The sequence below is a fragment of the Pseudomonas sp. R5(2019) genome, assembly GCF_009905435.1.
Lineage (GTDB): Bacteria > Pseudomonadota > Gammaproteobacteria > Pseudomonadales > Pseudomonadaceae > Aquipseudomonas.
The window spans coordinates 1-45,707 of record NZ_JAAAMT010000039.1 but is presented as its reverse complement, the minus strand read 5'-3'; the positions used below and the strand labels follow the sequence as shown (position 1 = coordinate 45,707).

At 62.0% G+C, this 45,707-nt stretch carries 38 protein-coding genes, 5 pseudogenes and 1 riboswitch; of the genes and pseudogenes, 32 read left to right on the top strand and 11 right to left on the bottom strand.

All coding sequences use genetic code 11. The features are described 5' to 3' along the window. Positions 1–173: 173 nt before the first annotated feature. Positions 174–1,595: an amino acid permease gene (locus tag GUY40_RS21330; RefSeq protein WP_166570894.1), complete on the bottom strand. Its 1,422-nt coding sequence runs from the start codon at positions 1,593–1,595 to the stop codon at positions 174–176. A 341-nt stretch (positions 1,596–1,936) separates the two neighbouring features. Here GUY40_RS21330 and GUY40_RS21325 point away from each other — a divergent pair, with 341 nt between their 5' ends. The 5 genes from GUY40_RS21325 (at position 1,937) to GUY40_RS21305 (ending at position 11,426) form a co-directional block, all read left to right on the top strand. Continuing rightward, positions 1,937–3,358, top strand: coding sequence for a PLP-dependent aminotransferase family protein (locus GUY40_RS21325; RefSeq protein ID WP_166570893.1), 1,422 nt, complete (start codon positions 1,937–1,939; stop codon positions 3,356–3,358). A 93-nt stretch (positions 3,359–3,451) separates the two neighbouring features. Further along, the gene (locus GUY40_RS21320; RefSeq protein WP_166570892.1) at positions 3,452–4,981 is read left to right on the top strand and encodes an FAD-dependent oxidoreductase; all 1,530 of its coding nucleotides are present in this window, start codon (positions 3,452–3,454) and stop codon (positions 4,979–4,981) included. A 596-nt stretch (positions 4,982–5,577) separates the two neighbouring features. Further along, positions 5,578–6,816, top strand: a complete 1,239-nt coding sequence (gene mexE / locus GUY40_RS21315) for a multidrug efflux RND transporter periplasmic adaptor subunit MexE (protein WP_166570891.1) — start codon at positions 5,578–5,580, stop codon at positions 6,814–6,816. Between the two features lie 12 nt (positions 6,817–6,828). Then, positions 6,829–10,008 (top strand): efflux RND transporter permease subunit, encoded by a 3,180-nt coding sequence (locus tag GUY40_RS21310; protein WP_166570890.1) that lies wholly within the window; start codon positions 6,829–6,831, stop codon positions 10,006–10,008. Beyond that, on the top strand, positions 10,005–11,426 hold the full coding sequence (locus tag GUY40_RS21305) for an efflux transporter outer membrane subunit (RefSeq protein ID WP_166570889.1): 1,422 nt from the start codon (positions 10,005–10,007) through the stop codon (positions 11,424–11,426). Before GUY40_RS21310 ends, GUY40_RS21305 begins: the two co-directional genes overlap by 4 nt. Before the next feature lie 128 nt (positions 11,427–11,554). Here the strand turns inward: GUY40_RS21305 and GUY40_RS21300 are convergent, their stop codons facing one another. Continuing rightward, a complete protein-coding gene (locus GUY40_RS21300) occupies positions 11,555–12,337 on the bottom strand; it encodes an SDR family NAD(P)-dependent oxidoreductase (protein WP_256675813.1) in 783 nt (260 codons plus the stop codon). A 457-nt stretch (positions 12,338–12,794) separates the two neighbouring features. Between GUY40_RS21300 and GUY40_RS21295 the strand changes: the two genes are divergently transcribed. The 9 genes and pseudogenes from GUY40_RS21295 to GUY40_RS21255 all read left to right on the top strand — a co-directional run bounded on the left by GUY40_RS21295 (position 12,795) and on the right by GUY40_RS21255 (position 19,563). Then, on the top strand, positions 12,795–13,082 hold the full coding sequence (locus tag GUY40_RS21295) for a hypothetical protein (protein ID WP_166570887.1): 288 nt from the start codon (positions 12,795–12,797) through the stop codon (positions 13,080–13,082). Between the two features lie 127 nt (positions 13,083–13,209). After that, a complete protein-coding gene (locus GUY40_RS21290) occupies positions 13,210–14,265 on the top strand; it encodes a tetratricopeptide repeat protein (RefSeq protein WP_166570886.1) in 1,056 nt (351 codons plus the stop codon). 100 nt (positions 14,266–14,365) lie between these two features. Further along, positions 14,366–14,563, top strand: a pseudogene (locus tag GUY40_RS21285) (ATPase domain-containing protein); the annotation flags it as partial. A 5-nt stretch (positions 14,564–14,568) separates the two neighbouring features. Then, positions 14,569–16,602: a response regulator gene (locus GUY40_RS21280; RefSeq protein WP_166570885.1), complete on the top strand. Its 2,034-nt coding sequence runs from the start codon at positions 14,569–14,571 to the stop codon at positions 16,600–16,602. A gap of 197 nt (positions 16,603–16,799) precedes the next feature. Continuing rightward, a riboswitch (cobalamin riboswitch) is annotated at positions 16,800–17,022 on the top strand. Positions 17,023–17,117: 95 nt separating this feature from the next. Then, on the top strand, positions 17,118–17,309 hold the full coding sequence (locus GUY40_RS21275; RefSeq protein ID WP_166570884.1) for a CbtB-domain containing protein: 192 nt from the start codon (positions 17,118–17,120) through the stop codon (positions 17,307–17,309). Positions 17,310–17,320: 11 nt separating this feature from the next. Continuing rightward, positions 17,321–18,013, top strand: a complete 693-nt coding sequence (locus GUY40_RS21270) for a CbtA family protein (protein WP_166570883.1) — start codon at positions 17,321–17,323, stop codon at positions 18,011–18,013. Beyond that, positions 18,013–18,420: a cobalamin biosynthesis protein gene (locus tag GUY40_RS21265; RefSeq protein ID WP_166570882.1), complete on the top strand. Its 408-nt coding sequence runs from the start codon at positions 18,013–18,015 to the stop codon at positions 18,418–18,420. The genes GUY40_RS21270 and GUY40_RS21265 overlap by 1 nt, the downstream gene beginning before the upstream one ends. A 79-nt stretch (positions 18,421–18,499) precedes the next feature. Beyond that, a complete protein-coding gene (gene cobM / locus GUY40_RS21260) occupies positions 18,500–19,246 on the top strand; it encodes a precorrin-4 C(11)-methyltransferase (RefSeq protein WP_166570881.1) in 747 nt (248 codons plus the stop codon). A gap of 65 nt (positions 19,247–19,311) precedes the next feature. Then, positions 19,312–19,563 (top strand): DUF1272 domain-containing protein, encoded by a 252-nt coding sequence (locus tag GUY40_RS21255; protein WP_166570880.1) that lies wholly within the window; start codon positions 19,312–19,314, stop codon positions 19,561–19,563. A gap of 69 nt (positions 19,564–19,632) precedes the next feature. On the opposite strand, the gene nfuA is transcribed toward GUY40_RS21255, so the two are convergent. The 3 genes and pseudogenes from nfuA to GUY40_RS21240 all read right to left on the bottom strand — a co-directional run bounded on the left by nfuA (position 19,633) and on the right by GUY40_RS21240 (position 22,792). After that, positions 19,633–20,217, bottom strand: a complete 585-nt coding sequence (gene nfuA / locus GUY40_RS21250) for a Fe-S biogenesis protein NfuA (protein ID WP_166570879.1) — start codon at positions 20,215–20,217, stop codon at positions 19,633–19,635. A 58-nt stretch (positions 20,218–20,275) separates the two neighbouring features. Further along, positions 20,276–20,497: pseudogene (locus GUY40_RS21245) on the bottom strand (acyltransferase); the annotation flags it as partial. Continuing rightward, on the bottom strand, positions 20,498–22,792 hold the full coding sequence (locus GUY40_RS21240; protein ID WP_166570877.1) for a fatty acid cis/trans isomerase: 2,295 nt from the start codon (positions 22,790–22,792) through the stop codon (positions 20,498–20,500). It abuts the pseudogene before it with no gap. A gap of 154 nt (positions 22,793–22,946) precedes the next feature. Between GUY40_RS21240 and metH the strand changes: the two genes are divergently transcribed. The 4 genes from metH (at position 22,947) to GUY40_RS21220 (ending at position 29,708) form a co-directional block, all read left to right on the top strand. Continuing rightward, positions 22,947–26,654, top strand: coding sequence for a methionine synthase (gene metH, locus GUY40_RS21235; protein WP_166570876.1), 3,708 nt, complete (start codon positions 22,947–22,949; stop codon positions 26,652–26,654). A 254-nt stretch (positions 26,655–26,908) separates the two neighbouring features. Next, positions 26,909–27,127: a DUF2970 domain-containing protein gene (locus tag GUY40_RS21230; protein ID WP_166570875.1), complete on the top strand. Its 219-nt coding sequence runs from the start codon at positions 26,909–26,911 to the stop codon at positions 27,125–27,127. 444 nt (positions 27,128–27,571) lie between these two features. Next, complete coding sequence (locus GUY40_RS21225; protein ID WP_166570874.1) at positions 27,572–29,230, top strand: nitrite/sulfite reductase; 1,659 nt, start codon at positions 27,572–27,574, stop codon at positions 29,228–29,230. Beyond that, on the top strand, positions 29,214–29,708 hold the full coding sequence (locus tag GUY40_RS21220) for a DUF934 domain-containing protein (protein ID WP_166570873.1): 495 nt from the start codon (positions 29,214–29,216) through the stop codon (positions 29,706–29,708). The genes GUY40_RS21225 and GUY40_RS21220 overlap by 17 nt, the downstream gene beginning before the upstream one ends. A 54-nt stretch (positions 29,709–29,762) precedes the next feature. Here the strand turns inward: GUY40_RS21220 and GUY40_RS21215 are convergent, their stop codons facing one another. Beyond that, positions 29,763–30,113: a hypothetical protein gene (locus tag GUY40_RS21215; RefSeq protein WP_166570872.1), complete on the bottom strand. Its 351-nt coding sequence runs from the start codon at positions 30,111–30,113 to the stop codon at positions 29,763–29,765. A 157-nt stretch (positions 30,114–30,270) separates the two neighbouring features. Between GUY40_RS21215 and GUY40_RS21210 the strand changes: the two genes are divergently transcribed. From GUY40_RS21210 to GUY40_RS21165, 10 genes are all read left to right on the top strand, one after another. Continuing rightward, positions 30,271–30,573, top strand: coding sequence for a DUF1883 domain-containing protein (locus GUY40_RS21210; protein ID WP_166570871.1), 303 nt, complete (start codon positions 30,271–30,273; stop codon positions 30,571–30,573). 33 nt (positions 30,574–30,606) lie between these two features. After that, on the top strand, positions 30,607–30,774 hold the full coding sequence (locus tag GUY40_RS21205; protein ID WP_166570870.1) for a hypothetical protein: 168 nt from the start codon (positions 30,607–30,609) through the stop codon (positions 30,772–30,774). Positions 30,775–30,783: 9 nt separating this feature from the next. Next, positions 30,784–31,440, top strand: a complete 657-nt coding sequence (gene alkB, locus GUY40_RS21200) for a DNA oxidative demethylase AlkB (protein WP_166570869.1) — start codon at positions 30,784–30,786, stop codon at positions 31,438–31,440. Between the two features lie 119 nt (positions 31,441–31,559). Then, positions 31,560–32,327: a molybdate ABC transporter substrate-binding protein gene (gene modA / locus GUY40_RS21195; RefSeq protein ID WP_166570868.1), complete on the top strand. Its 768-nt coding sequence runs from the start codon at positions 31,560–31,562 to the stop codon at positions 32,325–32,327. Then, positions 32,327–33,007 carry a molybdate ABC transporter permease subunit gene (gene modB, locus GUY40_RS21190; RefSeq protein WP_166570867.1) on the top strand — a complete coding sequence of 227 codons (681 nt, stop codon included), beginning with the start codon at positions 32,327–32,329 and terminating at the stop codon, positions 33,005–33,007. The genes modA and modB overlap by 1 nt, the downstream gene beginning before the upstream one ends. A 3-nt stretch (positions 33,008–33,010) precedes the next feature. Beyond that, the gene (modC, locus tag GUY40_RS21185) at positions 33,011–34,099 is read left to right on the top strand and encodes a molybdenum ABC transporter ATP-binding protein (RefSeq protein ID WP_166570866.1); all 1,089 of its coding nucleotides are present in this window, start codon (positions 33,011–33,013) and stop codon (positions 34,097–34,099) included. Between the two features lie 79 nt (positions 34,100–34,178). Continuing rightward, positions 34,179–34,907 (top strand): thioredoxin family protein, encoded by a 729-nt coding sequence (locus tag GUY40_RS21180; RefSeq protein WP_166570865.1) that lies wholly within the window; start codon positions 34,179–34,181, stop codon positions 34,905–34,907. 97 nt (positions 34,908–35,004) lie between these two features. After that, complete coding sequence (locus tag GUY40_RS21175; protein WP_166570905.1) at positions 35,005–35,484, top strand: GNAT family N-acetyltransferase; 480 nt, start codon at positions 35,005–35,007, stop codon at positions 35,482–35,484. 307 nt (positions 35,485–35,791) lie between these two features. After that, entirely contained in the window at positions 35,792–36,418 is a 627-nt protein-coding gene (locus GUY40_RS21170) for a response regulator transcription factor (RefSeq protein ID WP_306092853.1), read from the top strand. A gap of 6 nt (positions 36,419–36,424) precedes the next feature. Beyond that, positions 36,425–39,670, top strand: coding sequence for a transporter substrate-binding domain-containing protein (locus tag GUY40_RS21165; protein ID WP_166570863.1), 3,246 nt, complete (start codon positions 36,425–36,427; stop codon positions 39,668–39,670). A gap of 170 nt (positions 39,671–39,840) precedes the next feature. Here the strand turns inward: GUY40_RS21165 and GUY40_RS21160 are convergent. After that, positions 39,841–40,174, bottom strand: a pseudogene (locus tag GUY40_RS21160) (transposase); the annotation flags it as partial. A 204-nt stretch (positions 40,175–40,378) separates the two neighbouring features. Here GUY40_RS21160 and GUY40_RS28890 point away from each other — a divergent pair. The 4 genes and pseudogenes from GUY40_RS28890 to GUY40_RS21145 all read left to right on the top strand — a co-directional run. Then, positions 40,379–40,513: pseudogene (locus GUY40_RS28890) on the top strand (histidine/lysine/arginine/ornithine ABC transporter ATP-binding protein); the annotation flags it as partial. Beyond that, positions 40,505–40,726, top strand: a pseudogene (locus tag GUY40_RS28885) (Lrp/AsnC family transcriptional regulator); the annotation flags it as partial. The pseudogenes GUY40_RS28890 and GUY40_RS28885, both read left to right, overlap by 9 nt. A gap of 48 nt (positions 40,727–40,774) precedes the next feature. Beyond that, on the top strand, positions 40,775–42,001 hold the full coding sequence (locus GUY40_RS21150; RefSeq protein WP_166570904.1) for an RtcB family protein: 1,227 nt from the start codon (positions 40,775–40,777) through the stop codon (positions 41,999–42,001). Between the two features lie 390 nt (positions 42,002–42,391). Beyond that, positions 42,392–42,556: a hypothetical protein gene (locus GUY40_RS21145; RefSeq protein ID WP_166570862.1), complete on the top strand. Its 165-nt coding sequence runs from the start codon at positions 42,392–42,394 to the stop codon at positions 42,554–42,556. On the opposite strand, the gene GUY40_RS21140 is transcribed toward GUY40_RS21145, so the two are convergent. The 4 genes from GUY40_RS21140 to csiR all read right to left on the bottom strand — a co-directional run bounded on the left by GUY40_RS21140 (position 42,553) and on the right by csiR (position 45,410). Then, complete coding sequence (locus tag GUY40_RS21140) at positions 42,553–43,095, bottom strand: phosphoribosyltransferase (RefSeq protein ID WP_371924939.1); 543 nt, start codon at positions 43,093–43,095, stop codon at positions 42,553–42,555. The genes GUY40_RS21145 and GUY40_RS21140 overlap by 4 nt on opposite strands. Then, entirely contained in the window at positions 43,085–43,228 is a 144-nt protein-coding gene (locus tag GUY40_RS28585) for a hypothetical protein (RefSeq protein ID WP_306092852.1), read from the bottom strand. Before GUY40_RS28585 ends, GUY40_RS21140 begins: the two co-directional genes overlap by 11 nt. Before the next feature lie 2 nt (positions 43,229–43,230). Continuing rightward, a complete protein-coding gene (locus GUY40_RS21135; protein WP_166570861.1) occupies positions 43,231–44,592 on the bottom strand; it encodes an erythromycin esterase family protein in 1,362 nt (453 codons plus the stop codon). Between the two features lie 98 nt (positions 44,593–44,690). Next, the gene (gene csiR, locus GUY40_RS21130; RefSeq protein ID WP_256675808.1) at positions 44,691–45,410 is read right to left on the bottom strand and encodes a DNA-binding transcriptional regulator CsiR; all 720 of its coding nucleotides are present in this window, start codon (positions 45,408–45,410) and stop codon (positions 44,691–44,693) included. Between the last annotated feature and the right edge of the window lie 297 nt (positions 45,411–45,707).

Below are 45,707 nucleotides of genomic sequence, written 5' to 3'. Positions count from 1 at the left end.
GGCGGCCCCCCAGCAGCCCCGCGCCCCCCCCCCCCCCCCGCCCCCCCCCCCCCCCCCCCCCCCCCCCCGCTCCTACAGCCGAATCCAGCAGGTAGATTTGGGTTTGTCCGCGCTGCAAAAAAAGCCAGGGTCATTCAGACCCTGGCTTTTTTCATTTCACGCCTGTGCGGCAATCAGCCTTTGAGCGCCTTGGCGGCTCGCCAGTGCATCACCATCCCCATCAGCGCAACGACCACCGCCGCCGCACCGGTCGAGATGACCAGCACCTGGTACTCCGGCACGAACGCCATGGTCACAAGGCACGCGATGATGAACACGATCACCAGGTACGTCAGCCACGGGAACAGCCACATTTTCAGGCGGATCGGCTTGCCTTCGGCCTCCAGCTTGCGGCGCATCTTCAGCTGCGAGAAGGCAATCACCAGGTACACCAGCATCGCAATCATGCCCGTGGTGTTCATCAGCACATCCAGCACGTCTTTCGGGCGCAGGGTTTCGCTGAAGTTGATCAACGCAACGAACACCGCCACCGAGCAGGAGCCGATGATCGCGAACACCGGAACGCCGGTGCCGGCACGGGTGAGCTTGAAGATCTTCGGTGCATCACCGCGGCTGGCCAGCGAGAACAACATGCGCGATGCGGTGTAGTGTGCCGAGATCAGACAGCTGCTGACCGAAGTCAACACCACGAAGTTCATCACGAACTCGGCACCCGGAATGCCCAGCAATTCCAAGGTACGGCGGTACGAACCATAGCCGGACTGACCCAGCAGCGGGTCGTTCCAGGGCACCAGCGCGACGATCAGGAACACCGAACCCACGTAGAACAGGCACACACGCCATACCACCGAGTTGGTCGCCTTGACGATCTGTTCGGAAGGGTTCTTCGACTCGGAGGCGGCGATGGTGACGATTTCCGCGCCAAGGAAGGCAAACATCACGCCGAGCATGGCGACCACCACCGACTCGAAGCCGTTGGGCATGAAACCTTCCACGGCCGTCAGGTTGCTCAGGCCATGGGCCTCACCGGTCGGCCACAGGTTCATCACGGCCAGCCCGCACACCACTATGAAACAGATGATCGCCACCACCTTGATCAGCGCGAACCAGAACTCGAACTCGCCGTAGTGTTTGACGTTGAAGAAGTTGACGCCGATCAGCACCAGCGTGGTCGCCAGGGTGAACACGTTGACGTCGACCGAGGGGAACCAGCCATGCAGGATCTTGCCGGCCACATAGGCTTCCCAGGCCATCAGGATGACCCAGAACCACCAGTACAACCAGCCAATGGTAAAGCCTGCCCAGCGACCGATCGCGCGTTCGGCATAGGTGGAAAACGAGCCAGTGTCCGGCGACGAGGTGGCCATTTCTCCCAGCATGCGCATGATCAGAACGACCAGGATGCCACCTGCCAGGTACGCCAGGATGGCGGCCGGGCCGGCGCTGTGAATCACACTGCCGGAGCCGACGAACAATGCCCCGCCGATCACCCCGGCGATGGACATCATGGTCAGGTGACGGGACTTGAGCGAAGCGCTGAGCTTGCTTTCGCCCTCTACCGTCGATGTGGTAGTGGATGTGGATGTTGCGTCCATCGGTGTCTTACCCCTTGTTTTTGTTGCCCGAGAAACACGCAAAGCCGGCACTGGCCGGTTTTACCTGCTTATCGGTGTCTGATTGTGTACGGGATGGATTGCGCCCTTGCGAGCCGTGTGGCCTTGAAATCGGCAATCGTGTTCAGCGAGCCAAGGGATTGTTCAAGAAGCTTCAACGTGCTTTAGCTAGCGATAACAGACACCTAATGTAAAAATGTCTGCCCCAGAGAGCCATGCACAGCGCCGTGAAATATTCACTGCACTGTACAGGCCGCCGATGCAGTACACCCCTCTGCCCCTGCAGGCGCCCGGCGTTACGCACACCTGAAGGCACAGCCCCAATGCTTGAATTACGACCCGACTCCGCCGACCCGCTCGTCAACCAGATCATCAACGGGTTGCGAGAGTTGATCGAAAACCAGACGCTCAAACCCGGCGCCAAGGTGCCGTCGATCCGCGCCTTTGCCGCCACCTATTCGGTCAGCACCTTCACGGTGGTCGAAGCCTATGACCGCCTGGTCGCCCAGGGCCTGCTGGTCAGCCGCGGCAACGCGGGGTTTTTCGTCAACCGCGCGGTCCCGGAACGCATCGACGCTCAAAACGAAACCGAGCCCGACAAGCCGGCGTTCAATTCCGAGTGGTACCTGCAGCAGATTTTCGAAAGCCGCCAACTGACCTTCAAGCCCGGTTGTGGCTGGCTGCCCAATGACTGGATGTTCGAAGACGGCCTGCGCCGTGGCATGCGCCAGGTCGCCGGCAGCGTGATGGAACTGAGCGGCTACGGTGACCCGATGGGCTTGCTGGAGCTGCGTAGCCTGACCGCGCAGAACCTGCAACAGGACCTGCGCATCGTCGCCAACCCCAGCCAGCTGATGCTTACCCACGGCGCCAGCCAGGCGCTCGATCTGGCGGTCCGCACCCTGGTGCGTCCCGGTGACGTGGTGCTGGTGGATGATCCCGGCTACCCGAACCTGATGAGCATCCTGCGCTTTCAGGGCGCCACCCTGATCGGCGTGCCGCGGACCCCGGCCGGCTACGACCTGGACCACCTCGAACGCCTGCTGCTGCAGCATCGGCCCACGGTGTTCTTCACCCAGCCGCACCTGCACAGCCCGACCTGCTCGCGTACTCCCCTGGCGCAGCTGCACCGGCTGCTGCAACTGGCGGTGCAGCACAACTTCCGGCTGGTGGAAAACAACCTCTACGCCGACATGATGGCCGCCCCCCTGCCGTGCCTGAGCAGCCTCGACCAACTGCAGCAGGTGGTGTATGTCGGCAGCTACTCCAAGAGCATTTCGCCCAACGTGCGGGTCGGCTATATGCTCGCCAACCCGCAACTGATCCAACAGCTGTTGCAGCTGAAAATGCGTTCGGGCCTGACCACCTCTCAAGTGATGGAACGCGTGGTGTACGCCGCCATCACCGACGGCCGGTGGCGCAAGCACCTCAAACGCCTGCGCCAGCGTCTGGCCGAAGCCCACCACGAGGTCAGCCGGCAGCTGACCCGGCTGGGTTTGGAGATCTTCGTCGAGTCGGATGAGGGCATGTACCTGTGGGCCCGCCATCCGCAGATTGCCGACAGCACCGCGCTGGTTGACGACGCGTTGGACAACGGCATCATGCTCGGCCCCGGCCAGCTGTTCATGGTCGACTCGCAAGCCACCGGCTGGATGCGCTTCAATGTGGCGTTCAGTACCGATCCTGCGTTGTGGCGACAACTGGGGCCGTTGTTTGCCAGGCATTCGCGCAACGATAGTGTCTGAGCCATCGCAACGGCTCTGGCCATTGAGGATTTCACTGGAACCGGGCCGACCGCGGACCTATCCAACCTCCATGGATAACCGCAGGAGGTGGCTATGACCTTGCATGCCGTGGCCCGTCTGGATGAGTTGAGCGATGACCGTGCAACCCGTGTTGACCTGAACGGCGTCGCCATCGTGCTGGTGCGCCAGGGTGCGCAGGTACAGGCTTTTCAAGCCGACTGTCCCCACCAAGGGGCGCCGCTGGAAGAAGGCGCGGTGTGTGAAGGCCGGCTGATCTGCCCCTGGCACAAGGCGATGTTCAACCTTGAGGACGGTCAGCTCTGCGAACCGCCCGCCTTGAAGAACCTGCGACGCTACCCGGTACGCATCATCGACAGCTGCGTCTGGTTAGATGATGAAGCCCTCGCGCAGGCGCCACCTGCAAAAGTGGACGATCAGCGCAACCTGGTCGTGATCGGTGCCGGTGCCGCTGGCAGTGCCGCGATCGCCACCTTGCACCAGCGTGGCTTCGCCGGTCGGCTGGTGTGGATCGATCAGGAACCACACCCGGCCTACGACCGAACGTCCTTGAGCAAATTCGTCATCGCCGGGCAAATGCCCGACGCCGAGATTCCTGCGCTGCTGGACGATAGCGTTTATCAAATGCCCGGGTTGGAACGGGTGCACGCCCGCGTGCACTGGGTTGATCACCAGGCGCGGCAGATTCACCTCGCCGACGGTCAGAGTCTGGCCTATGACGCCGCCTTGCTGGCCACCGGCGCGGTGCCACAGCGGCCTGATATCGAGGGTGCCGAGCTGCCGGGCGCGTTTGTCCTGCGCTCACGTTCCGACGCCGCCACGTTGCTGGACGCTGCTGTACCGGGCGCCCGCGCAGTGATCATCGGCGACAGCTTCATCGGCCTGGAAGCGGCCTCGGCCCTGCGCAAGCGGGGGCTTGAGGTGCAGGTGGTGGCGCGCCATGCCGTCCCGCTGAGCCGTCAGCTCGGCGAGCAGATCGGCGCTGCCTTGCAAGCGCTGCATCAGCAGCGCGGGGTGGTGTTCCATCGCCCCACAGAACCGCTGCGGCTGATCGGCGAGTCCCGAGTTGAAGAGGTGGAGCTCGCAAACGGTGTGCGCCTGGCGGCCGACCTGGTGCTGTTCGGCACGGGCGTGAAACCGGCCACCGATCTGCTCAAGGGGCTGGAACTGGCCGATGACCATTGCGTCAAGGTCGATGACCAATTCCGGGCCGCACCCGGGCTGTGGGCAGCGGGCGACATCGTGACCTTTCCCCTCGCCGGCCGCCCGCAGCACATTGAACACTGGCGCGTCGCCCAGCAACAGGCTCGCCTGGCCGCGTTGAACATGCTCGGCGAAACACTGGCGTTCGAAGCCGTGCCGTTCTTCTGGACCTATCACTACGGCAAGACGCTGGAAGTGCTGGGGCATGCTCGCCAGTGGAACCACATTGTTTATGAAGGCGACCTGCAAGCGTGGGCGTTTATCGCGCTGCTGTGCGTCGACGAGCAGGTCGAATCGGTGGTGGCCTGTAAATATTCGCGCACGATGGCGTTGCTGGCGCAGCGGATGAAGCGGCCCTTGTCACGCGAGGAGGCCCTGGTGTTGATCCACTCGGCCACCTGAAAAAAATGGTTCATCGCGCAATTGCGGGATAGCCACACCGAAACCACACAGATCTAAAGCCGAACAAACAAGGCTGGCAACTCCAATCTCACAGGCCATGGCACGTTGCAACAAATGTGGGAGCGGATTTATCCGCGATGCGCCGCGCGGGCGGCGCTCGATTTCGGCAGCGCCGGAAAACCCAAGGCAAGCACCTGTAAGCCTTGATACGGTCCTCAGACAACCCTCTTCATTCTGATGGGGAGGCGAGGGACTGCCAGCAGATCGCATGAGCCGTGTGAGGTGCCTGCCTTGGTTTTTCCATTGTTCTTGAGATCGAGCGCCGCCCGCGCGGCGCTTCGCGGATAAATCCGCTCCCACATTTGTTGCAACGTGCCATGGCCTGTGAGATTGGGGTTGTCAGCCTTGTTTGTAGGGCGGGAGATCGCGGTGGCGCGGGCATAAAATAGATAGCAAGCTTACAAAACCCCCGCCCCAGAGCCCTCGCGCGGCCTTTGTATCATTCAGAATGATATTTACCTTTGGCTCGTTCGATTCGTTGTTGATAGTCCCAGCTCGCAGAATCCGCCCACTATCAATTATTGGCGGACTCCCCCATGGAACAGTCACTCAAACATTTGCGTTATCCCCTCGCTGCCCTGGCAGTGCTGGTGATGAGCGCCTGTGGTCGGGCCCCCGAAGCCGTACAGGCCCCTGCCGCGCCTAAAGTCAGCGTCGCCAAGGTGCTGGAACAGTCGATCAATGAGTGGGACGAGTTCACCGGGCGCCTGGAAGCGCCTGAAACCGTCGAAGTTCGCCCGCGTGTCTCCGGCCAGATCGACCAGGTCGCCTTCAGCGAAGGCGCGCTGGTGAAAAAAGGTGACCTGTTGTTCCAGATCGACCCACGGCCGTTCCAGGCGCAAGTACGCCAGCTCGAGGCCCAGCTGCAACAAGCCCGCGCCACGGCCCTGCGCAGCGACAACGAAGCCCTGCGTGGCGAGCGCCTGCGGGCCAGCAATGCGATCTCCGCCGAACTTGCCGAGTCGCGTACCTCGGCCGCCCAGGAAGCCCGCGCCGGTGTTGCCGCGATTCAGGCGCAACTGGATCTGGCACGCCTGAACCTGAGCTTTACCCGTGTCACCGCGCCGATCAGTGGCCGTGTAAGCCGCGCCCAGATCACCGCCGGCAACATCGTCAGCGCCGATGTCACGCCGCTGACCAGCGTGGTCTCCACTGACAAGGTGTATGCCTACTTCGACGCCGACGAACGCGTGTACCTCAAGTACACCGAACTTGCCCGCGCCGGCCAGCGCGGCCAGACCACACCGGTTTACCTGGGCCTGTCCAACGAGGAAGGCAACCCGCACCTGGGCCAGATGAATTTCGTCGACAACCAGGTCAACCCCAAGACCGGCACCATCCGTGGCCGGGCCGTGTTCGACAACCGCCATGGCGACTTCACCCCCGGCCTCTACGCCCGCCTGAAACTGGTCGGCAGCGGCACCTACCAGGCGGTGCTGATCAACGACGAAGCCGTCGGTACGGACCTGGGCAAGAAGTTCGTGCTGGTGATGGATGCCGACAACAAGGCCACCTACCGCGCCGTCGAGCTGGGTCCGAAGCTCGAAGGCCTGCGCATCGTGCGCAACGGCCTGCACAAGGATGACCGGATCGTGGTCAAGGGCCTGCAACGGGTGCGCCCGGGCTCGGCGGTCGATCCGCAGGACACGCCAATGGCCAGCGAGGCCACCCTCGCCGCCCTTGCCCGCCAGCGCCAGGCCCTTGATGCCAGCAACGACAAGCCTGCGCCTGATGCGCTGGTGAAGGTTGCCGGTGCTGCGACTCCACGCGGTTAAGAGAACACGCCCATGAATTTTTCTCAGTTCTTTATCACCCGGCCGATCTTCGCCGCGGTGCTGTCATTGCTGATCCTGATCGCTGGCGGCATTTCGCTGTTCCAGCTGCCGATCAGCGAATACCCCGAGGTGGTGCCGCCGACCGTGGTGGTGCGCGCCAACTTCCCCGGTGCCAACCCCAAGGTGATCGGCGAAACCGTGGCCGCGCCGCTGGAGCAGGCGATCACCGGCGTCGAGAACATGCTGTACATGTCCTCGCAGTCCACCGCCGATGGCAAGATCACCCTGACCATCACCTTCGCCCTGGGCACCGACCTGGACAACGCCCAGGTGCAGGTGCAGAACCGGGTGACCCGGACCCAGCCCAAACTGCCCGAGGAAGTGACCCGCATCGGTATCACTGTCGACAAGGCCTCGCCCGACCTGACCATGGTGGTGCACTTGACCTCGCCGGACAACCGCTACGACATGCTCTACCTGTCCAACTACGCCATCCTCAATATCAAGGATGAGCTGGCCCGCCTGGGCGGCGTCGGCGACGTGCAGCTGTTCGGCATGGGCGATTACTCGTTGCGGGTCTGGCTCGACCCGAACAAGACCGCCTCACGCAACCTGACCGCCACCGACGTGGTCACCGCCATCCGCGAGCAGAACCGTCAGGTGGCGGCCGGCCAACTGGGCGCGCCACCGGCACCGAGTACGACCAGCTTCCAGTTGTCGGTCAATACTCAAGGCCGCCTGGTCAGCGAGGAAGAGTTCGAAAACATCATCATCCGTGCCGGGGCCGATGGCGAGATCACGCGCCTGAAAGACATCGCCCGGGTCGAGCTCGGTTCCAGCCAGTACGCCCTGCGTTCGCTGCTGAACAACCAGCCGGCGGTGGCGATCCCGATCTTCCAGAGGCCGGGCTCCAATGCCATCGACATCTCCAACGAGGTGCGGGGCAAAATGGCCGAGCTGAAGAAGGACTTCCCGGAAGGGATGGACTACAGCATCGTCTACGACCCGACCATCTTCGTGCGTGGCTCCATCGAGGCGGTGGTGCACACCCTGTTCGAAGCCTTGGTGCTGGTCGTGCTGGTGGTGATCCTGTTCCTGCAAACCTGGCGGGCCTCGATCATCCCGCTGGTGGCGGTGCCGGTGTCGTTGATCGGTACCTTTGCGGTGATGCACCTGTTCGGCTTTTCGCTCAACGCCCTGTCGCTGTTCGGCCTGGTGTTGGCCATCGGCATCGTGGTGGACGACGCCATCGTGGTGGTGGAAAACGTTGAACGCAACATCGGCCTGGGCCTGACCCCGGTCGAAGCCACCCAGCGGGCGATGCGCGAAGTGACCGGGCCGATCATCGCCACGGCGCTGGTGCTGTGCGCGGTGTTTGTGCCGGCGGCCTTTATTTCCGGGCTTACCGGGCAGTTCTACAAGCAGTTTGCGCTGACCATCGCGATCTCCACGGTGATCTCGGCGTTCAACTCGCTGACCCTGTCCCCGGCCTTGGCCGCCGTGCTGCTCAAAGACCACCATGCGCCGAAGGATCGCTTCTCGCGGTTCCTCGACAAGCTGCTCGGTGGCTGGTTATTCCGCCCGTTCAACCGCTTCTTCAACCGTGCCAGCCATGGCTACGTCGGCACCGTGGCGCGGGTGATTCGCAGCAGCTGGATTGCGCTGGTGCTGTACGCAGGCTTCATGGTCCTGACCTGGGTAGGCTTCGCCCACACCCCGACCGGGTTCGTGCCGCCGCAAGACAAGCAATACCTGGTGGCCTTCGCTCAACTGCCGGACGCGGCGAGCCTGGACCGTACCGAAGCGGTCATCAAGAAGATGTCGCAGATTGCCCTGGAGCAACCGGGCGTCGCCAACTCGGTGGCCTTCCCTGGCCTGTCGATCAACGGCTTCACCAACAGCCCCAACAGCGGCATCGTGTTCACCCCGCTCAAGCCATTCGATGAGCGCAAGGACCCGAGCCAGTCGGCGGCGGCCATCGCCGCTGCCCTGAACGCCAAGTTCGCCGGCATCGAAGACGCCTATATCGCGATCTTCCCACCGCCACCGGTACAAGGGCTGGGCACCATCGGCGGCTTCCGTCTGCAAATCGAAGACCGCAGCAACCTGGGCTACGAAGCGCTGTACAAGGAAACCCAGAACATCATCGCCAAGAGCCACAACGTGCCGGAGCTGGCCGGGCTGTTCACCAGCTACCAGGTCAACGTGCCGCAGGTCGATGCCGCCATCGACCGGGAAAAGGCCAAGACCCATGGCGTGGCCATCAGCGATATCTTCGACACCCTGCAGGTGTACCTGGGCTCGCTGTATGCCAACGACTTCAACCGCTTTGGCCGTACCTATCAGGTCAACGTTCAGGCCGAGCAGCAGTTCCGTCTGGAGCCGGAGCAGATCGGCCAGCTGAAAGTGCGCAACAACCTCGGCGAGATGATCCCGCTGGCGACCTTTATCAAGGTCAGTGACACCGCCGGCCCCGACCGGGTGATGCACTACAACGGCTTTGTCACCGCCGAAATCAACGGCGCGGCGGCACCGGGATACAGCTCGGGCCAGGCCGAAAAAGCCATCGAGAAACTGCTCAAGGAAGAACTGCCCAATGGCATGACCTTCGAATGGACCGAGTTGACCTACCAGCAGCTCCTGGCCGGCAATACCGCGCTGTTTGTGTTCCCGCTCTGCGTACTGCTGGCGTTCCTGGTGCTGGCGGCTCAATACGAAAGCTGGAGCTTGCCGCTGGCGGTGATCCTGATCGTGCCAATGACCCTGCTGTCGGCCATTACCGGGGTGATCCTGTCCGGGGGCGACAACAACATCTTCACCCAGATCGGCCTGATCGTACTGGTGGGGCTGGCGTGCAAGAACGCGATCCTGATCGTGGAGTTTGCCAAGGACAAACAAGAGGAAGGCCTCGATCCGCTGGCGGCGGTACTGGAAGCCTGCCGCTTGCGTCTGCGGCCGATTCTGATGACCTCGTTTGCCTTCATCATGGGCGTGGTGCCGCTGGTGTTCTCGTCCGGCGCCGGTGCCGAGATGCGTCATGCCATGGGCGTGGCGGTGTTTTCGGGGATGCTCGGGGTGACCTTCTTCGGCCTGCTGCTGACACCGGTGTTCTTTGTGCTGATCCGTCGCCGGGTCGAACGTAACGAGGCCCGCAAGGCGGCCAAGGCTTTGGCTCTGGAGAACCACGCATGATCATTAAACTGTTGATGCCAAGCCTTCTGGTGCTGGCCCTGGCGGCCTGCGCCGTGGGGCCGGACTACAAGGCCCCGCAAACCGCAGCGGCGCACCTGGCCGCTGCCGATGAAAAAGGCGCTGCCAGCGCCTTCGACCGCAGCCGCTTCGATGCCATCTGGTGGCAGCAATTCGATGACCCGACCTTGAACAGTCTGGTCAGCAAGGCGCTGCAGGACAACCGCCAGCTGCGCGTGGCCTTTGCCCGCCTGAAAGCGGCCCGGGCGATTCGTGACGATATCGACAACGACGCGCTGCCGACCGTGACCAGCCGTGCCAGTGCCGATGTCGGCAAGGGCCAGATTCCCGGCCAGACTGAAAACCGGGTCAACAGCGAACGCTACGACCTGGGCCTGGACATGGCCTGGGAGGTCGATCTGTTCGGCCGCATCCAGCGCGCGCTGGAAGCCAGCGAAGCCGAAGAGCAAGTGGCCCAGGCCGACCTGCAACAACTGCAAGTCACCCTGATCGCCGAACTGGTGGATGCCTATGGCCAGCTGCGCGGTGCGCAGCTGCGGGAGAGCATCGCCCTCGCCAACCTGAAAAACCAACAGGACTCGCGCGGCATTACCCAAACGTTGCGTGATGCCGGGGTCGGCAACGAGCTGGATGTGGTCCGTGCCGATGCGCGCCTGGCGGCGGTCGAGGCAACCGTGCCGCAACTGCAGGCTGAACAGGTACGCGCGCGCAACCGCATCGCCACCTTGCTCGGCGAGCGTCCGGACAGCCTCAGCGTGGACCTGAGCCCGGCCCAACTGCCGGCCATCGCCAAGGCCCTGCCGATCGGTGACCCGGGCGAGTTGTTGCAACGCCGGCCCGATGTGCGCAGCGCCGAGCGCAAACTGGCGGCGGCCACGGCCAACATCGGCGTGGCCACCGCCGACCTGTTCCCACGGGTCAGCCTCAGCGGCTTCCTTGGCTTTACCGCCGGGCGCGGATCGCAATTGGGTTCAGCGGCGGCCAAGGCCTGGAGCCTGGGGCCGAGCATCAGTTGGGCGGCCTTTGACCTGGGCAGCGTGCGCGCCCGCATCCGCGGCGCCGATGCGGATGCCGAAGGTGCGCTGGCGAGCTACGAGCAGCAGGTCTTGCTGGCGCTGGAAGAGTCGGAGAACGCCTTCAGCGACTACAGCAAACGCCAGCAACGCCTGCTCGCCCTGCTGCGCCAAAGCGAAGCCAGCCGCGCCGCGGCTGACCTGGCCTCGATCCGCTACCGCGAAGGCACGGTCGACTATCTGGTGCTGCTGGACGCCGAGCGCGAACGCCTGAACGCCGAAGATGCCCAGGCGCAGGGTGAAGTCGACCTGTACCGGGGGATTGTGGCGATCTACAAGGCGCTGGGCGGGGGCTGGCAGCCGGTCGAGGCGGTTGCCGCCAACTGATCCGGTAGGAGCAGGGCTAGCCCGCGATGAACGATGACACGCATTACCTGTGAAACCACGGCGTCCTCATCGCAGGCGAGCCTTGCTCCTACAGAAAGCAAATCTCAAGTCCAGGTTTGCGTGTCCCGTCAAGGCAGTTTTGGCGCCCAGTGCACGCCATTGATATGGGCGCCGCCATCGACAAACAGGGTATTGCCGGTGAGATAACGACTGTCGTCGCTGGCAAGAAAAAGTGCCACAGGGGCAATATCGGTGAGCGGATCACCTATTCGACCCATGGGATTGGCCTTGGCCATCGCTGCCGCATTTTCAGGGTTGCCGCGCGCAAAACGTTGATAGGCATCGCTGGCAGCGCCAGGGCAGATGACGTTGCAACACACCTGATACTCAGCCCACTCTCGCGCAGCCGTACGGGTCAGGGTCCGCAGCGCCTCCTTGCCGGCATTGTAATCGGCGCTATACATGTGCGCATTGACGCCGTTGAGAGAGCACAGGTTAATGACACGGCCCGCGCCCAGACGCCGAAACTCCGGTAGCGATGCCTGCATGGCCCAAAACGCCGCCATCAACGCCATGTCGAAGGCACCCCGCATTTGTTCGTCAGTCTGCTCCTCCAGACGAGCAAAACCCGAACCACGCCATGCATTATTGACCAGGATATCCAGGCGGCCGAACTGGTTGACAGCTTGGGCCACCATCGCTTGTACCTGCGCCTTGTCCGTCACATCCACCTGCATGAAACTCACCCGCCCCTGAAGGCCGGCTGGCAGGTAGGCGAGAAACTCATCGCCCGCACAAGCGTCGATATCAGCCATCAGCACTGAAGCCCCGGCACGGGCGTAAGCCTCTGTTATTCCACGGCCAATTCCAGCGGCGCCGCCGGTGACGATGGCGACCCGACCTTCAAGCATTCCCATGTTGGCTCCATTGAATGGTATTTCGCTGCAACGGCTAGCGTGGACGAATGTGCGAAGAAATCCTGACGTGTTGTGATATTCGCGACATCGTCCATTCGAACCACTCCGCAGCTATTGTCGGAGCGGCGGTCCGGCGTCCCGGCCTGGCCGCGATGGGCTGCGAAGCGGCCCCGGCGATTCTGATACCACCTGCACTCGCAAGCTGAGTCGCAGATGTCACTGGTCTAAGGGGCCGCTGCGCGACCCATCGCGGCCAGGTCCGCTCCTACAAAACCATACCCCAGCAAGGTGTTCCGGTAACCCCTCCTGTCATTTCTGACAGTATCCATCTCCCCGCCGCTTGTAAGACGATAACCGGGCAAACCTGACGACCCTGGGCAGTCGAGTGTCGTTTGAACGGAAACGGGCCTGCGCGACAGACCCTCCACTCAACGCAAAAAAGGGATTCACGATGGACTTCATTACCCTCGCACTTCAATTGATAAGCGGCGTCGTTGGCGGCAATTTCGCCGGTTTCAGCAAACAGAACCTGGGACCGGTCTTGAACTCGATCTTCGGTGCGGTTGGCGGCGTGGTCGTCGGCCAATTGCTGGCGGTCTTTGTGGGCGATTCCACGGCCATTACCAATGGGCCGCTGGACGTCTCGGCGATCCTCGCCAATGTGCTCGGCGGCGGCGCGGGCGGTGCGCTGCTGTCGTTCCTTGCCTGCACCCTCAGCGCCAAATTCGCGGCCAAGTAAACCTTCCGACAGTTCGGCGGGATCATCACCCGCCGAGGTCGGAATTTTCTTGCCAGACCATGAGACGTTTGACTCTCAACTCGGTCTGACCGAAGCTGACCCCCTTCGACGCGCTTCGGAACCCTTCATGTCCAATGCTTTGCGCTACGTTGCCATAGGCCTTGCCGTGTTGATCGTGCTGGGCCTGGGCAGCTCTATGCTGCGTGACGACACGCCCCAGCCTGTGCAATCGCTCAAACACAGCTACAGCAAATCCCTGGACCAGGCACGCAACGGCCAGCCCGGCGCTGCGCGGGTGCTGTACCAGCAACTGGCGCGCACCGACCTGACCCCGAAGCGGCGCATCGCCCTGTTGGTGCAATTGCCCAACTACCCCAGCCCCCAGGCCCTGAAACTGGCCGATGCGGACCTGGCCAACCCGTCCGCCGAGGTGCGTCTGGCGGCGATCGACAGCATCCATGGCCTGGTCCCCGGCCCGCAACGCAGCCTGCTGCTGGGGCCGTTGCTCGACGATCAGGAACAAGCCATTCGCTTCGCTGCCACGCGCGCGCTGCTCGGCCTGAATGCCGTTGACCTGGGCTTGTATTCCGCCCCCCTGGACAAGGTGCTGGATGAATACAAACAATTCTTGCAGGCTCAAACCCAGAGCAGCTCCGCTCAATTGCAACTGGCCCGCCTGTATCTGCACGACGGCGACTTCCCCCCCGCCAGCGAGGCGCTGGCGCGAGCGCTGAAGCTTGACCCGGATAACCTTCAAGCCATCGCCACCCAGGTTCAGCTGCTGGACCGCCAAGGCCTGGCCGACCAGGCCCGTCAGGTGCTGGCCGATCAATTGACCCGTCACCCCGATTCGGCCTTTCTGCAGCAGGAACTGGGCCTCTGGCTGCTGCACCACGATCAGAGCGAATATGCCCTCCTCGCCTTCGCCCGCGCACTGGAGCTGGCGCCGGACAACAACGACTACCGCTACACCCTGGCTATCAGCCTGCACAGCCTGGATCTGATCGGCCCGGCCCAGCAGCAGCTCGAGGATATCCTTCGTCGCCAACCCGCCAACCGCAAGGCACGCGTGCTGTTGATCGAGTACTGGAAAGAAACCGGGCAGTTGCAGAACGTCCAAGTGTTGCAAGCCGAGCTTGAACAGCAGAACCCGGACGATCCCGCCCTGCAACAAGGTCTCTGAACCGATCGTAAACTACGTGGAACCGCGTTCTTCGCCCATGGTCAAGTGATAAAGCAGCGCATCGATGCCTGCCCCTTCGGCCATTCGAGGAGCCACGTTGATGACAGACAGAGCCCCCACCGGGATCAGCGGTCTGGACGATATACTCGCCGGTGGCCTGGCCCGCGGACATATCTTTCTACTGGAAGGCCAACCCGGTGCCGGCAAGACCACCATCGCCCTGCAGTTTTTGCTCGAAGGCGCCGCGCAGGGCGAGCGCACGCTGTACATCACCCTGTCGGAAACGTCCCGGGAACTGGACATATGACCGACCTGCGCGGCGCACCCGAACGCGCGGTGATTCTGGCGCCCTTGGGCCGCGACAGCCAGATCGCCGCCATGCTGCTGAACGAAGCCGGCTTCGCGGCGGTCATCGCCAGCGACTTCGAGGATCTGTGCCGCGCGGTTCAGGAAGGTGCCGGCATGGCGTTGATCGCCAATGAAGCCTTGCATGGGGTCGACCTCAAGCCGCTGCGCATTTACCTGAGCCAGCAACCGACCTGGTCGGACTTGCCGATTGTGCTGATGACCCAACGCGATGTGGGCCCTTCGCCTGGCGATGGCGTGTCCCTGCAACTGGGCAACGTCTCGTTTCTCGAGCGCCCGTTTCACCCGGCGACCCTGCTCAGCCTTGTGACCACCGCCATTCGCAGCCGCCGTCGGCAATACGAGGCCCGCGACCGCCTGCAGGATTTGAGTGAAAGCGAACAGCGTCTGCAGAACGCCCTGACCGCCGGGCGCCTGGGCACCTGGACACTGAGCCGCGAAAAGCGGGTACTGGACTGCTCGACCTTGAGCAAATCCCACTTTGGCCGCGCCGAGCATGAAACGTTCAACTACTCGGACTGGCTCAATAGCGTGTACCCAGATGATCAGTCGATGATGCAGGAGTCGCTTCGGCACAGCCTGGACTGTGGCGCCGATTACATCACCCAGTTCCGCAATGTCTGGCCCGATGGCTCGCTGAACTGGGTGGATGTGCGTGCGCGCGCTATCCGCAAGACCGATGGCGAGGTCATTGCGCTGGTCGGGGTATCGTCGGATATCACTGAACGCAAACAAGCCGAGGAGCAACTGCGGCGCCTGAACGAGAACCTTGAACAGCAGATCGAAGAGCGCACTGTGCAAATCCGCCAGAACGAAGAGGCCCTGCGCCAGGCGCAAAAAATGGAAGCGGTTGGCCAACTCACCGGCGGTATCGCCCACGACTTCAACAATATGCTGACCGGCATCATCGGCAGCCTGGAACTGATCCGCAGGCGCCTGGCGCGCGGCCGCCTCGAGGATCTGGCCGGGCTGATCGAAATGGGCGTCACCTCGGCCAACCGCGCGGCCGCCCTGACCCACCGTTTGCTGGCCTTTTCCCGGCGCCAATCGCTGGATGCACGGCCAGTGGAGGTAAACCAGCTTGTCAACTCCATGGCCGAACTGCTGCAACGCAGCCTCAATGAGAGCGTTGAATTGAGGCTTTCACTCAACGACAACCTCTGGGTGGCGGAAGCCGACCCCAACCAACTGGAAAGCGCCCTGCTCAACCTGGTCATCAATGCCCGAGATGCCATGCCCAACGGTGGCCACTTGACTGTACGTACGGAAAACCGCCACCTGGACGACAACTACAGCCGCACCCAGGCCAACTTGAGAGCCGGTGACTACGTGATGCTCAGTGTCAGCGACGATGGCTGCGGGATGCCGCAAAGCATCATCAACCGCGCGTTCGACCCCTTCTTCACCACCAAACCCATCGGCCAGGGCACCGGCCTGGGCCTGTCGATGATCTACGGTTTCACCCAGCAGTCCCGTGGCCATACAGCGATCCAGAGCCAGGTTGGCAAAGGCACTACCGTCAGCCTGTTTCTGCCGCGCCTGCTCGGTGAACAGCTACCCGCACAGGTCAAGGTGAAACACACCCCGACCCCGGCGCTCAAGGGCCAAACCGTGTTGGTCGTCGAGGATGACTCCGCCGTGCGCCTGCTGGTCGGCGAGGTCTTGACCGAGATGGGCTATGCCTACCTTGAGGCCGCCAATGCCGACGCGGCCATCCCGATCCTCAATGGCGAACAGCGGATCGACTTGATGATCAGCGATGTCGGCCTGCCCGGCATGAATGGCCGGCAACTGGCGGAAATTGCCCGGCAGTTGCGCCCGGGCCTGCGGGTGCTGTTTATCACCGGCTACGCCGAGCATGCGGCGGTACGCGCCGGCTTCCTCGACCCCGGCATGCAAATGATCAGCAAACCCTTCGCCGTTGAATTATTGGCGGCCAAGGTCGCCGAGATGATCGGCACACTGCGCTGAAGGCTATCCATCGGCGCATTCCTCTCATCCATTTGACTTGTACAAATCCGCATCTATGTAGGAGCCGAGCTCGCTCGCGATGTGGGCGACGCGGTGCACAGGGTAGACCGTGGTGATGCCATCGCGAGCGAGCTCGGCTCCTACAGCCCTTGAAAAATCCTGTCACTAAAATTGACGCAGCCACCCCCGCCATGCTCTCCTAACGCCTTCGTTCGGGTGCCCTTTTACAGGGTGAAACGGGAAACCGGTGAGCCAGGCCCTTGAAGCCAGGCAATTCCGGCGCTGCCCCCGCAACGGTAAGCGAGAGAAGAATCAGATCCACTGTGCCAGCAGTCCGGCATGGGAAGGTGATTCTTGCAGGCCATGTCACTCAATGGTCCCTCGCAAGCCCGGAGACCGGCCCGATCCAGATCTGACACAACCCGCGGTGGGCGGGCGCTGTTGCAACCTCCAGGCTTTGGCCTGCGGGGTTGTTTGCGCATGGCCACCCCGATCACAGCAAAGAGGGAAGCGCCATGCCCATCACTACCGCCAACCACAACCGTACCGCCGCGGTCACCTCCACCCAGACCCAACGCCTTGTCGTTGCGTTCAGCGCCGCCATCCTGGGCGCTTGGCTGGTGTACTTCGCCGGGTTCTCGCATATCGAAGCCGTTCACAACGCCGCGCACGATACCCGTCACAGCGCCGCCTTCCCGTGCCACTGAGAACAGCCGACATGATCAAGCGTATTGCTCGCACCGCTTGCTTTGGCGGGTTGCTCGCTGCCCTGTTTCTGACCCTGCTGCAAAGCTTCTGGGTGGCACCGCTGATTCTTCAGGCCGAAACTTATGAAAACGCGGCACCTGCCAACGAAGTTGCCCATGAGCACGCCGAAGGCACCGCCGCTCACAGCCACGATGCGCAAGCCTGGTCGCCGGAAGACGGCTGGCAGCGCGTGCTGTCCACCACCGGTGGCAACCTGGTGGTTGCTGTTGGATTTGCGCTGATGCTGGCCGCCCTCTTCACCCTGCGCGCCCCTGGCCGCACGGCTGAAGGCCTGCTCTGGGGCCTGGCCGGTTTCGCCGTGTTCGTCCTGGCACCAACCCTGGGCCTGCCGCCGGAACTGCCTGGCACCGCCGCCGCTGACCTGGCCCTGCGCCAATTCTGGTGGATCGGTACCGCCGCTTCTACCGCGGTTGGCCTGGCGCTGATCGTCTTCGGCAAGAACTGGCTGCTCAAAGTGGTCGGCGCTGTGCTGCTGGTCGCACCTCATGTAATGGGCGCGCCGCAACCAGACATCCACGAAATGCTGGCACCCGAAGCGCTCGTAGCTGAGTTCAAGATTGCGTCCCTGGTCACCAACGCGCTGTTCTGGCTGGCGCTGGGCCTGGCGTGCGCCTGGCTGTTCCGCCGTCCCGGCAAGGCCTGATGCAACCTCAAGTGGTGGCCGGGCTCGGCTGTCAGCGGGGTTGCCCGGCCGATGCGCTGGGCAACCTGCTTGAACAGGCACTCAAAGCCGCCGGTTTGACGCCGGCCAACCTCGCGGGGTTGGCCAGCATCGACCTCAAGCGCGAAGAGCCGGGCCTGCTGGCCCTGGCTCGGCAATTGGATGTGCCGCTGTTTTTTTTCAGCGCCGATCAGTTGAACGCCTTCGAGCCAATGCTCAGCCACCGGTCGGCGATTGCCTTTGCCCGCACTGGCTGCCATGGCGTCGCTGAAAGTGCCGCACTGGCCCTTGCCCGGCAGTGCTTCGGTACTCCCCCTCGCCTGATCGGCGCCCGGCAAAAGATCACCCAAGCGACCGTGGCATTGGCAAGCCTGGCTCAATCGCGCTGATAATCCCCTCTATGACGACCTCGCTACTTGAATTATTTTCAAGCAGCCGGCCTTTTACTCCCTTCTGCAGGACATCCGTATGACCGTCTACTTCATTGGTGCAGGCCCGGGCGATGCAGAGCTGATCACGGTCAAGGGTCAACGCTTGATTCGCAGTTGCCCGGTGATCATCTATGCAGGTTCATTGGTCCCGACCGCGGTGCTGGAAGGCCATCAGGCCGAACAGGTGATCAACAGCGCCGAGCTGCATCTGCAGCAGATCATTAATGCCATTGAGGCGGCCCACGTCAAAGGTCAGGACGTGGCCCGCGTACACTCCGGCGACCCGAGCCTGTACGGCGCCATCGGCGAGCAGATCCGCTGCCTGCGGGCGCTGGGCATTCCCTATGAAATCATCCCCGGCGTCACCGCCACGGCGGCCAGCGCCGCTCTGCTGGGCATCGAACTGACACTGCCTGACATCTCCCAAAGCGTGATCCTGACCCGCTATGCCGACAAATCGCCGATGCCTGCCGGCGAAGAATTGCACAGCCTGGCGCAGCACAAGGCGACCATGGCCATCCATTTGGGTGTACAGCACCTGGAGAAGATCCTCGGCGAGCTTCGCCCACACTACGGTGGCGACTGCCCCATTGCGGTGGTGCATCGGGCCACCTGGCCGGACCAGGACTGGGTGACCGGCACTCTTGACGATATTCTGGAAAAAGTCCGCGCCAAGGGCTTTCGGCGCACGGCGCTGATTCTGGTCGGGCGCGTGCTGGCCGCGGACAGCTTCTGCGAGTCGAGCCTGTACCGGGCCGGCCACGCCCATTTGTACCGGCCCTGATCGACCATTGCGGGCGGGCGGACGACGCGCCACACTGCCTGTTCAACCGCCCCAAGGACACCACCATGCTTGAGTTACGCCCTCACTGCGAATGCTGCGCAACCTTGCTGCCGGGTGACAGCACCGACGCGATGATTTGCTCGTTCGAATGCACGTTTTGCCGCGACTGCGCCGACAATACGCTGCGCGGGCGCTGCCCCAACTGTGATGGTGCCTTGACGCCCCGCCCGCCGCGGGTCGGCGAGAAGCTGCGCAACAACCCCGCCTCGACCCACCGCATCGTCAAGCCCCAGGGCTGCCCGGCGCACAGCGCCTGACCATCGACACGCATAAAAAAACGGCGCTCACGGGGCGCCGTTTTTTTGAGTGAAGCTGCAGCGAACGCTTTAGTAGTAAGCGTTTTCTTTCTGCGAGTGGTCGGTCACATCGCGAACGCCCTTGAGCTCGGGAATGCGCTCGAGCAAGGTCCGCTCGATGCCTTCCCTCAGGGTCACGTCGGCCTGGCCGCAGCCTTGGCAACCACCGCCGAACTGCAACACAGCAATGCCATCCTCGACCACTTCGATCAGGCTGACCTGGCCGCCGTGGCTGGCAAGACCGGGGTTGATCTCGGTTTGCAGGTAGTAGTTGATACGCTCGTTGATCGGGCTGTCGGCGTTGACCATCGGGACCTTGGCATTCGGTGCCTTGATGGTCAGCTGGCCGCCCATGCGATCGGTAGCGTAGTCGACCAGGGCGTCGTCCAGGAACGGCTCGCTGACAGCATCGATATAGGCGGTGAAGCTTGCCAGCCCCAGCGCGGTATCTTCAGGCTTTTCTTCGCCTGGCTTGCAGTAGGCGATGCACGTCTCGGCGTACTGGGTGCCAGGCTGGGTAATGAAAATGCGTATGCCGATGCCCGGAGTGTTCTGCTTGGAGAGCAGATCGGCCAGGTAATCGTGCGCGGCGTCGGTTATCTTAATGGCGCTCATGGAAGTTCCTCACAGACTTGCCCGCAGTTTACGCGAAACACCGTCAAAGGCAAAAGTCCTAGTAATTCTGTCGGGTTAGGGGAACCGCGACCGGTACTGCCCGGCGGCTATCCAGCCAGCCCTTGATACCGCGGTACAGACGCTTCTCGATCAGCACATAGCTGCCCCACGACGCCAGCGCTATCAACGGCACACAGGCGGCGAACACCGCGTACGGGCTCAAGCCGAAGTGCTCGCTGGCAAACCAGCCGCCGTACAGCACCAGCACATGAATCAGGTGTCAGAGGTTTTCGTAGCGGTTCATGTCCAGCACCCCGGACTCCACAGGGTCAGTTTCCTTGATGTAGGTACTCAGATCATGGAAATACTGCCAGAACTGCGGATGACTGCGACGAATACCCCAACGCTGGACGATCCGCTCGAATTGCTCAGAGGTTTTCGCCAGCTCCATGTCTTCAACGAATTCCGGCACATCGTCGGTGGAGAGGTTGAACATGAAGTTGGGGTAGCTGCTCATCACCCCCGGGTACATCGTCAGGGTGTCCAGGCCCGGCTGATAGCGGTAGGCCTCGCCAAGCATGAACGCCACGTTGCTGTGAGCACGGTTGCGCAGCAGGCTGTAGACCTCGCGCTTGCCGCTGCTGTCCTGTATCCGCAGCAGGGTGGCCTCGGGCAGCTGCTCGATCACCTTGAGCCCCGCCGCCGGGCGTGACACCAGCCGGCTCAGTGTCTGCTCGGCGTTGCGCAAGTCCTCGCTGACGTTCGGGCGCGAACAATAGGCTCCCTGGCAGCGGTTGATCGGGTCCGGTCGGGCGTTGAGGCTGGCACTGCGCGCAATCAGCTTGAGGCCAAAGTCACGCTTGGGGTTGTGCTCGTCCAGATTCAGGCCGGTGGGCGTGTCGGTGTCGATCTTCTCGTAGTCCAGCCACATCTTGATCTTGCCGCTGTTCTGGTACCAGTCGCTGAGGATCCTGCCGCGCCTGTCGGCCGGCATCAGGCGCAGGAAGTTGACCTCGGCGCCATTGCGGATCAGGTCAAAGTAAAGGCGAGTCTGAGCCTGATGCGCGACGTTACCGAAGACATCGAAGTTGACCGCCAGCTGGTAATAGGTGCGCTCGAACAGCGGGTAGTCGAACAGCCACATCGTCAGCGGCACATCGCCCACCAGGCCCTTGCTGACCGATGCGCTGTCGAAATGCCGGAAGATAGTCAGCAGCGCGTTGTCATTGCCGGCCCACAGGGTCGACCAGCTGGGCGGCGACAGTTCGGCATAGGCTTCGCGGCGCAGTTTTTCGTACTCGTTGCGCTTGTCCCGGTAGGCATGCCAGAGGCTCAGGATGCTGCCGACGTTGTCGATCTGCCCGGGCATCGCCAGCAATGGCGTGGCTTCGCCCCGGTAGTTGGCATCGGTGATGTAGCGGTCATGGGCCGGCTCCTGGAACAGCGCCCAGAAGTTGTCGCGGATCACGTCGGTGGCGATCTGCCCGCGGCAGACCGGCCCGCGGATAAAGGTGCGGACAAAATACTCGGCGTTGTCGAGCATGAACTGGTAGCGCGCCACGGCCGGGATGGCCTCGAAGGTCTCGAACGGGTTGGCGCGGTGCCGCGGGCCGTAGCCGGGCAGCGACGTGGCGTGCCAGTCGCCACTGTAGAACAGCTGCTTGACCCGCTTGAGCTTGTTCGGCCCCATGGGGTATGTAATGTGGGTTTTGTGCACGATCACGCCCTGCACCGGCATCAGGCGATAGTAGAAATCACTGCCTGGCTCGTCGTTGGGGCGGCGCGTGGCAATCAGGTCGACCGGCTTGCCACTGGGCGTGCGCGAACGCACCCACTGGAAGAAATGCCCGGGCTCGCCGCCGGTGAAGTGGATATGGGCCAGAAACAGGTGCTCGTACAGCCAGCGCCCGACCAGTGCTTCGGTGGAACCAGGCCGGTTGAGCAAGGCTTCCCAGTCGGCGATCTGCCTCGCTTCGGTGGCGCTCGGCTGGATCGGGTGGTACTCGACCGGCGCGCCGGCGGCGAGCCAGCGTTGCAAGGTTTGGTATTGGCCATCGGTCAGGCCGGTGACCGCCAGCGGCATGCCCTCTTTGGGGTGCGCGCCCGCGTAGGCGTCGAACTCGCCGGGCAGCGGGCAGAGGTTGTCGCGGTTGAGCCCCAGGACGATCTCTTCAGGCAGTTTGGCATTGGGCTGCAATGGCGTGCGGTGACCGAGCTCCAGCATCCGCGCCATCAGCGAGGCCTGGCTGGCCTGGTTGTCGAGCACTGAATAGAAACCCTTGTGGCGCCAGGCATCGGGGCCACTGGCGTCAAGGAACAATCGGGTCGGCGCTTCGGCGACACTGCGATCGCCCTTGTACACGGGCACCTTGGAAGCCCCGCGCGCCGCACCCTCGGCGCTGCCCAGGTTGAGCTGGCAGGCGGCGTCGTTGCAGGCGTGGCAGGCCACGCATTTCTCGGTGAAGATCGGCTGAATATCCCGGGCATAGGCAATAGCGGGGCGGGAAAGCGGGGTTTGCCCTAGCGCCAGGCTGCTAACAAGCAGCAAGGCCAAACTGGCAAGCAGGCGGTGCATGTGCCGGTGTCCTGAATGTGATGACGGTCAATTCTACCTTGGGGTCGCCCCGCTCAACATGAGCCAAATTCATGCAAATGCACAACAGGCTTAAAAAGCGCGCGGGTTTGTTATTATTCGCCTCTTTTCAGCATTCGCCCTACCAGGTAGCCCTATGTCCGATCGCAGCGCTCGTCTTAAAGCACTTCAGCAAGCCCTCAAAGAGCGCATTCTGATTCTCGATGGCGGCATGGGCACTATGATCCAAAGTTACCGCCTGGAGGAACACGACTATCGTGGCACACGCTTCGCCGACTGGCCGAGCGACGTCAAGGGCAACAACGACCTGTTGATCCTCTCGCGCCCGGACGTCATCGGGGCCATCGAGAAAGCCTACCTGGATGCCGGTGCCGACATCCTGGAAACCAACACCTTCAACGCCACCCAAGTGTCCCAGGCCGACTATGGCATGGAAGCACTGGTGTACGAGCTGAACGTCGAAGGCGCCCGCCTCGCTCGCCGCGTGGCCGATGCCAAGACCCTGGAAACCCCGGACCGCCCACGTTTCGTCGCCGGCGTGCTCGGCCCTACCAGCCGTACCTGCTCGATCTCCCCGGACGTCAACGACCCGGGCTTTCGCAACGTCACCTTCGATGAACTGGTGGAAAACTACACCGAGGCCACCCGCGGCCTGATCGAAGGTGGCGCCGACCTGATCCTGATCGAGACCATCTTCGACACCCTCAATGCCAAGGCGGCGATCTTCGCCGTGCAGCAGGTGTTCGACGAAGATGGCGTCGAGTTGCCGATCATGATTTCCGGCACCATTACCGACGCCTCGGGCCGGACCCTGTCCGGGCAGACCACCGAAGCCTTCTGGAACTCGGTGCGCCACGCCAACCCGATTTCCGTCGGCCTCAACTGCGCCCTGGGCGCCAAGGACCTGCGCCCGTACCTGGAAGAGTTGTCGACCAAGGCCGGCACCCACGTCTCGGCGCACCCTAACGCCGGCCTGCCGAACGCCTTCGGTGAATACGACGAAACCCCGGCAGAAACCGCTGCGGTGATCGAAGAGTTCGCCGCCAGTGGTTTTCTCAACATTATCGGCGGTTGCTGCGGCACCACACCTGCGCACATCCAGGCCATCGCCCAGGCGGTTGCCAAATACCCGCCGCGCGAGATCCCCGAGATCCCCAAGGCCTGCCGCCTGTCAGGTCTGGAACCCTTCACCATCGACCGCAACTCGTTGTTCGTGAACGTCGGTGAGCGGACCAACATCACCGGTTCCGCCAAGTTTGCCCGGCTGATTCGCGAAGAGAACTACACCGAAGCCCTGGAAGTGGCCCTGCAGCAAGTTGAAGCCGGCGCCCAGGTGATCGACATCAACATGGACGAAGGGATGCTCGACTCCCAGGCGGCCATGGTCAAGTTCCTCAACCTGATCGCGGGCGAGCCGGATATTTCCCGGGTGCCGATCATGATCGACTCCTCCAAGTGGGAAGTGATCGAGGCGGGCCTGAAGTGCATTCAGGGCAAGGGCATCGTCAACTCGATCTCCATGAAAGAAGGCGTCGAGGTGTTCAAGCACCACGCCAAGCTGTGCAAGCGCTATGGCGCGGCAGTGGTGGTGATGGCGTTCGACGAAGTCGGCCAGGCCGACACCGCCGCACGCAAGCGCGAAATCTGCCAGCGCAGCTACGATATTCTGGTCAATGAAGTCGGCTTCCCGCCTGAAGACATCATCTTCGACCCGAACATCTTCGCCGTGGCCACCGGCATCGAAGAGCACAACAACTACGCCGTCGACTTCATCGAAGCCTGTGCGTATATCCGCGATCACCTGCCCCATGCGCTGTCTTCGGGCGGTGTGTCCAACGTGTCGTTCTCTTTCCGGGGCAACAACCCGGTGCGGGAGGCGATCCACTCGGTGTTCCTGTACCACGCGATCCAGAATGGCCTGACCATGGGTATCGTCAACGCCGGCCAGCTGGAGATCTACGACGAGATCCCCAAGGCGCTGCGTGAGCGGGTCGAGGACGTGGTGCTCAACCGCACACCGGAAGGCACTGACGCCCTGCTGGCCATCGCCGACGACTACAAGGGCGGCGGCGCGGTCAAGGAAGTCGAGAACGAAGAATGGCGTTCGCTGCCGGTCGACAAGCGCCTGGAGCACGCGCTGGTCAAGGGCATCACCGCCTTTATCGTTGAAGACACCGAAGAATGCCGGCAGCAGGTCGCGCGCCCGATCGAGGTGATCGAAGGCCCGCTGATGAGCGGCATGAACATCGTTGGCGACCTGTTTGGCGCGGGCAAGATGTTCCTGCCCCAGGTGGTGAAATCCGCCCGCGTGATGAAGCAGGCTGTTGCGCACCTGATCCCCTTCATCGAAGAGGAAAAAGGCGACAAGCCTGAGGCCAAGGGCAAGATCCTGATGGCGACCGTCAAAGGCGACGTGCATGACATCGGCAAGAACATTGTCGGCGTGGTGCTGGGCTGCAACGGCTACGACATCGTCGATTTGGGCGTGATGGTGCCGGCAGAGAAGATCCTGCAAGTGGCGCGTGAAGAGAAGTGCGACATCATCGGCCTGTCGGGCCTGATCACCCCGTCGCTGGATGAAATGGTCCACGTCGCCCGTGAAATGCAGCGTCAGGACTTCCACCTGCCGCTGATGATCGGCGGCGCGACCACCTCCAAGGCGCACACGGCGGTGAAGATCGAGCCCAAGTACAGCAATGACGCGGTGGTCTATGTGACCGACGCCTCACGCGCGGTAGGCGTGGCCACGCAGTTGCTGTCCAAAGAGCTCAAACCCGGTTTCGTCGAACGCACACGCCTTGACTACATCGATGTGCGCGAGCGCACCGCCAAACGCAGCGCCCGCACCGAGCGCCTGAGCTACGAGCAGTCGATTGCCGCCAAGGCGACGTTTGACTGGAGCGAGTACCAGCCGGTAACGCCCACCTTCACCGGCGCGAAGGTGCTCGACAACATCGATCTCAATGTATTGGCCGAGTTCATCGACTGGACGCCGTTCTTCATCTCCTGGGACCTGGCCGGGAAATACCCGCGCATTCTCACCGATGAAGTGGTGGGCGAAGCGGCCACCGTGCTGTTTGCCGATGCCCAGGAGATGCTGCGCAAGCTGATCGATGAAAAACTCATCAGCGCCCGTGCGGTGTTCGGTTTCTGGCCAGCCAACCAGGTCGAGCATGACGACATCGAAGTCTATGGCGACGACGGCCAGCCGCTGGCGCGCCTGCACCACCTGCGCCAGCAGACCATCAAGCCGGACAACAAGCCGAACTTCTCCCTGGCCGACTTCGTGGCGCCCAAGGACAGCGGCGTGACCGACTACGTGGGTGGCTTTATCACCACCGCCGGCATCGGCGCCGAAGAGGTGGCCAAGGCGTATCAAAAGGCTGGTGACGATTACAACTCGATCATGGTCAAGGCTTTGGCCGACCGCCTGGCCGAAGCGTGCGCCGAATGGCTGCACCAGCAGGTGCGTAAAGACTACTGGGGTTATGCCAAGGACGAACACCTGGACAACGAGGCGTTGATCAAGGAGCAGTACCGCGGTATTCGCCCGGCGCCTGGCTACCCAGCCTGCCCGGACCATACCGAGAAGGCCACCCTGTTCCGTCTGCTCGATGGCACCGCCATCGGTGAGACAGGCCCCAGCGGCGTGTTCCTCACTGATCACTTCGCCATGTTCCCGGCGGCGGCTGTCAGCGGCTGGTACTTCGCGCATCCGCAGGCGCAGTACTTTGCGGTGGGCAAGGTGGATAAGGATCAGGTCCAGAGCTACTCCGCGCGCAAGGGGCAGGAGCTGAGCGTGAGCGAGCGGTGGTTGGCGCCTAATCTTGGGTATGACAACTGACCGACTCCAGTCGCCCAGGCAACTGGCGGAATGTAGGAGCACAGCTTGCTGGCGATAGATTCACCGCGGTGTGACAGATACACCGCGGTGCCTGCATCGCCAGCAAGCTGTGCTCCTACGAGCTGAAGTGCCCCGCCCTTTTTCGGCAGAAATAAAGATCGGTGTAGGAGCAAGGCTTGCGCAGGTGGTTCGGGGTTTGTCAGCAGTCTGCGTGGTGCTAGAGTCATATCACCAGCCCATCCGCGGAGCCGCTCATGGATGATCCCGCCAAACCCAAGCCCCCTACCCTCTGGCAAGTGCTGCACAGCGTCATTGCCGCTGCCTTCGGGGTGCAGAGTTCAAAGAATCGCGCCCGCGATTTCACCCACGGCAAACCCGGCCATTTCATCGCCGTGGGCGTGCTATTCACGGTTGTGTTCGTGCTGATTCTGATCGGCGTGGTCAACCTGGTGCTGCACCTCGCCCACGCTTGACGCACAACGCCCCTCAGGCTGTTGCTTGAGGGGCGTTGACTGCTTTGACGGCCTGTTACTGATGGCTGACCCAGAATACCGCTGTGCCCACGACCAGAATGATCAGAAACAGAATCGCCCACGCATCGACGCTGCTGTCACTCTTTCGTGCCTTGGTAGGATTGCCCATTGCATCGCCTCTTGTGATTTCTTGTCGGTGAATGCATGTCACGCCCTGAGTTAAGTTCAGCATTGCCCATAACTCAAGCGCGGGTATTACCTGTTCCAGAGCGCGGCGAGGCAAAAAGGTAAGAAGACGTATCACCCTTAGACCATTCAGTTCTTTGCATATATTCAAACTTCACTTTTGCGCATAACTCCAAACTGGTATCTTTCGCAGGCTCTGAAAAGAGTGCGCGGCCGTGCGCGCAGACAAGCTGTAACCAGCCTGAGAACAGGATCTATATGTACGTTTACGACGAGTACGATCAACGGATCATCGAGGACCGCGTCAAGCAGTTCCGGGATCAGACCCGCCGCTATCTGGCTGGGGAACTTAGCGAAGAAGAGTTCCGCCCGCTGCGCCTGCAAAATGGCCTCTATATCCAACGCTTCGCGCCCATGCTGCGAGTCGCCGTGCCTTATGGCCAGCTGACTTCGCGCCAGACGCGGATGCTGGCGAAAATCGCCCGCGACTACGACAAGGGCTACGCCCATATCAGTACGCGCCAGAACGTCCAGTACAACTGGCCTGCGCTGGAAGATATCCCGGACATTCTGGCTGAGCTGGCCACCGTGCAGATGCACGCCATCCAGACCAGCGGCAACTGCCTGCGCAACGTCACTACCGACCAGTTTGCCGGCGTCGCCGCCGACGAGCTGATCGACCCGCGCCCATGGTGCGAGCTGGTGCGTCAGTGGACCACGTTCCACCCTGAATTCGCCTACCTGCCACGCAAGTTCAAGATCGCCATCAACGGCGCTACCAGCGACCGTGCGGCCATCGAAGTCCACGACATCGGCCTTGAGCCGGTCCACAACGAAGCCGGCGAGCTGGGCTTTCGCGTGTTGGTCGGTGGCGGCCTGGGCCGTACCCCGGTGGTCGGCGCGTTCATCAATGAATTCCTGCCGTGGCAAGACCTGCTCAGCTACCTGGACGCCATCCTGCGCGTCTACAACCGCTACGGTCGTCGCGACAACAAGTACAAGGCCCGGATCAAGATCCTGGTCAAGGCGCTCACCCCTGAAGTGTTCGCTCAAAAGGTCGACGCCGAAATGGCCCACCTGCGCGGCGGCAGCACCACACTGACCGAAGCCGAAGTACAGCGCGTGGCCAAGCACTTCGTCGACCCGGCCTACAAATCCCTGGACGACTTCAGCGCCCAACTCACCCAACTGGATCAGGAACACCCAGGCTTCGCGCGCTGGCGTAGCCGCAACGTGCTGGCCCACAAAAAGCCTGGCTACGTTGCCGTGACCCTGTCCCTCAAGCCCACCGGTGTTGCCCCAGGCGACCTGACCGACAAGCAACTGGACGCTGTCGCCGACCTGGCCGACCGTTACAGCTTCGGCCAGCTGCGTACCTCCCACGAGCAGAACATCATTCTGGCCGACGTCGAGCAAAGCCAACTGCACACCCTGTGGCTGGAACTGCGCGAAAACGGCTTCGCCACACCGAACATCGGCTTGCTGACCGACATCATCTGCTGCCCTGGCGGTGATTTCTGCTCGCTGGCCAACGCCAAGTCGATCCCGATCGCCGAAGCCATCCAGCGCCGTTTCGACGACCTGGACTACCTGTTCGACATCGGTGAACTGGACCTGAACATCTCCGGGTGCATGAACGCCTGTGGTCACCACCACGTCGGCCACATCGGCATCCTGGGCGTGGACAAGAAAGGCGAAGAGTTCTACCAGGTGTCCCTGGGTGGCAGTGCCAGCCGCGACGCCAGCCTGGGCAAGATCCTCGGCCCCTCCTTCGCACAGGACGTGATGCCGGATGTGATCGAAAAGCTGATCGCCGTCTACGTCGAAAAACGTACCGAAGACGAGCGCTTCATCGACACCTACCAACGTATCGGCATCGACCCTTTCAAGGAGCGCGTCTATGCAGCGAATCATTAAGAACGACCAGATCGTCGACGAAACCTGGCACCTGCTGCCCAAGGATTTCAACTTTGACGAACTGAGCAACTGCGACGATTACATCGTGCCGTTGCAAATGTGGCGTGACCACGCTCACGTACTCAAGGCCCGCGATGGCGGCCTGGGTGTGTGGCTGGACAGCGACGAAGAAGCCGAAGAAATCGGCGAAGAGGTGCAGCACTTCCAGGTGATCGCGCTGAACTTCCCGGCGTTCACCGACGGGCGCAACTACTCCAACGCGCGCCTGCTGCGTGATCGCTACAGCTTCAAGGGCGAGCTGCGGGCCATTGGCGACGTACTGCGTGACCAGCTGTTCTACCTGAGCCGCTGTGGCTTCGACGCCTTCGCGATTCGAGCCGACAAGGACCCTGAAGAAGCGCTGAAAAGCCTGAAGGACTTTTCGGTGACCTATCAGGCAGCGACTGACGAGCCATTGCCGCTGTTCCGTCGCCGCTGATATTGCTCTAAAAGCATCGCCGCACCGCCGCGATGCATTTTCAGCCTGTAAAAATCAGCCAGAGATGCACTCGGTCGCCGCCGCTTGCACATCCCCCACCCGCAACGGCATGTTGGACATGCGCTCGCGCACCTTGATGCTGCTGCCGCCTGAGCGTTCAGTGATGTCCACCAGCGCCGCCGGTGACGACAAGAGTTTCTGCGGCACGATCACGCGCACACCATCCTTTTGCGATTCAATCACCGAAGGGTCGCGACTGTCCGCCAGCTTGTCGACCAGGCATTTGGCGTAGGCATCAGGTTCCTTACCGGAAATGACACTCATCGATTCATGACTCTGTTCGAGATCCGAAACATTCGCACAACCGGTCAGCGCCGCAGCCAGCGCCAGCAAAGCCCATCTCATCAAATGCATTCCCATCGGTAAAAAATCTCTGACAACCAAAAGGCAGGTTTGCTCCCTGAACAGGCCTATTTATCTTGCACCACCACGCAGCCACGGCTTTGGTCGCCGCCCCGTGGTATCTTTTGCCCTTGACCGCACCCTCGTTCCGGAGAGTTGAATGAAATTCGTACACCAGCGCGAGCACCTCAACGAAGACGATATCGTCGTCATCGAGTGCTCCCAGCGCTGCAATATCCGACTGATGAGCGATGCCAACTTCCGCAGTTTCAAGAATGGCGGACGGCATACTTATCATGGCGGCGCCTTCGACAAATTCCCGGCCAAGATCACCGCGCCCAGCACCGGCTATTGGAACATCACCATCGATACCGCCGGCACCAGGCTGTCCGATGTCGGCCGCAAAAGTACCTTTACCCATTCGATCAAGATCATTCGCCGCACATCCTCCAGGCTGTCCTGAGCCGCGGCCCCACTCACCCAGGCAGGTAATACCGTGACCGGCACCACTAAATACGTTGTGAAATACAAACTCGACGGCCAGCAACGCTTCGAGTTCGCCCAACTGGCCTCCGACTCCCAGGAACAAGCCAAGGCTGCCCTGGAGAAGATCCATGGCAACCTCGATGGCATCACCGACATTCGCGTGAGCAAGGCGCTCTAGGCTCATGCCATGACCCTGGACCTGTTCGCCGACAGCGACACCGAGCAACCCGCCCAGCGGATTGCCCTGGGGGCGCAGTCGTGGTTGCTGCGAGGCTTCGCCCTACCCTGGGTCGATAACTTGCTGCCGGCCCTGCGCCAGGTCCTGCGCCAATCGCCGCTGCGCCACATGGTGACGCCCGGTGGCTTCACCATGTCGGTGGCTTTGAGCAACTGTGGCGACTGGGGCTGGACCAGCGACCGCAGCGGCTATCGCTACAGCGCCATCGACCCCAGGACCGGGCGCCCCTGGCCACCGATGCCCGACGTGGTGCGAGCGCTTGCCCGCGCCGCGGCCAGTGACGCAGGTTTTGACGACTTCATCCCCGATGCCTGCCTGATCAACCGCTACGTGCCGGGTGCGCGCGTGTCCTTGCACCAGGACAAAAACGAAGCCGACTTCGCATATCCCATCGTTTCAGTGTCCCTCGGCCTGCCCGCGGTGTTCCAGTTTGGCGGCACCGAGCGCAACGAGCGGCCTCAGCGCGTGCCCCTGCTGCACGGCGATGTCGCGGTATGGGGTGGCGTCGATCGTCTGCGCTACCACGGCATTCTGCCGATCAAGGAAGGGCTGCACCCGGTCCTGGGCGCGCAGCGTATCAATATCACCATGCGCAAGGCCCATTAGCCCCCCTTCACGGGGCCCATTCCGTTTACAGGTCAATCGCTATATAGTTGCCTACATAGCGATTTCCCCCTGTCGGGCATGCACAGTGCGCCCGCCAACAGCCTCTGCGGAGCTACTTGATGAGTATGCGTGCCCCCCGTTTCGCTACCTTGGGCGTCACTGCCCTGTTCGCTGCAATGGCCTGCACCCAGGCGATGGCCGATGAGGTTCAGGTAGCGGTCGCTGCCAATTTCACCGCGCCCATCCAGGCGATCGCCAAAGACTTCGAGAAAGACACCGGGCACAAGCTGGTCGCCGCTTTTGGCGCCACCGGCCAGTTCTATACCCAGATCAAGAACGGTGCACCGTTCGAGGTGTTCCTCGCCGCTGACGACAGCATCCCTGTCAAGCTCGAAAAAGAAGGCGACACCGTTGCCGGTTCGCGCTTCACCTATGCTGTCGGCACCCTGGCCCTGTGGTCGGCCAAGGAAGGTTATGTCGATGCCAAGGGCGAGGTCCTGAAGAAAAACGACTACAAACACCTCTCCATTGCCAACCCCAAGGCTGCGCCTTATGGCCTGGCCGCCACCCAGGTGCTGGACAAACTGAAACTGACCGACGCCACCCGCAGCAAGCTGGTCGAAGGCCAGAACATCACCCAGGCGTTCCAGTTCGTCTCCACCGGCAATGCCGAGCTGGGCTTCGTTGCCCTGTCGCAGATCTACCAGAACGGCAAGGTCACCAGCGGCTCGGCCTGGATCGTGCCGGCCGAGCTGCATGACCCGATCAAGCAGGACGCGGTGATCCTCACCAAGGGCAAGGACAACCCGGCCGCCAAGGCGTTGATGGACTACCTTAAAGGTCCGAAAGCCACCGCCATCATCAAATCCTACGGTTACGAACTCTGATGCCGTTGGCCCCCGCGGACTGGGCAGCGATCTGGCTGACCTTAAAGCTGGCGTCGCTGACCACGCTGATCCTGCTGCTGATCGGCACACCGATCGCCTGGTGGCTGGCGCGCACCCGCTCATGGCTACGGGGGCCAATCGGCGCCGTGGTGGCATTGCCGTTGGTGCTGCCTCCCACGGTCATCGGCTTTTACCTGCTGCTGGTACTCGGGCCGCAGGGTGTTATCGGTCAACTGACCCAGGCCCTGGGCCTGGGGACGGTGGTGTTCAGTTTCACGGGGCTGGTGATCGGCTCGGTGATCTACTCGATGCCCTTCGTGGTCCAGCCGCTGCAGAACGCCTTTGCAGCCATTGGCGAGCGCCCGCTGGAAGTAGCCGCTACCTTGCGCGCGAGCCGCTGGGACACGTTTTTTTCTGTTGTTCTGCCGCTGGCACGGCCCGGTTTCATTACCGCGTCGATCCTGGGGTTTGCCCATACCGTGGGCGAGTTCGGTGTGGTGTTGATGATCGGCGGCAATATTCCGGAGCGAACCCGGGTGGTGTCGGTGCAGATCTACGATCACGTCGAAGCCCTGGAATATATGCAGGCCCATTGGCTGGCCGGTGCCATGCTGGTGTTTTCTTTTTTGGTGTTGTTGGCGCTGTATGGCAGCCGCCAAGGCAAATCCGCCTGGAGTTGAGCCATGGCTGCACAGATTCAAGCGCGCCTGCAAGTGGCCTTCCCGGACTTCGATCTGGACGTCGACCTGCACCTGCCGGGGCGCGGCGTGAGCGCCCTGTTCGGCCCTTCAGGCTCAGGCAAGACCACCTGCCTGCGCTGCCTGGCGGGGCTGGAGAAAGCCGACCAGGCCTATATCGAGGTCAACGGCGAGGTCTGGGAGGACAGCCAGCGCAAGCACTTCGTCGCGCCGCATTTGCGTGCCATCGGCTACGTGTTCCAGGAAGCCAGCCTGTTCCCGCATCTGTCGGTGCGCGGCAACCTGGAGTTCGGCTGGCGACGTGTCGCTGCGCAGCAGCGCAAGGTGAAGCTTGAGCATGCCTGCGAGTTGCTCGGCATCGGTCACCTGCTCGATCGCGCGCCGGGCAACCTGTCCGGCGGCGAGCGCCAGCGGGTAGGGATCGCCCGGGCGCTGCTGACCAGCCCGCGCCTGCTGTTGATGGACGAACCGCTTGCCGCCCTCGACAGCCAGCGCAAGCGCGAGATCCTGCCCTTCCTGGAGCGCCTGCACGATGAGCTGGAAATCCCGCTGGTGTACGTCAGCCATGCTCATGAGGAAGTGGCGCGGCTGGCCGACCATTTGGTGCTGATCGAACACGGCAAGGTCCAGGCCAGCGGCCCGATCGGCGAAACCCTGGCGCGGCTGGATCTGCCGCTGGCGCTGGGGGACGACGCCGGCGTGGTGATCGAGGGCCGCGTCTGTGCCTTCGATTCCACCTACCAGTTGCTGACCCTGGCATTGCCAAACAGTCAGTCCCGGATGCGAGTTGCTCACGCGGCCTTGCCGGTGGGCACAACGCTGCGCCTGAAGGTCCAGGCCCGTGATATCAGCCTCAACCTGCAACCGGATGGCCAGAGCAGCATTCTCAATCGCCTGCCGGTGGTGGTGACCGGCCAGCGCCTGGCCGACAACAGCGCCCACGTGCTGGTCAGCCTCGACGCCAACGGCACGCCGTTGCTGGCGCGGATCACCCGCTACTCCTTCGATCAATTGCACCTGCACACCGGGCAGACGGTCTGGGCTCAGATCAAAGCGGTGGCCGTGCTCGCCTGAGGGGACCGGCGGTCGTGAACCCTGTCCAATACCCTGCCGGCCAAACGACCATACAACAGGTACAACCGGAGAAATTGTCATGAGTAATCTCGATAAATCCGCCGTGGTAACCCGCGAACAATGGCTGATCGCCCGCAAGCAGTTGCTGCTGCACGAAAAGGCCTTCACTCACCAGCGCGACGAACTCAGCGCCGCCCGCCGCGCCCTGCCGTGGGTGAAGATCGACACGCCCTATCGCTTCAAGGGGGCTGATGGCGAGCTGAGCCTGGCGGACCTGTTCGCCGGTCGCAGTCAGCTGATCGTCTACCACTTCATGTTTGGCGAGGGCTGGGATGAGGGCTGCTCCGGCTGCTCGTTTCTGGCCGACCATTTTGATGGCGCCAACCTGCACCTGGCCCACCATGACGTGTCGCTGGTAGCGGTGTCCCATGCGCCGTTTGCCGAGTTCCAGGCGTTCAGGCAGCGCATGGGCTGGAAGTTTGCCTGGGTCTCGTCCCATGGCTGTGATTTCAATCACGACTTCCAGGTGTCAGCCAGCCCTGCGGAGCTGGCCGAAGGCACCTTCAGTTACAACTACGAAACGGCTAAAGCCGAAGCCGAAATGCCGGGGTTGAGTGTGTTTTACCGCGACGATAACGACGATATTTTCCACACCTATTCGACCTACGCGCGGGGGCTGGACCTATTAGTCGGCGCTTACAATTTTCTGGATTTGATGCCCAAGGGGCGTAACGAAGGCGAGATCATGGATTGGGTTCGGCATCATGATCGGTATGAGAATGCGAAAGAGAAGACGGGCTGTCATTGAATGAAGCGCTGGATTCATGGGCGGCAGGCCGGGCGAATCGACAAGCCTTGGCGGACGCGATAGCGTGGAGGTTTCCCTGCCGTTCAAGGAGTTCACCGTGGCCATCACCATTCGCCCGGCAACCCGCGCCGACGCCGAGCAAATCCTGACCTTTATCACGGACCTTGCAATCTTCGAAAAGGCCGAGGAACACGTCATCGCCACTGTGGCCGACATCGAGCGAAGCCTGTTCAGCGAGCAGGCCACTACCCACGCCCTGATGTGCTACCAGGGCGATCAGCCGGTAGGCTTCGCGGTGTATTTTTTCAGCTACTCCACCTGGCAAGGGCGCCGGGGGCTGTATCTGGAAGACCTCTATGTAGCGACCGAACACCGGCGTTGCGGGGCCGGTAAAGCCTTGCTGCGTCGCCTTGCACAGCTTGCCTGTGAGCACGATTGCGGGCGTTTCGAATGGAGCGTACTGGACTGGAATCAGCCGGCCATCGACTTTTACGAGTCCATCGGTGCCCAGGCGCAGGATGAGTGGGTGCGCTACCGTCTGGACGGTGAGCGGCTGAAGCAGTTTGCCCAGTCCTGATATCGGATCAAGTCAACAGTGCTATCAATATGAATATCAACAAGCTGCATAAACAATGAAATGCCGGATCGTGCAATTCGCCTGACCGGGGCAGTTGAAGGCGGGTTTTCTGCATCGCCAGCGTGTGGAAGATCGTGAACGTTAAGATCTGACAAATGGAGATGTAGGAATTTTCCTATTTCTTATAGGAAGTTTTCCTTCATCCTATACTGCGAATACCCAAAATGGAGAAATCGCCTTAAGGTATGCGGCCTATCCCACCCCACAGGTGCCCGCATCGCTTTCAGGCACTGTCAAGGAGCCATTGATGCACAAGGCACTCATCGTCGACGACCACCCCGTGATCCGGCTCGCCGTCAGAATGCTGCTTGAGAACAAGGGTTATAAAGTGGTTGGCGAAACCGGCGATGCCGCTGGTGCTATCCAACAAGCCCGCGAAACCAGCCCGGACGTCGTCATTCTCGACATCGGCCTGCCCGGCGTCGATGGACTGGAAGTCATCGACCGGCTGAAACGGCTCGATCACCCGCCCCGTATTCTGGTGCTGACCGCCCAGGAACCCGCCCTTTATTCCAAGCGCTGCCAGCAAGCAGGCGCGGCAGCCTTTGTCAGAAAAGGTGAAGACCTGGAAGAGTTGCTGGGCGCTCTGCGTGCGGTGATGTCCGGCTACAGCTGCTTCCCTGACCTGATGAATTCACCGCGTACACGCAGCCGCAAGCTTCACAGCGAAGAACAACTGTTCTCGACCTTGTCGAATCGGGAGATGGCGGTGCTGGAGCAGTTGGCCAAGGGACTGTCCAACAACGCCATCAGCGAAGTCATGCACCTGAGTCCGAAAACCATCAGCACTTACAAGACCCGCATCATGGAGAAACTGCAGGTCAACTCGCTGGTTGAAATGGTCGATATGGCCAAGCGTCTGTCGCCGATCTGATCCTGCATGCCAATCCATCGGATATGCACTGTGCTGCTCAGTGGCTGCCTTGTGCTGGGGTGGGTCGGCGCAACTTTCGCCCAAGCCCCACAAGACCGACAACTGCTGGCGCGCCCCGGTGTCGGCAGCGAACGGCCGGCGCTCAACGCCGCCGATCACCAGTGGCTCAGGCACAAAGGGGTGCTGGTACTGGGCGCCTCCGCACCGGACTACCCACCGTTCGACATCACTGTCAGCCAATCGGAATATGAAGGCTTGACCGCCGATTATGCCGGCCTTGTGGGTGAACGTCTGGGCGTGCGTATTGAAGTGCGACGTTTCGCCAGTCGCCGCGAGGCGATTGATGCCCTGCACACAGGCAGCATCGACATGCTGGGCAGTTCCAACAGCTTCGAGGCGGCGGACGCGAACCTGGTCCTGAGCCAGCCTTATGCCGAAGACCAGTCGGTGATCGTCACCCCGGCCGGCATGCCGCGCCACCCCAATGACCCACTGGCCGACGATACCCTGGCGATGGTCGATCATTATTTGCCGGCCTCCGATGTCCGGGCGCTGTATCCACAGGCCCGACTGCAGCTCTACCCGTCCATTCAGGCCGCCCTCGCCGCCGTTGCCTACGGCACCGCGGACGTCTATCTGGGCGATGCCATCAGCTCCGATTACCTGGTCAGCAAAAACTTTCTGGACAGCGTTCGCCTGTCCCATTTCACCCGCCAGCAGCACAAGGCCTTCGGTTTTGCCTTGAACCGCGATACCCCTGAGCTGCTGCGCCTGATTAACGGCGCTTTAGTCAGCATCGGCGAAAGCGACCGGCTGAATATCCTGCGCCGCTGGAGCGGCGGCAGCACCAGCATGTTGATGAGCAATACCGCGCTGCACCTGAACCCCAGGGAGCGCGACTGGATTGCCGATCACCCGGTGGTGCGGGTCGTCATCAACGAAAGCTACGCACCTTTGACGTTTTTCGACGCCGACCAACGATTTCGTGGCATCACCGCCGATGTGCTGGAGCAAATCAGCTTGCGTACCGGCTTGCGCTTCGAGGTGATCCGAGCCGCTTCGGTGCAGGCCATGATGACCGCGTTGGCGCAAGGCAAGGCCGACCTGATCGGCGCCCTGAACCGCAGCGAGCGCCGCGAGCAGGTGCTCAGTTTCACCCGCCCTTACCTGGCCAACTCGTTTGTGCTGGTCGGCCGTCAGGATGGGCGCCAAACCGTGACGCTTGAGCAGTTGCAAGGCAAGCGCCTGACGCTGGTGAGCGGCACGCCATTGACTGGTTTTCTTGAGCGGCATTACCCCACCATCACCCTGATCGAAGCGCAGAATGCCCTCGACGCCATGGAGCAAGTGGCGCAAGGTCGGGCGGATGCCGCGATCAATACGCAAATCAGCGCCAGTTACTTTATCAATCGCCTGTTCAAGGATCGCCTGCGCATCGTCACCACCGTGGGCGATATGCCGGCCACAGCGGCCTTTGCCACTCGCCACGATGCCACGCAGCTGTTGGCCATCCTCGACAAGACTCTGCTGGCGATCGCCCCGGATGAAATGACTCAGCTGGCCAATCGCTGGCGAACTAACGCGGTCATCAACGACAGCCTGTGGCGCAACTACCGCTCGCTGATCCTGCAGATTCTGGTCGGGGCTGGGGTTTTGCTGCTGGCCTTCCTGATCTGGAACACCTGGTTGCGCAAGCTCAACCGTGAGCGTGCACTGCTGCTGGAGGAACTGCGCCAGGCCAAAGAGCGGGCCATTGATGCCAGCCGCGCCAAGACCACCTTTCTGACAACCATGAGTCACGAAATCCGCACCCCCATGAATGCGGTGATCGGCCTGCTGGAAATGGCCCTGAAAAAGGCCGATCAAGGCCAGCTCGACCGGTTCGCGCTGCAAGTGGCGTTCGATTCGGCCAATGGCCTGTTGGCGCTGATTGGCGACATTCTCGATGTCGTGCGCATCGAGTCCGGGCACATGTCCCTCAACCCCGAGCCTGCCGATCTGCGCACCACCGTGCAGGCCGCCGCACGGGTGTTCGAAGGCAATGCGCGGCTCAAGGGCGTGCCCCTGATTGTCGATATCGAGCCGGGGCTGCCTGAAAGCGTGCTGATCGATCCGCTGCGTTTCAAGCAGATCCTTTCCAACCTGTTGAGCAACGCGCTCAAGTTCACCGAGCAAGGGCAGGTGCGCGTCGTGGTGCGCGGTCAACACTCAGACAATCCCGATCAGCTGGAGCTGATGGTGTTGATCGAAGACACCGGCATCGGCATTTCTGCCGCGGATCAAGCGCGACTGTTCAGCCCCTTTGCACAGGCTCAAGGCCCTGCCGCACGCCAGGGCACCGGCTTGGGTCTGGTGATCAGCCGAACGTTATGCGAAATGATGGGTGGCCAGCTGACCTTGCAGAGCACCCTGGGCAAAGGGACGCGGGTACGACTGCACCTGAGCGTGCCGGTGAGCAGCGCACCTGCCGGCGAGCAGGCACTGGCCGCAGAGGCGCCCGGCGCCTGCCTGAACGTGTTAGTGGTGGACGATTACCCCGCCAACCTCATGTTGCTGAACAAGCAACTGAGTTTTCTCGGCCATCGGGTCAGTGAAGCGACCGACGGAGCGCTGGGGCTTGCCGCCTGGCGCAGCGGGTATTTCGATGTGGTCATTACCGATTGCAACATGCCGGCCATGAGCGGCTACGAATTGAGCCGGGCCATCCGGGCGCAGGAGCACACCGAGGGTCGCAAGGCATGCCTGATTCTGGGCTTTACCGCCAATGCCGTGCCTCAGGAACTCGAACGTTGCCAGGCAGCGGGCATGGACGGTTGTTTGTTCAAGCCGATCGGCCTGAACGAGCTGAACCGCCACCTCAATGCGTGGGTGCCGATGGCGCAGGGCTCACCCGACGCGCCATCGGGCGAGGTACTGGATCTGGACCAGGTGCGCCAACTGAGCCTGGGGGATCCGCAACTGGTCGAGCGGCTGCTCAAGGAAATTGCCCGCAGCAATCAGGAAGAACAGCACGCCTTGCTTGCTCTCACACAGGCGCTGGACCTGCCTGCCCTCGCCGAGTTGGCCCACCGGATCAAGGGTGGGGCACAGATGCTCAAGGCCAAGACCATCGTTGCTCAATGCGATGCCCTTGAACTCGCCTGCAGAGCAGGCTTGCCAAAGGCCGATATCGAAAATATGAGCCAAGCGCTGCAAGCAAGTTTGGTAGACCTGGCTGCACAACTGACGCGTCAGCTGCAGGAGACCGCCTAGGAGCCTGTCGGACTTGACCACGGCAAGAGGGAGACTGTAGATCCGGAGCAAGGCGTTTTCTGACGAGGCGCCGCTCCTTTCCCCACGAGTTGATGGGCGCGGTACTGGAGCGGCGTGTTTGCGCGCCTGAGCCTCTGGGGGGCTGCCGTCAGGGCGCACTTTTCTACCGGTTATACCGTGCGCAGCACATGCAAGCGTTTGATGTTCCAGGCCATGGTCACCAAACTCCATTCAGTCCGCGCATGCTCATCTGCCGACAACCCATTACCCGCTTGATGATGCCAAACACTGGCTCGACCGTTTGCTTGCGCAGCTTGTACAACGCTCGGCCATCTTGCGTGCTCAGGCGATGGGCCATTTGTTCGACCGGGTCACTTCGTCTGCGGTGGCGGGCAAGGCCGCAATGCGCTGCAGCGCAGGAACCACTTCGCGCTTGTCATTGCAGGCCTGAGTGACATGTTGCGTGACCACCAGCATCGTCTCAACATCCACCCCGGCTTGAGAGATCGCCGAGGGCGGAATGACGGGTAGAGCTGAACCTGCCTTAGCCGACGAGATCTGTTGACGACCCATTCGCGCCCAAGCGCACGCAACAGTGCGGTTGCCGACAGCGCGGCCGCCAAGCTCAAGGTTCAAGACTTGCATAAACGCTATGGCGAACATGAGGTGCTCAAGGGCGTTTCGCTGAACGCCAGAGCCGGTGATGTGATCATCCTGTTCGACGAACCGACCTCGACGCTCGACCCCGAGCTGGTCGGCGAAGTGCTCAAAGTCATACAGACGCTGGCCGAGGAAGGTCGTACCATGGTCATGGTCACCCACGAAATGGGTTTTGCCTACGAAAAACTGTCATCGCTGGTGCACCTCACGCCCAGGCCCTGCCTGGAACGGGTGCGCAAGCTCGAACGGCGTGGAGTGATTCGTGGTTACGGGGCGATCATCGATGTGCAGATGGTTTCCCCGGGGCTGTCGCTGCTGGTGCTGGTCGCCCTCTCCAACCAGAGCGGGCGTGCAGCCCAGAAAGCCTTCGAAGCCTGCGTCAAGGCCTGCCCGCAGGGGCTCCCTGGTAGTTTTGAGATCCTGCACCCCGCGGAGGAATACCCCATGCCAACCCCCACCTATGAACTCCTCGAAGTCCCCGGCGGCAAGCCGATCAAGCTCTGGACCCACGGCGTGCCTGTCGAGCCCGAGGCCAGGGCCCAGCTGATCGCCACTGCGAAGATGCCCTTCATCTTCAAGCACCTGGCCGTGATGCCGGATGTGCACCTGGGCAAGGGCTCGACCATCGGCAGCGTGGTCCCGACCGTCGGCGCGATCATCCCGGCCGCCGTGGGTGTGGACATCGGTTGCGGCATGATCGCTGCGCGCACCTCACTGACCGCCGCCGACCTGCCGGACAACCTGAGTCGTCTGCGCAGTGCCATCGAGAATGCCGTGCCCCACGGGCGCAGTTTCGGCCGAAACAAGCGCGACACGGGAGCCTGGGACAACGTACCCGGCTCGGCGGAGCATGCCTGGAGAGCGCTGGCCGGGCGCTTCAAGGCGATCACCGACAAGTACCCGCGCCTGGAAAAAACCAACAACCGCCAGCACCTGGGCACCCTGGGTACCGGCAACCATTTCATCGAAGTCTGCCTGGATGAAGCCAACCGTGTCTGGTTCATGTTGCACAGCGGTTCACGCGGGGTCGGCAACGCCATCGGCTGCCTGTTCATCGAACTGGCCCAGGCCGACATGCGCCAGCACATCGCCAACCTGCCCCACCGCGACCTGGCATATTTCGAGGAAGGCAGCCGGCACTTCGCCGATTACGTGGAGGCCGTCGGCTGGGCCCAGGATTTCGCCCGGCAGAACCGCGCCTTGATGATGCACGCGGTCATCGGCGCGGCGCGCCAGGTCATAGCCAAGCCCTTCGATGCCGAACTCGAAGCGGTGAACTGTCACCACAACTACGTGCAACGGGAGCGGCATTTCGGCCGGGAGGTATTGGTCACCCGCAAGGGCGCGGTGTCGGCGCAAAAGGGTGAACTGGGGATCATCCCGGGCTCCATGGGCGCCAAGAGCTTCATCGTCCGCGGGCTAGGCAACGAGGAGTCGTTCTGCTCCTGCAGCCACGGCGCGGGCCGCGTCATGAGCCGGACCCAGGCGAAAAAGCTGTTCACCGTCGCCGACCAGATCCGCGCCACCGCGCATGTCGAGTGTCGCAAGGACGCTGACGTGATCGACGAAATCCCGATGGCCTACAAGGACATCGACCGCGTCATGGAAGCCCAGCGCGAGCTGGTGGAAGTCGTGCACACCCTGCGCCAGGTGGTGTGTGTAAAGGGATAGTTGAGCGCTGTCTCAGGCGTCCTTCGCAGCAGACAACCGTTACACCTTCCGCACAGGACCCGGGTACTGCGCGACCATTGCATCAGCCGTCAGCAGCGTTATGCCCTCAACCATCGCCTGCGCCACCAGGATGCGGTCAAACGGGTCCTTGTGTATGGGCGGCAGACCATCTATGGCGACAGCATGCTCGCTAGCGATTGGCAATTCGCTATAGCCGTTATCCAGCAGACCCCGACGTAGAACAGGTGGCTGGTGACACGGCGGGTCGCCGTGGCCGGGGATGTCCTGAAAATCTTCAGCGCGTGACCAGTGGCCATCGATTGATGGAACGATAGCGCTACCAGGGTTTCTAACGAGAGTTATCTTGGTGAACGTCCACTCGAGGTTTGTATGGATATCAAAACCCCTCGCACGCCCGAAAAACCTGACCCCAATGCACCGGACCATCTGCCCAGCGGCGTGGCCCTGAATGATGCCGACGACGCCGAAGAACCCGAAGTCCTGCCAGAGGACCCGGACATCGCCGGCGATGACGCCTCCGAAGAGCCCGGCTAGCTTTCCTCTCGCCGGGCTTTTTCCAGCAACTCGATGACTTCCTCGTCGGTGGTTTGTTCGAAGTGCTGGTAATGCGCGCCGACCGCCCCAAACCACGAAGGTACGACCGGGCAGACCAGCTCGTCGACCAACGGTCGCAAGCTTTCGAGGCTTTCCCGGGGCCCGACGGGAACGGCAAGGATCAGGCGCTTGATTTGCAACCCCGCCAGCGACATCAGCACGACCCGGGCGGTATTACCGGTCGCGACGCCGTCGTCGACGACAATGACGTCCCGCCCCGCGAGCAGGGGTGACCGTCGATTGCCACAATAGACCGCACGGCGCCGGCGGATTTCCTCCAGTTGCCGCTCTTTCTCGGCCTCGAACCAGCGCGGCGACATGCCCATCGAGTCGAGCATGATCTGATCGACGACCCAGATCGGTTCGGGACCATCGACGATAGCACCGATGGCGAACTCTTCATGACCGGGGGCGCCGATCTTGCGCGACAGAATGACGTCCAGCGGCGCCTTGAACGCCATGGCGATCTCATAGGCCACCGGCACGCCGCCCACGAGGCAGCGCCAGTACCAGGGGTGTTTCGGTCACCAGCGGGCGCAGCGCTTCGACAAGCGCCTTGCCGGCCGCCCGGCGATCCCTGAACGCCGGAGCAAACGATTGATAGGAATGCATGCTCACACTCCAAACGGAAAGGTATCCTCTTCCAGGCTTGTGATGTGCGGCGCGGGTAACGGCGTCACCGCACGGGTTTTTTCAATCCAGATATACGCATCGAACTGCTCGGCCAGGAGCGCTTCGAAATAGTGGCTTTTGCGCTCGGACTCAGGTCGGTAGATAACGCCGATCGCGCGTTCGAGCAGCACCTGGGACAAGGCTTCGCGCAGTTTGCCGCGTGAAAGGTCGCGCCAGTCGGTCAGCGAGGCGCTCACGCCAGCCTTGAGAAACTGCTGCTCCCAACTGTCGGCCCGCGAGGGCAGGACCTTCTTGACCCGCACCTCGCCATCCCAGTCATCGGCCGCGGCAACTTCACCGCGATCAGTGCCCATACCGATCAATACCGCATCGCGGCCAAAGGCCAATCGGCAAAGTTGCCCGATATTGAGCTCGCCTCTCCAGCCCATCGAGGTGGCCGCTGCATTGCCGATATGTGAATTATGCGCCCATACGACGGCCCTGGCATCGTTGCCCCGATGGTCGAGCAAGGCCCGCAAGGTATCGAACATATGCTGATCGCGCAGGTTCCACGAGGCTTTGGAGCTGCGGTAAATCGCCCGGTAGTATTGTTCGGCAGCGCGCACCACGCGGGCATTCTGGGTAGCGCCGAAAAAGGCCTCGTCGTCCTCGATGAAACGCCCGAGCCGTTCGCCCAGCAAGCTGTTCAACTGGTCGACCACCGCTTGCTCGCAGGGCATTTCACCCAGGCGCTCGACGAAATGACCATACAGCGCCGGATCGTCCTGCCAGGGCGTGAGGCAGCCGTAGCGATGGCGGGCTTCATGGGCCAGCTGCGGGTCGATTCGCTCCAGGTAGCCGAGCACCTCGGCAATCGAGTTGCGCATGCTGTAGACATCCAGACCACGGAACTCGACGTGCTGCCCCGGCGGCAGTGCGCGGTTGTGGGCATGCAGCCAGCGGGCGAACCTGTCCATGTCGGTATTGCGCCACATCCACACCGGAAACCGGGTGAACGCCTTGTGTTTCCACGCCGATGGCCCCAGCCCGCGCACGCAACGGTCGATCTGGCCGGCGTCGGGCCAATCCGCTTCGACCGCCACGATCGAAAAGCCATGGCGCTCGATCAACCGCTTGGTAATGGCTGCCCGGGTACGGTAGAAATCCGAAGTCCCGTGGCTGGCTTCGCCGATCAACACCACCCGGGCATCACCGTAGCGATCAAACAGCTTGCCGAAGTCGAGGCTGTCCAGGGCTGGCAAGGATTCGGCGTATTGCTTCAACAGGGGGGTAATCACAGCCAGGTCACCCTCGTTGCGACGATGGGAGAAATGCTGCAGCGGGTGCCGGGCTCGCGAGTTCATCGAAGTCCACCTCAAGGACGAGCAATGATGAACGGAAGACTTTCCCGCACGCCCAATGTTCCGCTCAATCGACCAACGTCATCGATCGAGCGGCGCCGTCAGACCAGCGGGGCGATGGATGCGACGGTCGCCTTGTGTTCACCGCGCTGCATGACCTCGACAATGATCGGTACAGGCGTCATCAGGTGGGTGCGCATCATGGCCGTGGCGCGCAGTGCATCGCGCGCAAGAATGGCCTCGACCAACGCGGCATGCTCCTTGCGCTTGAGTTCCAGGGCTTCTTCGGAGAACACCGTTTGGGTCAGCCACAAATGGCGGTAGCGCTCGGCCTGATCGAACAGATAGCCGCGCGCCTGCAACAGGTGCTTGGAACCGCAACCGGCGGCGATGGCGGTATGAAAGGCCTTGTGCCGCTCGTCCCAGACATCGAGTACCTGCTCGCGGGTTTTCACATCCATGACTTTCGAGAGCGTATGGGACTGCGCCAGGATCTGCGCCTCCCAGGCGTCGTCGCCACGCTCGATGGCCAGGCCGACGATCATCGCTTCCAGGTTGGCGCGGGCGTCATAGATGTCCTGCATTTCCTGCAAGGACATGGGCGCGACCCGGTAGCCCTTCTGGCTGATCACCACCACCAGGTGCTCTGCCACCAGTTGCGACAGTGCTTCGCGCAGCGGTCCGACACCCAGGTCATAGCGCTCCTTGAGCCCGCTCATGAGGAGTTTTTCACCGGGCTTGAACACGCCACGGATGATGTCCCGCTTGAGCCGCTCATACCCACTGATTGCAGAGCTCTGCCTGGGGGTGAGGCTATCCAAAGTTGCTGCTCCTGAAATCGTCGAAGCGCCAATCATACCCAAACATCTACCAGCCGAAAAACATTAGACGAAAGTATATTTTGTCGCCTATAAACAAAAATGTAGACATTTTTAATTGATAGCGATATTTTTTGTTCCATGCCTGATCCAGATCAACCCTGGAAGGCGCCAATCACTACCTTCTGCCCAGGAATCGCCGCCATGAACGCCTTTACTCAGATTCAGGACCTTGTGATGCCGCTGCCATCGCAGAGCAAGGGCTTCACCCTCACCCCCTCCAGCCAGTCGCCGCGCCTG

Bases quoted from the DNA above. Each gene is read 5' to 3' on its own strand.
- GUY40_RS21330 (WP_166570894.1), bottom strand. From the start codon at position 1,595: ATGGACGCAACATCCACATCCACTACCACATCGACGGTAGAGGGCGAA.
- GUY40_RS21325 (WP_166570893.1), top strand. From the start codon at position 1,937: ATGCTTGAATTACGACCCGACTCCGCCGACCCGCTCGTCAACCAGATC.
- GUY40_RS21320 (WP_166570892.1), top strand. From the start codon at position 3,452: ATGACCTTGCATGCCGTGGCCCGTCTGGATGAGTTGAGCGATGACCGT.
- mexE (WP_166570891.1), top strand. From the start codon at position 5,578: ATGGAACAGTCACTCAAACATTTGCGTTATCCCCTCGCTGCCCTGGCA.
- GUY40_RS21310 (WP_166570890.1), top strand. From the start codon at position 6,829: ATGAATTTTTCTCAGTTCTTTATCACCCGGCCGATCTTCGCCGCGGTG.
- GUY40_RS21305 (WP_166570889.1), top strand. From the start codon at position 10,005: ATGATCATTAAACTGTTGATGCCAAGCCTTCTGGTGCTGGCCCTGGCG.
- GUY40_RS21300 (WP_256675813.1), bottom strand. From the start codon at position 12,337: ATGCTTGAAGGTCGGGTCGCCATCGTCACCGGCGGCGCCGCTGGAATT.
- GUY40_RS21295 (WP_166570887.1), top strand. From the start codon at position 12,795: ATGGACTTCATTACCCTCGCACTTCAATTGATAAGCGGCGTCGTTGGC.
- GUY40_RS21290 (WP_166570886.1), top strand. From the start codon at position 13,210: ATGTCCAATGCTTTGCGCTACGTTGCCATAGGCCTTGCCGTGTTGATC.
- GUY40_RS21280 (WP_166570885.1), top strand. From the start codon at position 14,569: ATGACCGACCTGCGCGGCGCACCCGAACGCGCGGTGATTCTGGCGCCC.
- GUY40_RS21275 (WP_166570884.1), top strand. From the start codon at position 17,118: ATGCCCATCACTACCGCCAACCACAACCGTACCGCCGCGGTCACCTCC.
- GUY40_RS21270 (WP_166570883.1), top strand. From the start codon at position 17,321: ATGATCAAGCGTATTGCTCGCACCGCTTGCTTTGGCGGGTTGCTCGCT.
- GUY40_RS21265 (WP_166570882.1), top strand. From the start codon at position 18,013: ATGCAACCTCAAGTGGTGGCCGGGCTCGGCTGTCAGCGGGGTTGCCCG.
- cobM (WP_166570881.1), top strand. From the start codon at position 18,500: ATGACCGTCTACTTCATTGGTGCAGGCCCGGGCGATGCAGAGCTGATC.
- GUY40_RS21255 (WP_166570880.1), top strand. From the start codon at position 19,312: ATGCTTGAGTTACGCCCTCACTGCGAATGCTGCGCAACCTTGCTGCCG.
- nfuA (WP_166570879.1), bottom strand. From the start codon at position 20,217: ATGAGCGCCATTAAGATAACCGACGCCGCGCACGATTACCTGGCCGAT.
- GUY40_RS21240 (WP_166570877.1), bottom strand. From the start codon at position 22,792: ATGCACCGCCTGCTTGCCAGTTTGGCCTTGCTGCTTGTTAGCAGCCTG.
- metH (WP_166570876.1), top strand. From the start codon at position 22,947: ATGTCCGATCGCAGCGCTCGTCTTAAAGCACTTCAGCAAGCCCTCAAA.
- GUY40_RS21230 (WP_166570875.1), top strand. From the start codon at position 26,909: ATGGATGATCCCGCCAAACCCAAGCCCCCTACCCTCTGGCAAGTGCTG.
- GUY40_RS21225 (WP_166570874.1), top strand. From the start codon at position 27,572: ATGTACGTTTACGACGAGTACGATCAACGGATCATCGAGGACCGCGTC.
- GUY40_RS21220 (WP_166570873.1), top strand. From the start codon at position 29,214: ATGCAGCGAATCATTAAGAACGACCAGATCGTCGACGAAACCTGGCAC.
- GUY40_RS21215 (WP_166570872.1), bottom strand. From the start codon at position 30,113: ATGAGATGGGCTTTGCTGGCGCTGGCTGCGGCGCTGACCGGTTGTGCG.
- GUY40_RS21210 (WP_166570871.1), top strand. From the start codon at position 30,271: ATGAAATTCGTACACCAGCGCGAGCACCTCAACGAAGACGATATCGTC.
- alkB (WP_166570869.1), top strand. From the start codon at position 30,784: ATGACCCTGGACCTGTTCGCCGACAGCGACACCGAGCAACCCGCCCAG.
- modA (WP_166570868.1), top strand. From the start codon at position 31,560: ATGAGTATGCGTGCCCCCCGTTTCGCTACCTTGGGCGTCACTGCCCTG.
- modB (WP_166570867.1), top strand. From the start codon at position 32,327: ATGCCGTTGGCCCCCGCGGACTGGGCAGCGATCTGGCTGACCTTAAAG.
- modC (WP_166570866.1), top strand. From the start codon at position 33,011: ATGGCTGCACAGATTCAAGCGCGCCTGCAAGTGGCCTTCCCGGACTTC.
- GUY40_RS21180 (WP_166570865.1), top strand. From the start codon at position 34,179: ATGAGTAATCTCGATAAATCCGCCGTGGTAACCCGCGAACAATGGCTG.
- GUY40_RS21170 (WP_306092853.1), top strand. From the start codon at position 35,792: ATGCACAAGGCACTCATCGTCGACGACCACCCCGTGATCCGGCTCGCC.
- GUY40_RS21165 (WP_166570863.1), top strand. From the start codon at position 36,425: ATGCCAATCCATCGGATATGCACTGTGCTGCTCAGTGGCTGCCTTGTG.
- GUY40_RS21150 (WP_166570904.1), top strand. From the start codon at position 40,775: ATGCCAACCCCCACCTATGAACTCCTCGAAGTCCCCGGCGGCAAGCCG.
- GUY40_RS21145 (WP_166570862.1), top strand. From the start codon at position 42,392: ATGGATATCAAAACCCCTCGCACGCCCGAAAAACCTGACCCCAATGCA.
- GUY40_RS28585 (WP_306092852.1), bottom strand. From the start codon at position 43,228: ATGCATTCCTATCAATCGTTTGCTCCGGCGTTCAGGGATCGCCGGGCG.
- GUY40_RS21135 (WP_166570861.1), bottom strand. From the start codon at position 44,592: ATGAACTCGCGAGCCCGGCACCCGCTGCAGCATTTCTCCCATCGTCGC.